Origin of the sequence: Variovorax stachyos (assembly GCF_051400855.1) — a bacterium.
GTDB lineage: Bacteria > Pseudomonadota > Gammaproteobacteria > Burkholderiales > Burkholderiaceae_C > Variovorax.
The window spans coordinates 1-55,541 of the sequence record NZ_JBLFFN010000016.1 but is presented as its reverse complement, the minus strand read 5'-3'; the positions used below and the strand labels follow the sequence as shown (position 1 = coordinate 55,541).

Genomic DNA, 55,541 nt, shown 5'->3' with positions numbered 1-55,541 from the left:
TTCGGCGGCGCCGCGCAGTGCCTGGCGCAGCGTGGCCTCGATCTTGTCGAAGAACTGGTTCATGCGGTTCTGCAGGCGCTCGTTCTCGTAGACCAGCGCATCGCCCACCATCACGCGGGTCATGCCCGGGTTTTTCTCGGCGAACTGGACCAGCATCGCGATGATGCGCGCGGCCTGCTCCTGGCCCGGGGCGGAGCGCTCGGTGATCTGGTTGATCAGCGTGAACACGCTCTGCTCGATGAAGTCGATCAGGCCTTCGAACATCTGCGCCTTGCTCGCGAAGTGCCGGTACAGCGCGGCCTCGCTCACCTCGAGCCGGGCGGCAAGCGCCGCGGTCGTCACCCGCTCGGCGCCCGGCTGCTCCAGCATGGCGGCCAGGGCCTGAAGGATCTGCACGCGCCGTTCGCCCGGCTTGGGACGTTTGCGTGTCGGTGCGGCCACCGGCTCTGAACTCACGGAACTCAGCGGGGCACCAGGGGCGCTTGTCTCTTCGTTCTGCATGGGCAGGGCAAAATGTAAAAAATTGATTCTCGCACAGCGCAGTAAGCGCGTGCCAACCGGGCATGCACTGTACGTCGCGCAGAATCAACAGGTTCCAAACGACACAGGCGAAAGAGAACGATGAACCCAACGATTCTGGTGACCGGCGGGGCCGGCTTCATCGGCAGCCACACCTGCGTGGCGCTGGCCGCGGCAGGCTATGCGCCGCTGATCCTCGACAACCTCGGCAACAGCGACGTGCGCGTGCTCGATCGCCTGGCCCGGATCATCGGCACCGCGCCGCGCTTCGTCGAGGGCGACGTGCGCGACCGCGCGCTGCTCGACCGGTTGTTTCGCGAGGAGGCGATCGGCGGTGTGATCCATTTCGCCGGCCTCAAGGCGGTGGGCGACTCGGTGGCCGACCCGATCACCTACTACCAGAACAATGTGCACGGCAGCTTCGTGCTGGTCGAGGCGATGCAGGCGGCGGGCGTGCGCACGCTGATCTTCTCCTCCTCCGCCACGGTCTATGGCGACCCGGACAGCTCGCCGATCCCCGAGAGCGCGGCGCTGCGGCCAGCCAATCCCTACGGCCGATCGAAGCTGATGGTGGAGGACGCGCTGCGCGACCTGCATCGCGCGCACCCGGCATGGCGCATCGCGCTGCTGCGCTACTTCAACCCGGTGGGCGCGCACGAAAGCGGCCTGATCGGCGAGCACCCGCAGGGCAAGCCGAACAACCTGATGCCCTTCGTGAGCCAGGTGGCGGTGGGGCTGCGCGACAGGCTCTCGGTGCACGGCGGCGACTACCCGACAGCGGACGGCACCGGCGTGCGCGACTACGTGCATGTGATGGACCTCGCCGAGGGGCACGTGGCGGCACTGCGCCATGCCGAGAAGCAATCGGGGCTCGTGACCCTGAACCTGGGCACGGGCCAGGGTGCCTCGGTGCTCGACGTGGTGAAGGCCTTCGAGCGGGCCAGCGGCAAGACCATCGCCTATGAGATCGGGCCGAGGCGGCCGGGCGATGTGCCGGCCTACTGGGGCGATCCGGCGCTCGCCGAATCGCTGCTGGGCTGGCGTGCCCAACGGGGGCTGGACCAGATGTGCGCGGACAGCTGGCGGTGGCAGCAGGGGAATCCTGCGGGCTATGCCTGAGGACCGAACTGCGGCAGGTAGTCCTCGCGCAAGCGGTGGCTTGGAACCAAGTTCGCGAGGCTGCCAGCACGAACTGGCACGTATCGTTGGATCGCAGCCGGACTCGTTCTCACGACTGAAGGTGAGAGCGGCGCCCGAGGAACTGTAGGCACCGTCTCCTCGAGCCCGACCCTCCCTACCTCGCCCGAATCATGGTCCCGTAGGCCTGATCCGTCAGGATCTCCAGCAGCATCGCATGCGGCACCCGCCCATCGATGATGTGGACCGCATTGACGCCGCTCTTGGCCGCATCCAGCGCGCCTTCGATCTTCGGCAGCATGCCGCCGGAGATGGTGCCGTCGGCGAACAGGTCGTCGATCTCGCGGGCGCTGAGGTTGGTCAGCAACTTGCCGTCCTTGTCGAGCACGCCGGGCGTGTTGGTCAGCAGCATGAGCTTCTCGGCCTTCAGCACGGTGGCCAGCTTGCCTGCCACCACGTCGGCGTTGATGTTGTAGCTCTCGTTCTCCTCGCCGAAGCCGATGGGGCTCACGACGGGGATGAAGGCATCGTCCTGAAGCGCCTTCACGACACCGGGGTCGATGGCCACGATGTCGCCCACCTGGCCGACGTCGTGCTCGATGTTCGGGTCGTTGCGGTCCGCCATCTTGAGCTTCTGGGCGCGGATCAAGCCGCCGTCGCGCCCGGTCAGGCCCACCGCCTTGCCGCCGGCCTGGTTGATCAGGCCCACGATGTCCTGCTGGACCTCGCCGGCCAGCACCCATTCGACGACCTCCATGGTCTCGGCGTCGGTCACGCGCATGCCCTGGATGAAGTGACCCTTCTTGCCCAGTCGGTTGAGCGCGGCCTCGATCTGCGGGCCGCCGCCGTGGACCACCACGGGGTTCATGCCGACCAGCTTGAGCAGCACCACGTCTTCCGCGAAGTCGGCCTGCAGGGCCGGATCGGTCATGGCGTTGCCGCCGTACTTGATGACGATGGTCTTGCCGTGGAACTTGCGGATGTACGGCAACGCCTGGGCCAGGATCTCGGCCTTGTCGCGCGGGGGGATGTTGAGGACTGGATCGGTCATGGTCGGGTGAGGCAGACGGATGCGGCGGATTGTGCAGGAACTACGGGCGCAGCCAGCGCGGCACCTTGAAGCGCACGATCATGAAATACGCCGCCACGTAGGTCGCCACGAAGAGCGCGCAGAAGGCCATCAACACCGGGGTGTTGTTCCAGAACAGCACGGCCGGCACCACCGTCAGGGCGGCGAAGATCCACAGGTAGGGCGAGGTGCGGTTGTTGCGCGCCAGCAGCTGGCGCGCCTCGTCGTCTGCCAAGGCGACGCGCACGATGCGGCGGAAGATCAGCTGGTGGAAATGCAGCGCGTCCGGGTCGCCCGGCGACTGGCCGCGAACGAAGCGGCGGTAGACCGAGAACACGGTTTCCCACACCGGGTAGATCAACAGCAGCATCGGGAACCAGGGCGAGACCACGCGGTGCCGCTGCACCAGCGTGACCGCGGCCAGGGCGATCACCATGCCCCAGACATAGGCGCCGCCGTCGCCGGCGAAGATCTTGCCGCGCGGGTAGTTCCAGATCAGGAAGCCCGCCGTCGCGCCGACCAGGCAGATCACCATGGCGGCGAGCTGCCGGTCGCCCACCTGCAGGGCCACGTGCGAGATGGCCAGGCAGACCAGGATCGCCACCGTGGCGGCCAGGCCGTTGTAGCCGTCGATGATGTTGAAGGCGTGCGGCAGGCCGCCGATGGCGACCGCCGCGAAGAGCATCGCGGCATAGGGCCAGGCCTGCAGCCAGCCGTCGACCACGGGAATGCCGAGGCGCGCGACGCCGAGCTTGAGCAGCCAACACAGGAGCAGCGCCGAGCCGATGGTGATGCCGAGCCGGTAGCGCACCGAGACGCGCTGGGTCAGGTCCTCGACGATGCCGGCGAGCACGGCCGGCGCGATGCACAGCAGCGCCACGCCGGAGGCCTCGACGGGCCAGTTGACGTTGAAGGGATCGGACGGCAGCCCTGCCACCAGCCATGCAATGCCGGTACCCAGAAACATGCCGGCACCGCCGAGGCGCGGCACATGGCCCTTGTGAAAGCGCTGCGGCATGTCGGTGCCGTAGCGCCGCGCATGGCGACGGGCACGCCGCATGAACAGCTGCACGGCAATGGCGGAGATGAGGAAGCTGACGACGATCAGGGTAAGCATGGGTGGAAGGCGGGAAGGCCCGGGAGGCTGCTCCTAGAATCCCCGGGCGAAATTAGACCATGCCCACATCCCCGCCACCCTCCCCCGCCGTCACTGTCTCGATCGTGAGCCATGGTCAGCTCGAACTCATCCGCCCCCTGCTCGACCAGCTCGACTGCTTCAGCCGCGCGACGACGGCCAAGGTGCTGCTCACGCTGAACATCCCCGAGCCCGATGCGCTGGCAGGCGGGCACTGGGGCTTTCCGATCGAACGGATCGAGAACCGGCGGCGCATGGGCTTCGGCGCCAACCACAACCAGGCGTTCGCGCGCTGCGAAACGCCGTGGTTCCTGGTGCTCAACCCCGACATCCGCTTCGACGCCGACGTGCTGGGCCCGCTGCTCGAACACGCTCCGGCGGATGCCGGCCTGCTGGCACCTCGCATCCTCGAGCCCGGCAAGACCACGGCGGAGCAGCACCGCGCGATCATCACGCCGCTGGAGATCCTCACGCGCCGGCGCCCGGGCTACCCGATACCGGCCGAACCGGCGTGGATCCCGGGCCTCTTCATGCTGTTCCGCAGCGAGGCGTACCGCCAGATCGGCGGCTTCGACGAGCGCTTCTTCATGTACGGCGAGGACTTCGACATCTGCGCGCGCCTGCGGCTGGCCGGCTGGAAGCTCTCGATCGCGGAGCACCTGCAGACCCGCCACGATGCACAGCGCGCGAGCCACAGCAGCAAGCGGCACCTGTATTGGCACCTCACGAGCCTGCTGAAGGTGTGGAGCTCGGCCGCGTTCTGGCGCTACCGCCGGCTGGAGGCGGGCTCGCGCGCGGGCCGCTAGCCGCGCTCCAGCAGATCCTGCGCGATCGCCTGCTTGCCGCGGCCGAAGCGCTCGTAGCGGCCGCTCGCGGCCTCCCGCAAGACCGGCAGCAGGCGGGCCACGCGCGAGGCCGGCAGCTCGGCCCGGAAGCGCTGGTGCGCCACCTTCCCTCGCTGCGCGTCGACGATGGCCTCGGGCACCTGGCCCTGCAGCGCGAGCAGCCGATCGAGCAGCGCCTGCGCGCGGCGCCAGCGCTGCATGTGCTTGCTGCCGCGCGCCTGCATCGCCTTGGCGAGCTTGTCGGCGAGGCTGGGCCGCTTGGCGCCGATCTGGTTGCCGCCGTGCTGGCGGTAGTCGATCAGGGCTTCGGGCAGCACGTCCAGGCGGCCGGTGGCGGCGGCCAGCGCGGCCAGCCATTCGTCGTGGACCCACTCGTCGGAAAAAGGCAGTGCCGCTGCGAGCAGGCGGCGCCGGAACATCGCGGTCGCGCCGGTCACGAGGTTGCGCCGCAGGAACACTTCGAAGGCGCGGCCCTGGGCGATGGCGTCGAGTTCCTCCGGCTGTACCTCCAGCGCATGGAACAGCGTGTCGCCCAACGGCCGCAGCTCGCCATCCACCAGCCGGGCATCGGTGTGCAGCAGCAGCAGCTCGGGCCGTGCCTCGAAGCAGGCCGCCATGCGTGCGAGGCGACCCGGATGCCAGACGTCGTCCTGGTCGCTGAGGGCGATGAGCTCGTGCCGGCAGGCGCGTATCGCCTGCTCGAAGTTGCGCGTGACGCCCAGGGCCGGCTTGTTCTCGAACACGGTCAACGCGACACTCGAAGCGACGCCGCAGTCCGCCATGGCCCGGCGCACCACTGCCACGCTGTCGTCGCTGGAGCCGTCGTCCGACAGCACGATCTCGCGCGGCGGCGGCTCCTGGGTGCAGACGCTCTGCACCTGCGCCGGCAGATAGCGTGCGCCGTTGCGCGTGCACAGCGCGACCGAGACGCCCAGCGCCATCAAAGGGGCGCCAGGCGTGGGGGCCAGGCGTAGCTGAAGTCCTCGCGCGCCAGCATGAGGTTGGGGCTGTAGGCGGGGTCGTTCTCCAGCAGTTCGCCCCAGCGCTCGTGCATGTAGGCCACCTCGCGCTCGAAGCGCGCGCGCTTTTCCGGCGACAGATCCTTGCCGCGTGTTGCGGACTCGTGGTGCAGCAGCTCGGCGTAAGGCGTCCAGACGTTCCGGTAGCCGGCCTCGCGCACACGCAGGCAGAAGTCCACGTCGTTGAAGGCCACCTGCAGATGGACCTCGTCAAAGCCACCGACCTGCTCGTAGATCGACTTGCGGATCACCAGGCAGGCGGCAGTGACGGCGGAGAAGGATTGGATCAGGCCCGCGCGGCCGCCGTAGCCTTCGCGGCCGGCCGGCATGCCGCGATGCGCGTGGGCTGCGATGCCGCCCACGCCGAGGATCACGCCGGCATGCTGAAGCGTCATGTTCGGATACCACAGGCGCGCACCCACGGCGCCTGCGCCGGGCTGCAAGGCGATGGACACCATCTCGGACAGCCAGTCCGGCGTGATCACCTCGATGTCATTGTTGACCAGTGCGACAAGCTCACCCTTCGCTTGCGCCACGGCCGCGTTGTTGAGGGCGGCGTAGTTGAAAGGACGATCATCACGCAGCACGCGGATGTTCGGACGCGCGTCGAGCTCCTTGAAATACGCCAGCGCAGACGGGTCATCCGAGCCGTTGTCGACCAGAATGATTTCGTAGTTGGCATAGCTCGTCTTCGCCTCGATCGACTCGATGCACTGCTTCACCAACTGCAACGCGTTGCGCGTCGGGATGATCAGCGACACCTCGGGCAGCACCTGCGGCAAAGCGTAGCGCACGCGAAAGCCGAAGCCGAGGTACTCCGCTGCCCCCTGCACACCTGTGCGCGCCAGGTGCTCGTTCAGTGCACGTTCGCCGGCTACGGCCGCGTAGGGTTTGGCCCCCATCGACTTTGCAGTGCTCTCGCCGTGCACGCGCCAGTGGTAGAGCACGCGCGGGATGTGCCTGATCTGCCTGGGCTCGACACGCTCCACGCACCGCAGCACGAGATCCCAGTCCTGCGACCCCTCCAGTCCGACACGAAAGCCGCCCACGTCGCGCACCAGGTCGGTGGCCAGCACGCCCAAGTGGCTGAACATGTTCTGCGACCGGAACAGATCGACATTCCAGTCAGGCTTGAAGTACGGGCCGAAGCGGTGGCCGCCCTCGTCGACCTTGTCTTCGTCAGAGTAAATCAGGCGAACGTCCGGATGCGCGATGATGCATTCGGCGACGCAGTAAAGCGCATGGGCCGGCAGCAGGTCGTCGTGGTCCATCAGCGCGAGCCATGACCCGGTTGCGAGTTCGATCGCGCTGTTCGACGAGGCCGAGATATGGCCGTTCTGCGGTCGGAACACGACCTTGATGCGCGCGTCGCTGCGGCTGTAGGCCTCCAGGACCTCGCGAACGTCCTTCGAGGTCGAAGCGTCGTCTGCGATGCACAGTTCCCAGTTCTGGTAGATCTGTGCGCGAACTGACTCGATGGCTTCGCGCAGCCAAGCCGGGTTCGGGTTGTAAGTCGGCATGATCACAGATATCAGCGGGCCGCCCTCCATCGCCTCGGCGCGCCGGGCGAGCTTCTCTCGCAGCTCGGGGGTCAATGTGTCGTGCCGGCGCACCCAGTTGTCGTAGTTGTTGTAGCCGCCCATGCGCCGGCCCAGCTCCCACTGCACACCGGCCCATCCCGACTTGCCGAAGATGCGCCAGGCGCGCTGGATGCGACCGAACAGACCCGGGCCTCTGAGCAGCCCCAGTGGAAAGAGAACAAGGCGGTAAAACAGGGCTTTCATGCGCGGCGGTTTCTCATGCTCTGGAGTCCAGGGTCGCTCATCGTGCCGACACGATCGCGGGATCGAGGAAGGTCGCCGCCTTGCGCACGAATCCGGCGCGCAGGTGGGCCCCGTCCTTGTAGACGGGCTCGCCGCCCTCGCCGCTGAGCATGCACCGGTCGTCGGAGACGCAGACGGTGGGAGCCGGGTCCAGCACGACGGCACCCGCGCCCTGCGCCAGCTGGCGCAGCTGCTCCTGCAGGCGCTTCTGCGTCGGCGGGAAGGGCGCCGAGACCGGCGAGGTCGAGGCGGTCAGGGTGCCGAGGCGGCTGCCGTGGAGCAGCAGCCGAGGCTCGAAGTTCGTGCTCAGCGGCGGATTGAGGATCAGGTAGACCTTCTTGTTGGCGGCCCGCAGCAGCCGGATCAGCGTCTCCAGCGACACCAGCGAACGCTTCACCCCGTCGCCGCCGCGCAGCATGTGGCGGCCCTCGAAATCGAGGAAGTAGTAGTGGTCCGGGGGCGGGGGCGCGCTGGAACCCGGCGTCGTCTCCTCGATGTCGAAATAGCAGGTCCAGCAGGCGCCGAGCACCACCGTGTCGATGTCTTCGCTGAAGGCGAACTTCAGCAGCTGCTCGCGGCGCGGGCCGCAGGCCAAGTCGCGATCCTCGAAGAGGTGCGGCACCGGCGGACAGGCGCCCCGCGTGCCGAAGTACAGGGTCTTCAGCGCGTCGGGCGCGATGCGGTCGAGCTCGACGGCGCGCGGGCCGAACTGCTCGACATGGCTGTCCCCCAGCAGCAGCACGCGCTCCTTGCCCTCGCCGATGGTGTAGACGGTCTCGCCCTTGACCTTGGTTTCCTTCATGCCGTCGGGATAGGCCCAGTCGCCGCCGGCCGCGACGATGGCCTGCACGCTGGGGTCATCGTTGCGCGGCGGCAGCACGCGCCCGACCAGCACCATGCCGATAACGGCCACCGCCACCATGCCCGAGGCCAGGCCCTTGACCACGCCCTCACTGCGGCGTCGGCGCAGCCTGAGCTCGACGAAGCGATAGGTGAGCCAGGCCAGCAGCACGGACGCGACCACGGCCGCGATGCGCGTGGTTCGATTGGGCTCGTCGCCCTCGACGATGCGCGCGTAGGCCAGCAGGGGCCAATGCCACAGGTACAGCGGATAGCTGATCAGGCCCACCCACACCATCGGGCGCGACCCCAGCAGTCGTCGGTTGAGCCAGGCACCCGGCCCCGCGGAGATGCAGAGGCAGGCGCCCAGCACGGGCAGCAGCGCCCACCACCCCGGGAAGGACTTGCCGCGGGTGATCAGCACCAGGCCCAAGCCGATCAGGAGCAGGCCGGACACGCTGCGCAGCTCGCGCCGGTACCAGTTGCGATGCGGCTCGCGGCGCAGCGCGTTCCAGGCCAGCAAGGCGCCGGCCGCCAGCTCCCACATGCGCGGCAGCGGCGAATAGAAGGTCGCCGTCGGGTGGCGTTGCACGGCGTACACGTTGAGAAGGAAGGACAGCACCGTCGCCACCCACATCCAGGTGGCGAGATGGCGACCGTTGCCACCCCGGAAGCGCCAGGCCAGGCCGAGGAACACGGGCCAGAAGATGTAGAACTGCTCTTCCACCGCCAGCGACCACAGGTGCAGCAGCGGCTTGGTTTCGGCCGTGGTGTCGAAGTAGCCGGCCTCGTTCCACAGCGCAAGGTTCACCACGAAGCCCGCGCTGGCCAGCAGGTGCTTGCCCAGCTGGCGGAACTCGTCGGCGAGCAACGCATACCAACCGAAGGCGAAGGTCGCGGCCATCACGACCAGCAGCGCCGGGAAGATGCGCCGGATGCGCCTGGCATAGAACTCGCGGTAGCTGAAGCCCTCGCCGCCCAGGCTGCCGAAGATGATCGTGGAGATCAGGTAACCGGAAATGACAAAGAAGATGTCGACGCCGATGAAGCCGCCCCTGACCCAGTGCGGAAAGGCATGGAAGCCCACGACCGAGAGCACCGCGATGGCGCGCAGGCCATCGATGTCCGGTCGGTACTTCGGGTGGGCAAGGGGGGGCTGTTCTTCTTGTCGGGGCATGCAGGCGCGGTCTGGGGCTGGGTCGGGTCGGTGGGCGACGTGGCGTCGCGGCGCAGCGCGTGATTATCTTCGCAACGTGGTGCGCCCCTCGCACGCATCTCGTTGCCCGGGGTGCGCCCCGGCTTCGGCCGGTAAAATCGCCGGCTCTCAAAGAGAAGGACAAAAATGCGATTGCTTTCTGTGGTGCTCTCGGGAGGATCCGGCTCCAGGCTCTGGCCAGTTTCCAGGCAGGCGCTGCCGAAGCCCTTCATGAGGCTGGGCGGCTCCACCCTGCTGCAGCAGGCCATCGAGCGCGGACAGGCTTGCGGCACCGGCGACCTGATGGTCGTCACCAACAAGGACCACCAGTTCCTGACCAAGGACGTGCTGCGCCAGATGAGCGATCCGCCGTCGGCCACCTACCTGCTCGAGCCCAAGGGCCGCAACACGGCACCGGCGATTGCGCTGGCGGCCCTGCAGTGCGAGCGCCAGTTCAGCGGCGACACGGTGATGCTGGTGCTCTCGGCCGACCACCTGGTGCCCGACGTGGAAGCCTTCGTCGCCAGCGCGAGCGAGGCGTTCCGGCTGGCCCAGCAGGGCTCGCTGGTGCTGTTCGGCATCCCGCCGACGGTGCCGGAGACCGGATTCGGCTACGTGGAGGTGGAGCGGGTCTCGCGCGAGAGCCAGCCCATCAAGCGTTTCGTCGAGAAGCCGGACCTGGCCACCGCGGTCGAATACCTGGCGACCGGCCGCTACTACTGGAACAGCGGCATGTTCTGCTTCACCGCGGCCTCGATCATTTCGGCCCTGGAGAAGCATGCCCCCGAGGTGCTCGACGCGGCGCGCCACGCGCTGCAAGGCGCGCAGACCAAGGGCGACGCGATCAACTTCGACCTGCACGCCTTCGGCCTGCAGCCGGACATCAGCATCGACTACGCAGTGATGGAGCGCGCCGACAACGTGCGCGTGGTGCCCGCCAAGTTCGCCTGGAACGACGTGGGCTCGTGGCCGGCGGTCGCCCAGGCCCAGCCCGCCGATGCCAGCGGCAACACCTTTCCCGACGACCACGTGGTGGCGGTGGACACCACCGGCACCCACATCCAGGTCGAGAGCCACGGTCCCAAGATCGTCGCGGCCCTCGGCCTGCGCGACCTGGTGATCGTCGACACGCCCGACGCACTGCTGGTGGCCCACAAGGACAGCGCCCAGCAGGTCAGGAAGGTGGTGGACATCCTCAAGGCGCGCAGCCACGAGACGGTGCAGTTGCCCGCCGTGGTCCACCGCCCCTGGGGCACCTACGCCTCGCTCAAGGAAGAAGACGGCTACAAGGTCAAGCGCATCACGGTGAAGCCCGGCGAGGCGCTGTCGCTGCAGTACCACCACCAGCGCGCGGAGCACTGGGTCGTGGTGCAGGGCACGGCCATCGTCCAGATCGGCGAGGTGGAGCACAAGACCTTGCCCGGCGAATACCGCTATATCCCGCTCAAGGAGAAGCATCGCTTGACGAACATCGGACAGGATGAACTGGTTCTCATCGAAGTCCAGTGCGGTAGCTACCTTGGCGAGGACGACATCGTGCGCCTGGTAGACACCTACGGACGCGTATGAGCAGCACGGCCGCTCCCAAGGCAAACAGCACCGCCGAAGGCGGAGGTACTCCCGTGAGCCAGGCGCACTCCAATCTTCATCGCAGCGCGTGGTCCGACTGGTGGGAAGGTACCCGCCGCACCGACATCTGGTGGACGCTGGCCTGGTTCGACATCGTGCTGCGCTACCGCCGCTCGATGCTCGGGCCGCTGTGGCTGACCCTCAGCATGGGCGCCATGATCGGCGGCATGGGGCCGCTGTACAGCTCGCTGTTCGGCACCGAGCTGTCGAAGTTCTTCCCGCACCTCGCGCTGGGCATCATCTTCTGGAGCTTCTTCTCCAGCATGGTGACCGACGCCTGCAACGCCTTCATCGGCTCCAGCAACTACCTGAAGCAGGGCTATTTCCCGATCAGCCTGTTCGTCTGGCGCAGCATGGCGCGCAACCTGATCCAGTTCGCGCACCAGATCGTGCTCTACGTGCCGGTGGCGCTGTGGGCGGGCATCTCCCTGTCCTGGTCGGCGCTGCTCTTCATACCGGCCTTCCTGCTGCTGCTGATCAACGCCCAGGCCCTCGGGCTGGCGCTGGGCCTGGTCTGCACGCGTTTTCGCGACGTGACCCAGATCGTCACCAGCGTGATGCAGATGCTGATGTTCCTGACGCCGGTCTTCTGGCTTCCGGAGAGCCTCCCCGGCCGCGCGCAGTACATCCTGTACAACCCGTTCGCGCAGATGCTCGACTTGCTGCGCTCGCCCCTGATGGGCGGCGTGGCCGATCCTCACAACTGGTGGGGCATCGTCGGGTGGACGGTGGCGAGCGTGGTCGTGTCGGGCCTGCTCTTCGCGAAATACCGCCGCCGCGTCGTCTATTGGCTCTGAGAACACAATGGCTTTCATCTCCCTCAAGAACGTCTCTGTCAACTTCCCCATCTACGGCGCGGGCGCCGCATCGTTGAAGAAGACGCTGGCCGCCTCCGTCACCGGCGGCCGCTTCGGCAAGGAGACCGGCGTCAACGTGGTGCAGGCGCTGAGCAACATCAACCTGGAACTCAAGAGCGGTGATCGCCTGGGCCTAGTGGGCCACAACGGCGCGGGCAAGTCGACGCTGCTGCGCACGCTGGCGGGCGTCTACGAGCCTTCCGCGGGAGAGTTCGTCCGCCAGGGCACCGTCTCCAGCCTGATTGATCCGGCGCTCGGCATCGAGCACGATGCCACCGGCATCGAGAACATCATGCTGCGCGGACTGGTCATGGGCATGAGCAAGAAGCAGATCGACGCACTCACGCCCGAGATCTGCGAGTTCAGCGGGCTGGGCGAATACGTCAACATGCCGGTGCGCACCTATTCCACCGGCATGCTGATGCGGCTGGCCTTCTCGATCTCGACCAGCGTCCAGGCCGACATCCTGTTGATGGACGAGTGGCTCTCCGTGGGCGACGCCGAGTTCACCGAAAAGGCCGAGCAGCGGATGAAGGACGTGGTGGCCAAGTCCGGCATCCTGGTGCTGGCCTCGCACTCGTCCGACCTGATCGCGAAGGAGTGCAACCGGGTGATCCACCTGGAGCACGGACGGATCGTCGAACGGTCCTCGATCGAGCCTGTCAGCCTGCCGCTCGCCGCCGCAGCGATCTGATCTCTTCGAGGCGGGCGGCGATTCGCCGGCCTGCGGCGTCCAGGGACAGGTTGGCTTCGGCGCTCGCCTTGCCGCGCGCCCCCACCTCCCGCGCCCAGGCCTGGTTGTCGTAGACGCGGCGCATGAGCTGCGCCGCGTGCTCGACCGAGGGTTCAGCCCACTCCAGGTCCGCCTCGTAGGGCGGAATGGGCTTGTCCAACTTCACCAGCTCGTAGGGGACCAGCAGGCTGTTGTTGTCGTCCATGAAGTCCACGTTGCCGGAGAAGTTGGTGGCGATCACGGGCTTGCCCATGAGCATGGCTTCGGCCATCGTCAGGCCGAGGCCTTCGCTGCGGTGCAGGGAGACGTAGGCATCGCAGGCGTCCATGAGAGAGAGGACCTCGTCCGGACTCAGAACCTGGTCGATGATGATGATGTTGGCGTCGGCGGCGGCATTGCGCAGTTCCTGCATCTGCGCCGGATGGCGGTCGCCGAATGAGGTCTTGAGCACGAGCTGGGCGGAATCATCCTTCCCGAAGCCTTCCTTGAATGCACAGATCAGCCCCTTGGGGTTCTTGCGCTCCATCACGCTCATCATGTGAAAGGTGAAGAGGAAGGTGAATACACCTTCCTTCAACCCGAAGTAGCTCTTGCTGCGCGAGGTGTAGGGCGCCAGCTTGACCCCGGGAAACAAGGTCCGGACGGGAATGGAAAGCCTATCGCGCAGCCCTCGGGTGACGAATTCGGTGGCAGTCCACACCTCGTCGACCTTCTGGGCATGGCCCACCCACGAATCGGGGATGGTGTCGAACTCCCAGTACCAATAGCCGATCCGATAGGTACGAGGGTGGCGTTCGAACAGGTGCGCGCGACGATACGCCTCGTCGAAGAAGGGCTCCGGCTGGGTGTGCAGGACCGTGACGTCATGGACCTCCATGCCTCGGAAGTCGACATGATGAGGATCGTCCTTGGCATCGGTCCACACATCGCGCAGCGAGCTGGGCACCCCGACGCGTCCCATCGCCTCGACCATGGACTCGGCGGAGACGCGCAGGCCCGAGGCATAGCAGAAGTGGCCGATCATGTTGACCCCGGGCCGGACGAGCTCGCGAGCGACGGAGCCTGCATCGAGGCGGGCGCACCAGGCGCGGGCTGCGTCGGACAGGCCGGCTGCCGGCGACGCAAGCCAGTCGAGCAGCGCGCGTGCATGGCCTTCATCCGTCAGTGCATCGGGATGGGCCGCACGCCATGCGTCGCGCGCCCAGTACGCCATTCGGATCTGCGATGCCGGCTCGTCCCACTCCGGCCAAGTCGACGAATCGACCCAGTGGCCCGAGGCGCCGTATTCCGAAGCGAACCAGGCGCAGAAGGCTTCGCGCCCGAAGACCGTGAGGCCATCGGGATGCAGCTCCTGCCATGCCGGCGTGAAAGAATAGGCCAGCATCAGCTCGCGTGACGGGTTCTGCGCTGCCTGCAGAAAGAGCCACCAGAGCTCTTCACGCCGCGAACCGGGTTCGCCGGCGCTGTACCGCATGAGCCAGCGGAAAAGTCGCGGCATGCCAGCCAGGGTCAAGCCATGCGGCGACACGGGCGACACCATCTGGTCGGCGAGCAGCGACTGTCGCGCGCGATCGGCCATGCCGGCATCCAGCACGTCGAGCATCAGCTCCAACGCCACCCCGCCGAGGTGCAGTTCGGCCGCACCTTCGTTCTGCAGCCAGTGTGCGAAATCGGTCTGCCTGTCGCCTTCGAGCGCAAGCGGGTAGCGCGTCCGCAGGTCGCCACGCTTGCGCCACAGGTCGATCATGAAGCGCGCAGCCGACCAGCGGTCCGTTACGTCCTGGGGCGCGACGGGCGGCCACAGGATGCTGTCCAGCGGCAGCCCGGCGGCATTGCACACCGCCACATCGTCGAACAGATCGAGCGGCTCGACCGCAGGAACAGGGATTCCTCTCTCGCGCGACGCGAGCCGCATCCGCTCTGCATCGACCAGGAGGGCGAACTCGGTCGCGCGCGCCTGTGCTTCCGCACGCTGGCGCAGGAACTCCAGCCGCTCACCCATGCGCCAGGGGGTCGCAAGCCACCAGGCGCCCTTGGCGACACGCCTCGCATAGCGTCTCAAGATTTGTTCACCCATGCCGCTGGAGAAAGTCGCCGTACGCGTTCCTGAGGCCAACGTCGAGCGGTGTCCGGGCTTTCCATCCAAGGGAGCCAAGCCGCGCCACGTCCAGCAGCTTGCGAGGTGTCCCGTCCGGCTTGCTGGCGTCGAGCTTGAGCTCGCCCTCATAGCCGACCGTCGCTTTCACGAGTTCGGCGACCTCGCGGATAGTCACGTCTTCGCCCACGCCGATATTGATCAAGGGCGTCTCCTCCGGACCGGTGAGCTCGGCAAAGCGCTCCTCGGGGAGCTCCAGCAGGAACAGGATCGCTTCCCCGAGATCCGAGGAGTACATGAATTCCCTGCGCGGCGTGCCCGAGCCCCAGACCACCACCTCCGGGTCGCCCTTGATCTTGGCTTGATGGAAGCGGCGGATCAGCGCCGGCAGCACATGCGAGTGCTCGGGGTGGTAGTTGTCGCCGGGACCGTACATGTTGGTGGGCATGGCGGCCAGGTAGCGCGTGCCGTACTGGCGATTGAACGCCCAGCACGATTCGACCCCGGCGATCTTGGCCAGCGCGTAGGGGCGATTGGTGGCCTCCAGCGGGCCGGTCAGGAGGTAGTCCTCCCTGATGGGCTGCGGGCAGTCGCGCGGGTAGATGCACGAGGAGCCGAGGAAGATCATCCGATCGATGCCGGCCTCGTGGGCCGCGTCGAAGACGTTCAGCTGGATGCGCAGGTTGTTGTGCAGGAAGTCGACCGGGAAATTCGAGTTGGCGAGGATGCCGCCTACCTTGGCCGCGCACATCACGACGTGGTCGGGGCGATGCTCCAGGAAGAACGCCCGGGTGGCGTCACGGTCCTCGAGGTCCAGCTCGGCATGCGTGCGCGTGAGCACCTCGTAGTCAGGCCGACCGCTCAGCGCCTGCAGGGTGGCGGTGCCGACAAGGCCTCTATGGCCGGCAACAAAAACTTTCTTCTTTTCCATCGTGGATCTCATGAACTTCGCGGCGGATGCTGTGAAGCGTAGCGCATCGCCACGATCAACGGCCCAGCAGCTGACGGGCGAGCCGGATCATGGGGTGCCAGATGACGCGCGTGGACCGGAAGAACGCATGGCGTTGAGAAAAGGCGCGCAAACGGGCGATCGGCGATGCCGCGGGCGGTGTGGCAGGCGGGGGATCAGCGGGCGCATCCATCGCGAACGCATGCTGGTAGCGCCCGACATATAGCGCTTCGCTCGGCGTGAGAATGAAGCGCACGAGCTCCTCCTCGGCGGCCTCCCACGCCGCCCGGCCGGCGATCGTGCTTTCCCTGGCGTGCTCGCCCAGCCGGGCTACCTCTGAGAAATCGAGGGGCTGCGGATTGTGGATGTCGAACAGGAGGCCGTTGACACCCGGCAGGATGTATTCGTTCATCGTGCCATGGTTGGGCGCCACGACGCACTGGCCCCGACCCATGGCCTCCAGGAAGGATTGGCCGATCCCCTCCTCCGCGCGCGGCGCGAAATAGACGTTGGCTCGGTCCATCACCGCATGAAGATCCGCCCTGTGCTCGAACCACGTGGAAGTCGTGATGCGATGCCGTGCGATGTCTTCTGCCGACGGCAATTGAGGCGCCGGCGTGCCTGGATCGGTCGCGAGGTGGAGGTGAAAGCTATCGAAGCGCACGCCTTCGATGAGCTGGCGAATGGTCTTCCAGGGCAGCTGCAATTCCCGGCGCAGCCAGAAGAAGCCATGCAGGCCTTCGCGCGCGGCGGCGGGAGAAGCAGCGACGGGCTGGTAGTACCGGACGAAGTGGCTCGCGATGCCGAAGGCAGTCGTCATGGACTGCAGCGCGTTCGAGAAGTTGAGCACCTTCGAGCCCTGGAACGGCTCCCAGAAGGCCGACAGGTTGTAGAGCGGCCCTTGCCACAGGCCGAACTGGTCGAGCATCGGGATGTATACGACGTTCGGATGGGATTGCCTGAAGTAGCTTGCGTCCGGCCGACAAAACGACTGGAACATGATTACCACGTCGTGCGAGGCGACATCGCTCCAGGCGACCGGTTTGCCGCCCTGCCAGGCGTCGTCCCAGAAATGATCGACGACGTGCCCGCGACGTTCCAGGATCTCCGGCAGGAATTCGGTCGAGCGTGTGCTTCGGTGGAACGAGTGATCGATGTAGGCAATTCGCGCCACGTGGTTCATCCTCGAAGGCGCCGGTAGCCGCGAGCGGCGGCGCCGTAGAGGCCGGGGTACTTGTAGAGGATGCTTTTGGCGAGTTCCTTGACCGAACGCCTGAAGGTCGGCACGGCCGGCGCCTCCACGGCCGGTGCCGGCTGAGGAGCGGCCGCGTCGACGGGGTGTTGCAAGGTCGCCATCGCAGCCCAGCCGAGCGCACTGAGGAAATCAGGCCTGCTCTCATGGGCCGCAAACAGCCTGCGCAGGAACAGTGTGTGATTGCTCGGACGGCCGCCCTGCTCCGCAGAAAAAGCTCCGGTGAACACGAAGAAGCTGTGATAGAGGCCGCTGACCTCGACGGGCGAAAGAAAGTCGAAGCGCTCGCTCACAATGCGCATGCAATCGATGCTGTGCTGTCGCTGGTCGCTCGATGTACCTCCCAACGAATAGTTGACGGTCGCCTCCTTGGTGTAGACGAACTTCGAGCCCGATTCCAGGCAGGTCATGATCCACTTGAAATCCGCGGCGATCTTGTAGGAGCTGTCGTAGGGGCCGGAGCGCTCGTAGGCAGCGCGGGTGGCATAAATGCCGTTGTGGCAATCGTTGGCACAAATGAAATAGCTGCCCGGATGAACGAACGCGGGATGCCATTCGTGGAGGATGTCGCCATCGCGCACCAAGGCGGCCGTCATCAGCAGCGCCGCCTCGTCGTACATGCCATGCATGCGGCGCACGGCAATCTCGGCGGCGTGTGGCTCGAGCCAGTCATCGGAATTCAGAACGCAGATCAGCTGCCCCCTGGCGAGCGGGACCGCCTTGTTGACCGCGTCGTACAAGCCGGCGTCCGGCTCGGACACGTAGTAGTCGAGGCGATCGCCGTGCTGCAGGATGACGTCCAGCGTCCCGTCGGTCGAGGCACCATCCAGCACGATGTGCTCGACGTTTCCGTAAGTCTGGCGCTGAACGCTTTCGATGGTGCGTGCCAGCGTGGCCTTGTTGTTGCGAACCACCGTGACGTAGCTGACGAGCGGCATGTCCGGCGTGCCGGATTTCAGTTGCCCATGCGCGCGCAAACCGCCCTCCGGGCGCTTGGCGGGCGTGCCGGCCGAGGTCGGCAGGCGATCCGACCACTGTGGCCAGGCAAGGTTTGCGCGCTTCGACAGCGGTGCGCCATGCGCGGCAAAACTGGGGCCCAGGCTTCCGTTCCTGTAGCCGAAAAAGCTGGCCTCGGGCATGCTGTCGACGCTGACGGCAGCCAATCCTTCCGGCGTTGCCGGAAGCATCTCGGGCCGGCGCTTCAGGTACGCGGGCCGGGCGGCATGTCGTTCGTAAGCGGTAGCCAGGGTGTCCATGACGATGTCGGCGCAGCGATCCCAGCTGAAGAGCGAGGCCCTTTGCATTCCTCTGCGAGAAAGCTCCCCCCTCAATTCACCCGAATCCGAGACCCTTTGGACAGCCTGCACGACACCTTGCACATCGTCGGCGTCCAGCATCACACCCGCATCACCTACGACTTCCGGGAGCGACGAATTGTCAGCGCAGATCACAGGCGTTCCGCAAGCCATGGCCTCCAGGGGGGGTAGGCCAAATCCTTCGTAACGCGACAAATAGATGAAGCAAAGTGCATCGCTGTAGAGAGCGGACAGGTCCTCATCGGCCACGAAGCCCGTCAGAACGATGCGATCGCGCCATCGGCCCGCCGCTGCCAGGGCGGCATCGAGCTTCTCCAGCTTCCAGCCGGACATGCCGGCCAGCACCAGGCGCATCTGACTTGCTTCGTCCTGATCCAGGTATTGGACGAAGGCGTTCACCACCTGGTCCAGGTTCTTCCGGATCTCCAGCGTCGCGAGGCTCAGCACATACGGCACATCGGCGGGAATGCCGTACTTCGCGCGCATGGAAGACCGCGCCTGCGCATCGCCGCAGGGCTTGAAACGCGAGCCGGCGGCCAGTGGAATCAGCGTGATCTGTCCCGGACTGAGTTCAGGGCGATAGGCCAGCAACTCCTTCTTCGTGTACTCGGAATTCACGAAGATCACGGTGCGCTCGTCGAGGCTCTCGATGATGGCCCGAACTTCCGCGGAGGCCTCCTGGCTGAAGTACTCGGGCCGATGGATGGCGATCAGGTCATGAATGATGTGCGCCTGCAGCACATGGTCGTCGTGGAGCCATTCGCGGGGGGCGACCCCGAAAGGCGAGAGCAGGATGTCCGCACCTGCCGAGGGGACCGAAAGGCTGCTGTCGAGCACGATGCCCGGCAGCTTGTGTGCAGCGATGTACGCGTCGGCCTTCGCTTCGTCGCCACGCCTGACAAGCAGGCGGGGGCTGAACCGCTCGGAAGCTGCCAGCCGCCCGTAGAGCTCGTCACAGACGCGATAGACGCCGGTCTTCACGCCCTGCGCGAGCACATACATGTCCAGCGCCAGGCGTGGTGTCATTTCACTCATCATCGAAAAAGTCCAAGCCAACGTGCGGGGCGGGCGAACGATGATGTCCGCACGCTGCACGCACCTCCCACTGCGACGCATCCGATTGGGACACAAGGCACAGCACAATCCGGGCCTCTTGCCCGGCGTTCAAAAGAAAATTACCGGAAGAAATGTATCGACCGGTACGAGGCGCGGACGCTGGCTCCGGCACGGACGCCGATGCTTCGTCTTCTGAGCATTGACGTACTGGATTGACGACGCGTTGCTTTGTTCATCGCCGTCCAGACACCATGCCGCCTCTTCGGCACTCGGGGGATTTTAAGGGGGCGCGAAGCCCCGCCCGGTTCGGGAGCGGCGGCCGGCGAAAGGAGCGGCCAGGGCTTTAGGGCAAAATCCCCCGGTTCAGCGCCATGCGGATGGCGCTCTTGAATCTATTGGAAGGACCTCATGAAGAAGCGTGCTGTAGTCACGGGCATCACCGGCCAGGATGGCGCTTATCTCGCCGAACTCTTGCTGACCAAGGGCTATGTTGTGTACGGCACGTATCGTCGGACCAGCTCCGTCAACTTCTGGCGCATCGAGGAGCTTGGCATCCAGGATCATCCGGACCTGCACTTGATCGAATACGACCTGACTGACCTCGGCAGCTCGATGACCCTGATGAAGGAAGCGGCTCCCGATGAGGTCTACAACCTGGCCGCGCAGAGCTTCGTCGGCGTGAGCTTCAACCAACCCGACGCCACCGCCCAGATCACGGCGATGGGCGCCTTGCACCTGCTCGAAGCCATTCGGCTCACCAACCCGAAAATCCGCTTCTATCAAGCCTCCACCTCCGAGATGTTCGGCAAGGTGCAGGCCATCCCCCAGGTGGAGGAGACCCCCTTCTACCCCCGCAGCCCCTACGGCGTTGCCAAGCTCTTCGCCCACTGGATGACGATCAACTACCGCGAGAGCTACGACATCTTCGGCTGCAGCGGCATCCTCTTCAACCACGAAAGCCCCCTGCGCGGCCGCGAATTCGTGACGCGCAAGATCACGGATGGGGTGGCGAAGATCAAGCTGGGCAAGTCCAGCGTGCTCGAGCTCGGCAATCTCGGCGCCAAGCGCGACTGGGGCTTTGCCAAGGAGTACGTCGAGGGCATGTGGATGATGCTCCAGGCCAAGGAGCCGGACAGCTTCGTGCTGGCGACCAATCGGACCGAGACAGTGCGGGAATTCGTCGACATGGCGTTCAAGGCAGCGGGCTATGAGCTGCGCTTCGAGGGCGACGAGCAGAACGAGGTCGGCATCGACGTGAAAAGCGGGAAGACGCTGGTACGGGTGAACCCCAAGTACTACCGACCGGCGGAAGTCGATCTCTTGATCGGCAATCCGGCACGGGCAAAGGAGAAACTGGGCTGGGAGCCGACGACTACGCTGGAGGAGCTGTGCACGATGATGGTGGAGGCGGATCTGCGTCGGAATGCGGAGGGGCGCTCTTTCTAGAGCCGGCTTCCGGGGAGCCACTCCCACTGCGAGACGAGTCGTTGGCGATCCGATCGTACGGCCCCGCGTCTCTTCGACCAAGAGCGCCGATGCAGCGATCCGGCATGTCCCGAAAACAGCGGAACCACCAACGACCGATTCGATGAACGAGGCAGAAAGCAAAGGCCCCAGCATCCGCACCGCGATGCTCATCCATGCGCGCCGAAAGGCGACGCAGGAGGAGCCAATGCCGATCCAGGACGCTCAGCCGACGTTCGCGGCCGAGGTGCAGCCCCCAGCTGCACAGCCCGCAGCACCGAGCTTTCGCCAAGCGGTCAAGCGCCGGTTGCGCCCGATTGCAGGCGCGGCGTACCGTGCCCTCAAGCCGGTGCTGCGGCCGGTTGCCTTTCGGCTGAAGGCGTATTTCCTCGCGCCGCTTCAGGCGCAACTGCAAGCCCAGTTGCAAACCCAGACGCAAAGCGCCGAGCAGGCGGCGCACTCACGGCATCAACAGCTCCTGCATGAACTGCAGGCACTTCGCAACGACATTACCCAAGGGTTTCAACGGCAGCGAGACGAGCATGCCCAGATCGGCCTCGACATGCTGCAGGAACTGCACCTCGCAAGAGATTCGCTCGAAGGCACGATCATCTCGGCGCAGCCCGACCTCACGCGGCTGGAGGTTCCCCGGGATCAGCTCGAACGCATCGAACACTACGCCTTTGCCTCTGCCCGGCGTGTGGCCGTCACTGGGGACTCCGGTGAGGTGCTCGTGCGCACATCAGTGGGCTACGTGCTCTGCGCCGCCTCGGACTACCCGTTGCTGGCGACGCTCATCGATGTCGGCGAGCTGGAGGCTGGCACTCGACAGCTCATCCAGAGACTGGTGCGGCCCGGACAGACCTTCATCGACGTCGGGGCCAACGTCGGCATGCACACGCTCGCCGCTGCATCGGTCATGAACGGGCGTGGCCGCATCGTGGCCTTCGAGCCGCATCCGGTGACACATGCGCTGTTGCGCAAATCGCTGCTGATCAACGGATTCGCGGCCCTTGCCGAGACGCACCAAGCCGCAGCCTCGAACCGGACGGGACGCATGCCCCTGCACCTCGGAGCGACCAGCGGTCATCACTCGCTCTATCCGCTGGAGGGAGAGGCGCCCACGGCAGCCACTGTCGAGGTGCCGCTGGTCAGGCTGGACGACATGATCGAAGGCAACACCCCTGTCGATCTCATCAAGATCGATGTGGAAGGCGCAGAACTCGAGGTGCTCGAGGGTGCGATCGCCACGATCGGGCGCAATCCGGATGTCGCACTGATCGCCGAATTCGGCATTTCGCATCTTCGCCGCACAGGCACGTCGAGCCGGGACTGGCTCGAAGCGTTCGAGAAGTTCGGGTTTGCGTTTCAGGCTATCGAGCCCTCGACGGGCGCACTGCTCGACTGGAATGTCGCTCAACTCGAATCGGTCGATTCCATCAATCTGCTGTTCGCTCGTCCGGCCTCGAAGGCGTGGGAGCGGGCGGGGGGTCGCGCATGACGCCAGATGCGGATGTGATCGTTCTCGGCTCGAGCGGCCATGCCAAGGTTTGCATCGAGCTTCTTCGAGCCGGCGGCTCGTCCGTGGCCTACTGCATCGGCGCCCCCGGCAGCGGCGAAACTTGCCTCGGCGTGCCCGTCCTGCATGGAGACGAGCACTTGAAGAGCCTGCGCGCCCGCGGATACGAGCGCGTGTTCGTTGCCATCGGTGCCAACGCGCTGCGGCAGCGGCTCGCCGCCTTCGCTACGGATCTCGGCTTCCACCTCGTCAACGCGATCAGCCCACAAGCCTCGGTGTCGCCGACCACCCGCATGGGATCGGGCGTCGCGGTGATGGCCGGGGCCGTGATCAACGCAGACTGCACGATCGGCGACCTCGCCATCATCAACACGCTCGCGAGCATCGACCACGACGGACGAATCGGCAATGCCGCCCATGTCGCCCCGCACTGCGGCTTGGCCGGCAACGTGACGCTCGGGGAGCGCAGCTTCCTTGGCATCGGGAGCAAGGTGATTCCAGAGATCACCATCGGCGCAGACGTGATGGCCGCGGCGGGTTCCGTGATCGTCACCGATATCGCAACCAACTCCAGAATCGCCGGCGTACCGGCCAAGACAATGCACAGAAGGACGTAGACAAATGAACCGCATCTCGGTAGCTCAACCCAAGCTCGCAGGCAATGAGAAAAAGTACGTCCTCGATTGCCTCGACACGAACTGGATCTCGTCGAACGGCAAGTACATCCCCGCCTTCGAGGAATCGTTCGCGAGGTTCTGCGGTGTCAAGCATGCCGTCGCCGCCAACAACGGGACGACCGCTCTTCATCTGGCACTGGTGGCCCTGGGCCTCCAGCCCGGCGACGAAGTGATCATCCCGACGGTCACCTACATCGCCACGGCGAATGCCGTGCGCTACTGCGGAGCGGTTCCTGTCCTGGTGGATGTCTGCGCAGACACGATGAATATCGATCCCGCCGACATCGAGCGCAGGATCACCCCGCGCACGCGCGGCATCATCCCGGTGCATCTCTACGGTCATCCTGCCGACATGGACGCCCTGGCGCCGATCGCCAAGCGACACGGCCTCTGGGTGCTCGAGGATGCGGCCGAGGCCCACGGTGCAGAGGTGTCTGGCCGGCGCGCGGGTGCGATGGGCGATTGCGCGACCTTCAGCTTCTTCGGCAACAAGATCGTGACGACCGGCGAAGGCGGCATGGTTACAACGAATGACGACGAGCTCGCCAAGCGCCTGCGCCTCTATCGCGGGCAGGGCGTCGACCCGGAGCGCCGCTACTGGTTTCCGGTGGTGGGCTACAACTATCGAATGACCAACATCCAGGCTGCGATCGGCCTCGCGCAGATGGAAACGGTCGATGCCGCGCTCGCGGAGCGCCAGGCATTGGCCCGGCTCTATGACGAAGCCCTCGCGCCCCTGCACAACGCACTCGTGCTGCCGAGCGTACGGCCGGGAGCGCACCATGTTTTCTGGATGTACACGGTGTTCCTGCGCGAAGGTGACGAGGCTCGGCGCGATGTCGTGATGAAGTCGCTGGACGCCGATGGCATCGAGACACGCCCTGTCTTCTATCCGATGCATGTCCTGCCGCCCTACCGCGAGTCCAACTCCTACCCCGTCGCGGACGAATGGGCGCAGCGCGGCATCAACCTGCCCACCCACCAGTATCTGACACCGGCGGACATCGGCCGTATCGCTGCGAGCCTCGAGCGTGCGCTGGCGCGATGAAGATCGCGCTCTGTTCGTCCTTCGTTCCTTTCGTGAACGGGGGCTACAGGAACATCGTCGAGTGGCTCGAAGAAGCCCTGATCGAAGCCGGCCATGAGGTCGAGCGCATCTACCTGCCTGAGGTGGACGCGCCCGACATCCTGTTTCGCCAGATGGCCGCTTTTCGTTTCGTCGACCTCTCTGCCGCGGATCGCATCATCTGTTTCCGGCCGCAGGCACACCTGATCCCCCATCCGAACAAGGTCGTGTGGTTCATCCATCACCTCCGCAGCTTCTACGACCTCTGGGACAACCCGACCTACCGCGGCTTTCCGGACGACGCGAAGCATCGCGGCATCCGCGATGCGCTGAGGGCTGCAGACACGGCCGCGCTCAAGGAGGCCACGCACGTGTTCGCCAATTCGCGCGTTGTGAGCGAGAGGCTTTCGCGTTTCAACGGCATCGAGAGCGAGCCACTGTTTCCGCCGGTCCATCGGCCGGAGCGCTTTCGATTCCGATCGATGAACGACGAGATCGTCTGCATCTGCCGCCTCGAGCATCACAAGCGTCAGCATCTGCTCGTCGAGGCATTGAAGCACTGTCGCTCGGGCGTGCGGCTTCGGCTGTGCGGCATCAGCGCGGGCACTGGCTATTCGTCCGCTGTCGCCCAGATGGCGGCAGACTGGGGTGTCGCTGATCGCGTGACGATCGACGATCGCTGGATCACCGAGGACGAAAAGGCCGACCTCCTCGCCGACTGTCTCGCCGCCGCCTATCTCCCTCTGGACGAAGACTCATATGGCTATCCGACGATCGAGGCTGCCCATGCGAACAAGCCGGTACTCACGGCGAGCGACGCCGGCGGGGTGCTCGAGTTCGTGACGCATGGCGTCAACGGGCTCGTCGCCGAGCCTGACGCTGTTGGGGTCGCGCGCGCCATGGACCAGCTCTTCGAAGATCGTGCCGCGACCCGGCGGCTCGGCGAGGCGGCCACGGCGCGGATTGCGGAAATGAACATCAGCTGGGCTCATGTGCTCGAGAGACTGCTCGCATGAAGGTGCTCGTCGTCAACAACATGGCGCCTTTCGTGCGCGGGGGCGCAGAGCTGCTCGCCGAGCACCTGCTCAAGCACCTCGAGATCGCCGGACATCAAGCCGAGCTGCTTCGGGTGCCCTTCCAGTGGGAGCCCGCGAGCCGTATTCCCTCACAGATGCTGATGGCGCGCGCCCTCGAGCTCTGGAACGTCGACCACGTCATCGCACTCAAGTTCCCGGCCTACCTGATTCAGCATCCGAGCAAGACGATCTGGCTGGTTCACCAGTACAGGCAAGCGTACGATCTCTACGATGCGGGGCACAGCAACCTGCCCGCGGGACAGGGCGGCGCGGATATCCGCCACCTCATCAAGAATGCGGATGACCAGTGCTTCCGCGGCGCGCGGCGCCTCTTCGCCATCTCCGACGTGACCCAGGAGCGGCTTGCGCGCTACAACGGCCTCCACGCCGACATCCTTCGGGCACCCATCAACGACCCCGAACGCTTCACGGGTGGCCCCTCCCAGGGCTACATCTTTGCGGGCGGACGCATCAATGCCGCCAAGCGGCAGCATCTTCTGGTCGAAGCCATGGCCTACGCCTCGAAAGATGTTCGGCTTGTGGTCGGTGGCCCGCCGGATACGGCTGCGGACGCGCGCCTGTTGCAGGAAACGGTGGAGCGCCTCGGCCTGCAGAATCGTGTGCGCCTCGAGCTCCGTTTTCTCGATCGGCAGGAATACGCGGATTTCATCAACGGCGCGCTCGCGGTCGCCTCCCTCCCTTTCGATGAGGAATCCTTCAGCTATGTCGCAATGGAAGCCGCCACTGCCGGAAAGGCGCTGCTGAGCACAACCGACAGCGGCGGCGTGCTCGGGCTAGCGAAGCATGGCGATACCGGATGGGTCGCCGAACCCAGCGCCCAGGCGCTCGCTGAAGCGATGAGCGCCGCCTGGGACGATGCTGGGCAGACGCAGGCGCTCGGAGCCGCGGCGAAATCGCTGTGGGAAAGTCACCAGATCAACTGGCCCGCGACGGTCGCGGCCTTGATGTCATGAAGATCGTCCTGTTCAGCCCGCTGGCCAACACCTCCGCGATCGGCCGGGTGAGCGCACTGATCGTGCCCGCACTTATCGAGCTTGGCCACGCGGTAACGCTGGTGCGCACGGAGAAGACGCATATTCTTTCGGCAACCCCGCACGCCTGCCCTGCGCCGCTCGTGGATTGGACCGATGAGCCCAAGGTCGAAGAGGCTGTGCGGGATGCCGATGCGCTGGTCTACCAGATTGGCAACAGCTACGACTTCCATTGCGGCGGCTTGCACTGGCTGGCGCGGCGGCCCGGCATCGTGTGCCTGCATGACTTTGTGGTGGCGCACTTGTTCGCTGGATGGGCCGAGACGCGGCGCCAGGAAGCGGACGAGGTGCTGCACAGCTGGTATGGCGAAGCCGTGGCTCGCTCCTTCTACGCTGCTCGCGATCACCGCGAGTTCATCGACACAGCGAGCCGGGACCATCCGATGACGGAGTGGATCTCTGCGATGGCGCATGGGGTGATCTCGCACAGCCACTGGGGAATGCCGCGCGTGCTGCGAGCGAGTGCGTGGCCTGCTCGCGTGGTTGCTCTGCCCTACAACGCGCCGGCCGCCCGACCCGCGGCCGATGTAGCCAACGACAAGAGCAGGGTGAGGATTCTCACGGTCGGTCACGCCAACCCGAACAAGCGCATCGAGAGCGTCATCCGCGCCATTGGCGAGAGCAGCTATCTCCGCGACCGTGTCGAGTACCGTCTCTGCGGCCACATCGATCCGCGCTACGCGCTGGAGCTCGCACGTGCCGCCCGGGCGGTCGGCCTTCGCCTGCAGATCTCTGGCGAGATCGACGACCTTGGACTGCAGTCGGCCATGAACGAGGCGGACATCGTCTGCTGCCTGCGGTGGCCTAGCTTGGAAGCAGCATCCGCCACCGCCATTGAGGGCATGCTCTACGGCAAGGCGCTGGTGGTGACCGATACGGGCTTCTACAGCGAGTTGCCCGATGACTGCGTCTGCAAGATCTCGATGGCAGACGAAATCGGTGCCTTGCGCCTTGCGCTAGAGAGATTAGCCACCGACTCCTCCGCGCGTTACGCCATTGCCGCGCGGGCCCAGCAATGGGCTCAAGCCACCTTCAGTGCTCGCAACTACGCAACTCATCTCGTGGAGTTGGCGTTACTCGCGCGAAAGGCCGAGCCAATGCTTGCCACTGTCGAGACAATCGCGCGGTACTTGAGTGGATGGGGCGCTTCGACTGCGTTGATGGCGGCGGATGAGATCGCCGGTCCGCTGGGGATCTTCGAAGGAGGAACCGGGGCCTGTGACATCCACGACATGCACAGGCTTGATGCTGCCAACGCACACGAACGAGGCAATCATTCATGCACCTCTGATGGGTAAACTTGCGCAATGAAGCTAGCCTCCACCGAGACTCCTCTTCTGCCTTTTGAGCAGATATTGCAGTCGAAAAGAATTCTTGTGACCGGTCATACTGGCTTTACGGGAAGCTGGGCCTGCCTTTGGTTGCAGGCGATCCGCTGCGAAGTTGCAGGCTTGGCCCTCCCGCCGGACACAAAGCCGGCGTTGTTTGACGCTACCGGGCTTGCTGCGCGGGTTCCAACAACGTTCGGAGACATTTCCGATCCGGACGTCGTCAACGAGGTCATCGCGCAGTTCCGCCCCGAACTAATCCTCCATCTTGCTGCGCAGCCGCTCGTGCGGCGCGCCTACCGAGAACCTGCGCATACGTTCATGGTAAATGCCCAGGGCACCGCGCACGTGCTCAACGCGGCACGGCAGCACAGCTGCGTCAAGGGCGTTCTCTGCGTAACAACCGACAAGGTCTACCGAAACAATGAATGGGTTTGGCCCTATCGCGAGAACGACGAGTTAGGAGGTAAGGATCCTTATAGCGCGTCCAAGGCAGCGGCGGAGTTCGTCATCCAGAGCTTTGCTGCCTCCTATTCATGGCAGAGAGGCGAGGGCCCTGCGATCGCGACTGCGCGCGGCGGCAATATTGTGGGAGGCGGAGACTGGTCCGAAGACAGACTTATCCCTGATTTTGTGCGCGCTGTCATGGACGACGGCAAGCTTACGCTGCGCTATCCCGAGGCTACTCGCCCCTGGCAGCACGTCCTAGCTCTTGTGCATGGCTACTTGATGCTGATGGCGGGGCTGGTCTCCGAGGATCCGGCTCCTTTTGCACAGGCCTGGAACCTTGGCCCCTCCGATCCACGCGAGTTCTCTGTCCGCGATGTGATGGAGCTGATGTGCAAGGCATGGAAGCGTCCCGCCGTGGACTACCTTGAAAACCCGCTGCCCGAAGCTCGGGCGTTGGCGCTCGACAGCAGCAAGGCGCGCCATCAATTGGGATGGAACTCGCCCTGGGGCACAGAGCGCGTCATCAATGAAACAGCGGCCTGGTACCGCGACTATTACGCGAATCCGTCCCGGGCACGCGAACTTACGCTGGCGCAGATCCAGAGCTTGCGTGCGGAACTGGCAAGGCCCGCATGAAGCTCGTGCTCGGAGCCAGGGGTCGACTAGGTTCGGCCTTGTGTTCGCAGTTCGCGGCAGAAGGGGTGATCGCCCCGGATCGAGGCGTCTACGAAACTTGGTGGCAGCCTGGCTCGGAGGCAGCGATCACACGGTACCTGCAAATGCAGAGCTCCTCCGTTGACGCAATCTTCGTAGCTGCGGGCATCATCGATCCGTCGGCGCCCGCGGCTGACCACGAACGTGTGAACTGCTTGCTGCCTCAGCAGGTGATACGGGCGGCGGAGCCGCTTGGAATTCGCGTCACTACCTTCGGCACCGTAATGGAAGTGTTGGCGGACCACAACCCTTCCAGGTACGTCGCCAGCAAGATCGCGCTTTCCAATCTGGTCGAACAATCGGCGCGTGCTGGCGCGTGCGTGATGCACGTTCGCATCCATACCCTCTATGGGGGCAGGCCGCCAGCTGAGTTCATGTTTACGGGGCAAATGCTACGTGCACTGCGCACCCATCAACCATTTTTAATGTCACCTGGCGTACAACTTCGCGAGTATCACCACCTGGACGACGAAGGGCCGGCCATTGCGGCACTTGACGCATCAGGTGCCCGCGGCGTGGTCGAACTGAATCACGGGGATTCCGTGCCCCTCGCTGAAGTTGCAGAAAGCACGTTTCGATTGCTGGGTGCAACGCATTTGCTGAGGATCGGCGCGCTTCCGATGCCCGCAAACGAAAAGCTCGGCGTGCGCTTTACGCGCCCCGCCCTGCTGACTGGCCATGTTTTTCGAGATGTGCGCTTCGCCATGGCCGACTACCTTCGCGCGCATCTACATCATTCGAATGCTTAGCATGAGCATTGCAGGCCACCCTCCCCCACGCGCCCGACCGCTGATCTCCGTGTCCATTCCTGTGCTCAACGAGCAGGACAATCTCGATGCGCTATACGCGCGGCTGGCCAGGCTAAGCGAGATCATGTCGGATCGCTGCGATCTCGAGTTCGTGTTCTCCGACAATCATTCGAATGACGCCACCTGGGCCAAGCTCTCAGAGCTGGCCCGAAAGGATGATCGGGTGCGCGCCATACGGTTCTCGAAGAATTTTGGCTTTCAGCGATCAATCCTTGCCAACTACATGCACACGCGCGGAGATGCCGTGATGCAGATAGACGCAGACCTGCAGGATCCGCCCGAGTTGCTGGAAGTCTTTTATGAAAAATGGCGCGCTGGCTATCATGTGGTCTACGGTGTCCGGCGCAAGCGGCAGGAGAGCAGCTTCATCAACGGCTTTCGAAGACTGGGGTACTGGCTGATCGATCTGATCAGTGATCACTCAATTCCCAGGGATGCCGGCGATTTCCGTCTGATCGACCGGCGAGTCGTGGAAGCGCTTGTGCAACTGAAGACCGCGAGTCCCTACCTCCGGGGAATGATCGCAGGTCTTGGGTTCAACCAGATCGGGGTGGACTACGAGCGGCACGCACGAACCGCGGGTGAGAGCAAGTTTGGCGTGGCGCGCCTCATTCGGCTCGGCTTGACGGCGGTCTTCAATCACTCCACCGTGCCTCTGCGATTGGCCTCTGTTGCGGGCTGCGGCATGCTTCTTGTCAGCATCGTTGGAGCGCTCTACTACATTGCGCTGAGGCTCATGCAACCCGAGCTACCGAGAGGTCTTGCAAGCATCCACATCCTAGTCCTCTTCGGCATCGGTCTGCAGTCGCTGCTGCTAGGCATCGTGGGCGAGTATCTGCTCCGCATCTACTTGATCCTGCGCGCGGAACCGGTGGCGATCGTCGAGAGCAGCCTGAACTTTTCGCAAACCGAACTCAAACTCTGAGTAGTCAACACAATGAAAGCAGTAATTCTGGCTGGTGGCTTGGGCACACGCATCGCTGAGGAATCGGATCATCGTCCCAAACCAATGGTTGAAGTCGGCGGCCGCCCGCTGCTGTGGCACATCATGAAGACGTACGCGCACCACGGCGTGAACGACTTCGTCATTTGCCTTGGCTACAAGGGGTATGCGATCAAGGAGTTCTTCTTCAACTATCGCAATCACACGGCAGACCTCGAGATCGACCTGAAGCAGGGCTCCCTGCGCGTGCTCAACAATGAGGCCGAGGATTGGCGCGTTACCTTGATCGACACTGGTCCGGACACCCTGACCGGCGGGCGGCTCAAACGCGTGAAGCAGTATCTCGGGAATGAGACTTTCTGCCTGACGTATGGCGATGGTCTGGCAGATATCGACATCGCCAAGTCGATCGAATTCCATCGCTCGCACGGCAAACTTGCAACTGTCACCGCCGTGCAGCCGCCGGGCCGATTCGGCGTCCTCAATATCGACGCAGGTCACCGCGTGCAATCCTTCGAAGAGAAACCGAGCGACGAGATCGGCTGGATCAACGGCGGATTCTTCGTGCTGGAGCCGGGAGTCATCGACTACATCGACGGCGACAACACCTCTTGGGAACGCGAACCTCTTCAGAATCTCGCGCGAAACGGGGAACTTGCCGCCTTTGAACACCATGGCTTTTGGCAACCTTGCGACACGCTGCGCGACAAGAGGCAGTTGGAACAGCTTTGGGACACCGGGCAGGCACGTTGGCGGGTATGGAATGGTTGATGGCGAGTCGCTGCGCAGCAGCCGCTTCTCTCTGGTCATTGGCATCCTGATCTCCATCGGATGCCTGTTCTTCATCTTCCAGAAGGTCAACTTCGGCGAAGTCAAACTCGCGTTCTTGCGCTTCGAATGGCACTACTTCGCCATCGGCATTGTGTCTCTCGCCTTTGGCTATGCCATGCGGATCTTGCGCTGGTCCAGAATCTTGAATGCCGGGGGCGCCCATGTCGGCATGCGCCAATGCGCAGCACCTTTTCTTGGATCCATCGCGCTCAACAACGTGCTTCCCCTTCGGCTCGGTGACGTGGTCCGTGCCCTCGTGTTCCCACCTTCCATCGGCGTCTCGCGCTCGACCTCCAGCAGTAGTCTCGTGATGGAACGGCTAGTGGATCTGATGACACTTCTGGTCTGTCTGGCCGCGAGCCTCGCGCTCAGCCGCGAACTATCCATGCCGGCATGGGTGGGCAGTACAGCCACGATGCTGGCCGTGATCGGCCTGTCGTCGCTTCTGGCAATCTTCGCCTTCAGCGGCCTCCTCAGCCGGCGACTAGCTTCGAGCCGCTGGAAGCCGGCTCACTCCGTTGCGAGGATGCTGGAAACCTTTGACGCAATGTCCCGTCCCGGGGTGCTCGGCGCTGTCTTTGCACTTTCGCTGCTGATCTGGCTCGGCGAAGCTGGACTGTTCTATAGTCTCTTGGCAGGCTTCGGCTTAAGCGCGACGCCAACAACCGCCATCATCGTGATGGCAATTGCGACCCTGGCAACGCTGGTCCCCTCTTCGCCCGGCTACGTCGGTCCCTTCCACCTCGCTGCGTTTACCGCGATCTCGGCGTTTGGCGGATCTGCGGAACAGGCAGCCAGTTTTGCGGTCTTGTCGCACCTCGGCCTTTGGCTTCCGACGACCCTTGCAGGCGCCGTCGCCATTGCTGCAGCGCCACGAATGTTCGTCGGCCTACGCCGCAAACAGGCCGCGTAGCTCACTCCACGCATTTGGAACACAAGACATGAAGCAATACGACGTCGTCATCATTGGCGCAGGATTCACCGGGCTTACAGCAGCATACAGATTGAGCAAGGCGGGCAAGAGTGTTCGCGTTATCGAAGCCGACCTCGCGCCCGGCGGCTTGGCGGGTACCTTCGAATTTGCGGATGGTGTAATACTCGAAAAGTTCTATCACCACTGGTTCAATAACGACGTCTATGTTCCCGAGCTCGTCAAAGAGTTGGACATGGAAGGAGACGTCATCACACTGCCATCGCGCACGGGCATGTACTTCAACGGCCGCATGTGGAAGCTATCTACGCCGTTGGATTTGTTGCGCTTCAAGGCGTTGCCCTTGATTGACCGCTTCAGACTGGGACTTCTGGTGCTGCAGGTTCGACGCGTGAAGGACTGGCGCGCAATCGAACACCTGACCATCAGAGAGTGGCTGGAGCCCTTGTGTGGAAAGACCGTCTACCGGATCGTATGGGAGCCGCTGATCAACTCAAAATTCTCCATCTTTGCGGAAGCGGTGAATGCAGTCTGGTTCTGGAAAAAGCTGGTCCTGCGCGGAGGCACGCGCAATAAGAAGGGCGGGGAAGAACTGGCGTACTTCAAAGGCGGATTCGGTCGGCTGGCAGCTGCGCTGATGAACAAGATTGAAAGCCTCGGCGGCGAGGTGACCTTGGGCCAGCGAGCGACCGGTGTTCGCGCGGATCAGGGCAAGCTTGTGTCGGTGCTCACTGAGCAAGGCGAGGTCGCAGGCAAGGAGTTCCTCTTTACGCCGGCGTTTCCCATCATTGCCGACCTCTTTGAAGGTGCCGCCAACGAAGTTTGGCTCCGCAAGCTTCGACGGGTCAAGTACCTCGGAAACATGTGCCTGGTTCTGCGGCTGACCAAGAGCCTTTCGGAAACTTACTGGATCAATGTCAACGATCCCGGCTTTCCCTTCGTGGGCGTTATCGAACACACGAATTTTGACAGTCCGGAGAACTATAAGGGCAGTCGAATTGCTTTCCTGTCCCGATACTTGGCGACCGAAGACCCGGTCTGGGCGTACAGCGACGAGGAATACCTGAACTTTGCCGTTTCTCATCTGCGCCGCATGTTCCCCGACTTCGACGAAACATGGATCGCAGACTACCGGGTGTGGCGGTCGGAGCACGCACAACCGGTGACGGAGCGAAACTATTCTGCCTACTTGCCAGATTCGATGACACCCTTCGCGAATGCGCGGATCTCCACGATGGCCCAAATCTACCCGGAAGACCGCGGAACCAACTACGCGATCCGGGAGGGCCGAGCCGCTGCCGACGGGATCCTTGACCGCCTGGCCGCCGCGTGAGCTCCGACGGCGCGTGCAACCTTAGTCAAACTCGACGGAATGAACACTGACTCCAAGCAGTCTCGCATCCGAACTCATGCCCAGCGAACGAGGAGATTTTGCATCCGGAGTCAGAAATTGGATGGCGAGTTTCTCGCCCGCCTGCAGCGGAGGAAGTTGAATTTCCAGTGATGCCGGATGCTCCGCATTGCGCAAGACAAACTCGGAGCGCAAGGACTTGACCTGGACCGCGAGTCGTTGACTTGATTGCGCAGCATGCAGAAATGGCTGTGCCCGAATGATCATGCGACGTGGGGGCTTTTGACCCACCTGGCACTCGAAAGCTGCCTGAAAGCCATCAGACCAACGCCCATGTTCCTCCGGACCGCTAAAGCCATGAACGGACGACGGATCGAATAGGCCTCGAACGGAAAAATCCTTCACTCCCGAGCAGCGATTTGAACTCTCGAGAAGTTGCTTGAGGCAGGTGGCCTCCGAAACGGAGATGGAACCACCGAATGGCGGCAATCTACATGCGGCTTGGTCGTAGGGGCCCGACCCTTGTTTCGTCACGATGTATTGGTACTCGGCCAAATGCAGCGGTTGCCGCAACAAGACTTCCGAGATGGCACGCTCTCGTGGAGTCTTCAGCATGGCGATTGAGAACATGTAGTCGACGCTCGCGGATTGACCCGCCAAGCCAACAGCGGCTGAAGACTTCGCGGGCGTTGCGACCAAGTTCAAGTCACTGATTGCAATCAGCCTGCGCTCGAGCTCCACGACATCAGAGGCGTCCAGCAGCTTCCTGTGGAACATGGCTGTAGAGATGCAGATCATGAACGCGAGAAGGAACAAGAGGTTTAGCCCTCTAATGGCGCTCGCATGGCGGTTCCAGCGAGTTCTCAGCAAGTGCTCACCAAAGATTCCAGCGAGAACGGACACGGCTACGACCAGCTGCGTGGAGAGGCCGAACGCATATTTCATAACCGCGTATTCGCTGCCAAATCCGAGCCGGAGTGCAAGCACCTGCATCAGGCAGGTGCCAGCGATTGCCACGCCGAATGCACCGATGTACTTGATGGCTGAACTAGACTCTCCCCCTCGAAGCGACTCTCTGACGAAGATCGCGAGCAACCCTGCCGAAACAGCAAAGGTCAACAGGCACAAGACCACCAGCGAGGGAACTCCCGGCAGGTGCGTCAGCGCAATGCCGCCGTTGTGCTCCGAGATCCTGCGCATGGCCGCAAACGCCGGGTTGAGCACAATAGATGCGAAGGATGCAGAAACGACGACTGTCGAGAGCGCGAGTTCCGCTGCGCGCTTCTTGGGAGAAAGCGACCTCCATCGACTTACAACGTCCCACCCGATCACGACGACGAGAACCCCGAACAATTCCAGCGCTGGAAGCAGGTGCACAGATGTCGCGAAATAGATGCACGCCACGATCAGCAACGTGCGCTTCACTCTGGCACCCGAATTTGCTCTCTCGATATGGATCGCCAACGCGATAGTGGCAGCAACGATGGCTTGCGACACCAACTGGGAGAAGAAATAGTTAACGACAAGTTCCGAACCGTGCAATTCCAGCTTGAAAAATGCACGATTGAGGACAAGCAGCAGACATAGAGCAAGCGAAGCAACGATCGCAACAACGGTCGGAAGTGTCCGTACAGTGAAGACGATTGCTCCCCAAATAAGCAAGAGGGAGATCAAAGAAAGCAGCTGCACCCCAAGGAAGGCCGAGCCCACGAATCGACCTATCACGGCGGCCCAAACATGAGCCATTGGGGGGTAGAAAGTCATCTCCCCCAAGCTAGGATCATCGAGAGCGGGCAGGCTCCAGGCCTCGGATATCCTGTAGACCAACGCGTAGTGATGGGCCAGATCGACGCTCTGCGACCACACAGTATCGAGATTGAGTGCAACGATCACTGCCGCAGCAAGGCCGAGCCCAAGCAACTGCAATAAGGAAACGCGACTATTCATGACTTTTGATCGGGACTAGTGGCCGGTACGTAGTTTTGGCCAGGCAAAGGCAGCCACTACTCAAAAAATGCAGCACTCGTCCATTGGTCACCGGCTTGATCTTTGGTCGAGAGCCGAATTTCAGTTCCTGCATCAGGCCACTGAATCGCCAACGTCGAGTCATCCCAGCGAATGCACCGCTCATGCGCCGGCGCGTAATAGTCCGTAGTCTTGTACAAAAAATCAGCCGATTCGCTCATCACGAGGAACCCATGCGCGAACCCCTCCGGCACCCACAGCTGCTTGTGATTCTCTTCCGTAAGCTCCACCCCCACCCACTGCCCAAAGGTCGGCGACGACTTGCGAATATCCACCGCCACATCGAACACCGCCCCCCGCGCCACCCGCACCAGCTTGCCCTGCGGCTGCTGGATCTGGTAGTGCAGCCCGCGCAGCACGCCCTTCACCGAGCGCGAATGGTTGTCCTGCACGAAGTCCACATGCCGGCCCACCGCCTCGTCGAAGGCGCGGCCGTTGAAGCTTTCATAGAAGAAACCGCGCGCATCGCCGAACACCTTCGGCTCGATGACCAGCACCTCCGGAATCGCAGTCGGCGTGACCTTCATCAGCGCACCTCGTCCGTCAGCAGGCGGTTCAGGTACTTGCCGTAGCCGCTCTTCTCCAGCGGCTTGGCAAGTGCCTCGAGCTGCCCGGTGGCGATGAAGCCGTTGCGCCAGGCGATCTCCTCGGGGCAGGCAATCTTCAGGCCCTGCCGGTGCTCCAGGGTCGCGATGAACTGCCCGGCCTCGAGCAGGCTCTCGTGCGTGCCGGTGTCCAGCCAGGCGTAGCCGCGCTTCATGATCTGCACGTTGAGCTCGCCGCGCTCCAGGTAGACCTGGTTCACCGCGGTGATCTCCAGCTCGCCGCGCGCGCTCGGCTTGACCGCCTTGGCGATGTCGACCACCTGGTTGTCGTAGAAGTAAAGGCCTGTCACCGCATAGCTGCTCTTGGGCTTGGCGGGCTTCTCCTCGATGCTGCTGGCCTTGCCGCCGGCATCGAAGGCGACCACGCCGTAGCGCTCCGGGTCGTGCACGTGGTAGGCGAAGACAGTGGCGCCCTTCTGCCGGTCATCGGCCCCGGAAAGCAGGGATTCGAGGTCGTGCCCGTAGAAGATGTTGTCCCCCAGCACCAGCGCGCTCGGCGAATTTCCCAAGAACTTGTCGCCGATGATGAAGGCCTGCGCCAGCCCGTCGGGGCTCGGCTGCACCGCGTACTGCAGGTTGATGCCCCACTGGCTCCCGTCGCCCAGCAATTGCTGGAAGCGCGGCGTGTCCTGCGGCGTGCTGATGATCAGGATGTCGCGCATGCCCCCCAGCATCAGCGTGCTGAGGGGGTAGTAGATCATCGGCTTGTCGTAGACCGGCAGCAGCTGCTTGCTGATCGCCAGCGTGGCCGGATGCAGGCGTGTGCCGGAGCCGCCGGCCAGGATGATGCCTTTGCGTTGCGTCATGGGATTGTTTTCCGGTGGTAAGTCAGAGCGTCTCGTGCAGCATGCGCGCGACGCCTGTCTGCCAGGACGGCAGGCTGAGGCCGAAAGTGGACCGCAGCTTGAGGGTACTCAAGCGCGAATTGTGCGGCCGCGTGGCGGGGGTGGGAAAAGCGCTGGTCGGCACGGCGTCGACCATGGCGGGCCCGGCCTTCAGCGCGACGCCGGCCGCCTCGGCCTGCTCGAGCACAAAGCGCGCATAGCCATGCCAGGTGGTCTCGCCGCCGGCCGCCAGGTGATACAGCCCGGCCTTCGCCGGGTCGCGCAGCGTGTCGCGGATGGCATGGGCCGTCACGTCGGCCAGCAGCTCGGCGCCGGTCGGCGCGCCGAACTGGTCGTCGATCACGGTCAGCCGCTCGCGCTCTTTGGCGAGTCGCAGCATGGTCTTGGCGAAGTTGCCGCCGCGCGCGGCATAGACCCAGCTGGTGCGAAAGATCAGGTGCTTCGGGCAATTGGCGGCAATCAGCTGCTCGCCCTCCAGCTTGGTGCGGCCGTACACGCTGAGCGGCGCGGTGGCATCGTCTTCCTGCCAGGGCCGCTCGCCGCTGCCGTCGAACACGTAGTCGGTGGAGTAGTGCACCATCAGCGCGCCCACCTGCTGCGCGGCCTGGGCGATGGCGCCGGGCGCGGTGGCGTTCAGCGTGCGCGCGAGTTCGGGCTCGCTCTCGGCCTTGTCGACCGCCGTGTGCGCGGCGGCATTGACGACCACATCAGGCCGCAGCGCGAGCACCGTCTGCGCCACGCGCCCGGGATCGCGAAAGTCGGCATGGAACTCGGTGCTCCCGGAGTCCAGCGCGACCAGCTCGCCGAGCGGGGCCAGGCTGCGCTGCAGCTCCCAGCCCACTTGCCCCGTTTTGCCGAGCAGCAATACCTTCATGCCGCCTCGTACTGCTTCTTCACCCAGTCGCGGTAGGCGCCGCTTTGCACGTTGCGCACCCACGGTGCGTTGTCCAGGTACCACTCGACGGTCTTGCGGATGCCGCTGTCGAAGGTCTCGGCCGGCTTCCAGCCCAGCTCGCGCTCGATCTTTCGTGCATCGATGGCGTAGCGCCGGTCGTGGCCGGGGCGGTCGGTCACGAAGGTGATCTGTTCCTTGTAGCTGCGGCCGTCGGCGCGCGGACGCAGTTCGTCGAGCAGCGCGCACACGGTGTGCACGATCTCGATGTTGGGCTTCTCGTTCCAGCCGCCCACGTTGTAGGTCTCGCCCAGCTTGCCGGCCTCGAGCACGCGGCGGATGGCGCTGCAATGGTCCTTCACGTAGAGCCAGTCGCGCACCTGCATACCGTCGCCGTACACGGGCAGCGGCTTGCCCGCGAGGGCGTTGACGATCATCAGCGGGATCAGCTTCTCGGGGAAATGGAAAGGGCCGTAGTTGTTCGAGCAGTTGGTGGTGAGCACCGGCAGGCCGTAGGTGTGGTGCCAGGCGCGCACCAGGTGGTCGCTGGCGGCCTTGCTGGCCGAGTAGGGGCTGTTGGGCTCGTACTTGTGCTCTTCGGTGAAGGCGGGGTCGCTGGCCGAGAGCGAGCCGTAGACCTCGTCGGTCGAGACGTGCAGGAAGCGGAAGGCCGTCTTCTGCTCCGCGGGCAAGGAGCCCCAGTAGCCGCGCACGGATTCGAGCAGGCGGAAGGTGCCCAGCACGTTGGTCTGCACGAAATCCTCAGGCCCGTGGATCGAACGGTCCACGTGCGACTCGGCCGCGAAGTTGAGCACCGCGCGCGGCTGGTGCTCGGCGAGCAGGCGGTCGACCAGGGCGCTGTCGCCGATGTCGCCCTGCACGAAGATGTGCCTGGGGTTGTTCTTGAGCGAGGCCAGGGTCTCGAGGTTGCCGGCGTAGGTGAGCTTGTCGAGGTTGACCACAGCCTCGTCGCCCTGGGCGAGCCAATCGAGAACGAAGTTGGCGCCGATGAATCCGGCGCCGCCGGTAACCAGGATCATGAAGTTCCCCGCTGTGGAAATGAAAAGGCCGCCTGCCGGCCGGCAATCGGGGATTATCCCATCGGGGCATAGCCAGAAAACGCCGGCGCCCTGCTGCGCCGGGCGCGCCTCGAACGGCTGCAGGGCATGGGGCACAATGTCGGCCGCTGATTGGCTCCAGCCCCGCGCCGCGGCCTCATCGGCCCGTCTGCTCCCAGTTCTTCTCCCTTCCCCTGATGAGTGTCATCCCCTTCGTCGTCGTCACGCCTGTCTTCGAAGACAGCGAAGCCTCGGCCCGCCTGTTCCGCGAACTGTTCGATGCGTTCGGCCGGCAGGTGCATGTGGTGGCTGTGGACGACGGCTCGGTCCGGCAGCCGGTCGACATCCGGCAGATGGAGGCCATCGGCCTGAGCGGCACCGTGATCCGTCTGCGGCGCAACGTGGGCCATCAGCGCGCGATCGCCGTCGGCCTCGGCTATGTGGCCGAGCACCTGGCCGAGGCCCAGCGGGTCGTGGTGATGGATTCCGACGGCGAAGACCTCCCCGCCTCCATTCCCGAATTGCTCCGGACGCTGGACCGGGACGAGACCGACGTGGTCGTCGCCGAGCGCCGCACGCGCGTCGAGACCTTGCGCTTCAAGCTCTTCTACGCGGTCTACCGGCGGCTCTTCAAGCTCCTCACGGGGCGCAGCATCAGTTTCGGCAACTTCATGGCGCTCAAGCCCGACGCGGTCAAGCGCCTGGCTGCCATGCAGGAGCTCTGGACGCACGTCGCCAGCTGCGTGCTGGGCTCCCGCCTGCGCATCGCCACCTGCGCGCTGGACCGCGGCCCGCGCTATGCCGGGCAGAGCAAGATGAACTTCGTCGGGCTGACCTTGCACGGCTTCCGCGGCATCATGGTCTTCGCCGAGGACGTGCTCGTGCGCGTCGGCATCGCCGCGGCGCTCCTGGGCACGCTGACCATCCTGGGCGGCCTGGCTTCCGTGGTGCTCAAGGTGTCGGGGTACGCGACCCCCGGCTGGTTCTCGGTGGCGTTGGGCATCCTGCTGCTGGTGTTCCTGCAGACGGGCACGCTGGCCCTGATGAGCCTCATGCTCACCGGCGTGAGCAGGTCGGGCGCCTCGCTGCAGGCGGCCTACAGCGATTTTGTCGATACGGTGACGCACACCGGCCACCTCGCATGATCCTGCGCGCCCGTCTCGCAGATCCGCGCCTCGCCGAGCTGGGGCGCTTCATCCTCAACGGACTGATCGCAACAGCCATCCATTACGGCGTGCTGAGCTTCAATCTCCGGGTACTGGGCATGCCCTCCGCCGGCGTGGCGAACTTCGTGGCCGCCTGGTTCGGCATTGCGTCCTCCTTCGTCGGCAGCCGGTATTTCGTCTTCCGCAAGGCGCGCGCGCCCTGGACTCATCAGGCCTTGCGCTTTCTTATTCTGTATGCCTCGATCGCCTGCCTGCACGGACTGCTGCTCTTCGCGTGGACCGACGTGCTGCATCTGGACTACAGCATCGGATTCCTGATCGCCACGGTGCTGCAGACCGTGCTGAGCTACATCGGCAACAAGCTCCTCGTGTTCTCGGGACCATGAAAATCATTCGATTCGCCGCGGCAAGCGCCTTCTTTCTCGTGCTGGCCTGCTTGATCTACTGGGTGCATATCTCCTTCATGCACGTGAACGTGGTGTTCTACAGCGCCATCGTCGATGGCGTGCTCGCTGCGTTCATCACGGCCGGGCTGGTCATGGTGCTGCGGTCCTTCTCGGTGTTCAGCGGCTTCGAGAAGTTTCAGATGCTGATCATCTGGCTGCTGGCGGCCTATGCGCTCGCCATTTCGGTGCCTACGGTGCTGGATCGCTCACTGTCCTTCTACATCCTCGAGAAGCTGCAGCAGCGCGGCGGCGGCATCCAGCAGAGCCGCTTTGCCGAAGTGTTCACCGACGAGTACCTCAAGGAGCACCGCCTGGTGGACGTGCGGCTGACCGAGCAGCTCGAATCCGGCACCATCCGCATCGAAAACGGCTGCGTGCGGCTCACCCCCAAGGGCGACGGACTCGCGAGCTTCAGCCGGTTCTTCCGGCGGCACCTGCTGCCCAAGCAGCGGCTGCTGATGGGCCAGTACAGCGACGATCTGACGGACCCCTTCCGCAACAGCGCCGCGCAGAAGGACTACACCTGCCGATGAGCTCGACGGCCACGCACGGGGACTGGCATGCAGCCCCCGGCTATCGCCTCGCGCCGCTGGTCCTGGCGGCGGTGGGACTTTGCTTCTACATCCTGCGCGCGACGAACTGGTTCACCGCGGTGCCGGGCGACCTGGGCGACGCGCGCTTCAACAGCGTCATCCTCGAGCACTTGTTCCAGCGGGCAAGCGGCGATTGGCCTTCGCTGTGGTCGCCAGGCTTCTTCTATCCGGCACGAGGCGCGCTGGCTTTCAGTGACAACCATTTCGGCTCCGGCCTGGTCTACGTTGTCTTCCGTGCCCTGGGGCTCGCCCGCGAGCCCGCCCTCGATGCGTGGCTGACTGTCGGATTCGCGCTCGACTTCGTCGCGATGTACCTGGTGATGCGCAGGCTGGGCTTCTCGTCGCTCGGCGCGTCGGTCGCCGCCTTCGTCTACACGTTCTCGCTGCCGGCCCTGGCGCAGGAATCCCATGTGCAGCTGACCTACCGGTTTGCCATCCCGTTGGCGTGGCTGGCGCTGCTGCAGTTCATCCAGGAACGGCGCCTGACGCACCTGGCGCGGCTCGCGGCCTGGGGTGCGCTGCAGTTCTACTGCTCGATCTATCTGGGCGTCTTCATGGCCTACCTGCTCGCTGCGACGGCCGTGGCCATGCTGGTCCCCGCGTTCCGGCCGCCGGCTGCCCGGCGGCGGCCCGGGACGTCTGCAGGGCTGTTCGACTGGAGAGCGCTCCTGGTCATCGCGGCATCCGCGGCCGCTGTCGCCTACCTGCTGCTGAAGTACCACGCCATCAGCCGCGGCTATGGCTTCAGCCGGATGCCCGACGAGGTGCTGGTGATGCTGCCCCGGCCGCAGAGCTACTTGCTGGCAGACGCGGTGCCGGGGTATCGATGGCTCGGCGCCGCGGTGTCCGGCCTGGAGGCGCGCCACGAGCACCAGATGTTCTTCGGCTTCGTTCCGCTCGTGCTTGCCGTTTGGGCGCTGGTCACCGCCGGGACCGAAGCGGCCGCGCGCTGGCGGCGGCTTCTCGGGCTTTCGCTGACGACGCTGGCTTTGCTGGTGGCCTTCACCCTGCATGTGAACGGGAAGTCCTTGTACCAGCACGCCATGGCGCTGCCCGGCATCTCGTCCTTGCGGGCGGTGAGCCGCGTCGTTCTTGTCATGGCGTTGCCGGTGGCCGTCGCGGCGGCGATCGGCGTCGAGCACCTGCAGCGGCATCGCGGCCTGCGCTGGCTGGTCTCTAGCCTGATCGTCCTCGCGTTCTCCCTCGAGACCCTGGCTTATCGCCCGTCCTTCGCCAGCTTCGACCAGTGGCGCGGCCGCATGGCCGCTGTAGACCAGGCCGCTGGCGCCGCGGTCTTCAAGCCCGATTCGGTTCTGTATCTCACCGGACGCGCGAACGAACCTTTCTACATGACCGAGCTCGACGGCATGGTCTTCGCGCAGGACCGCAAGATGCCGACCTTGAACGGCTATTCGGGCAATGCGCCGCCGGGCTACGTCCACCCCTTGCCCTGCCATTCGGCCGCGGCGCGCATCTACAGCATGGCGCCGGCGCCATGGGCTGCCGGAAAGCTGCTGCCGGATGCGCTGCTGGCGCGGACGGCCTGGGTCGCGCTCGAGCCGTGCCCGGCCCGCCACCTGCCCACAGATGCCGCGCTTCGGCCGCCGGACGAGGCACAGGCCAGGCAGATCCAACTCACGCCCACCGCGACCGAGGCCGACGCACGCGAGCTCAAGGTCATCGTGCGCATCCGGAACGACGGCGCGCAGCCTCTCCACTCGCTGTCGCGCATCGGGCATCCGCTGCGCCTCACCTGGCGGTTCGTACCCACCTCCACGGACTCAGGGGCTGCTGCGCCTGCGCCCGAATGGCTGGCCCGGCAGGACCTGAGCTTCTCCCTGGCCCCCGGCGAGGAGGAAGCGATCAGCGTCACGATTCCCAAGCCTTCCGCCGAAGGCAGCTACGACCTGCAGTTCTCGATCGCTGCAGAAGGCTATCGGTATCTGCACGACATGGACATGCGGATCCCGCACATCCCCGTTGTCGTGGGCCCCGCCGCCAAGTAGGGCCATGCCCACAGGCGCGCCGCTAGACCGCGGGCTCTACACGCAGGGCCGCAGGCGCAGCTAGAGTTTCGCCATTCACTCTCAGGAACAGACCATGGCCACCCCGGACGACGACAAGCCCGACGACAAAACCGACCGCATCAAGGACTCCGCCCAGCAGATCTGGCTCGCGGGCCTCGGCGCCTTCGCCAAGATGCAGCAGGAGGGCAGCAAGGCCTTCGAGGCGCTGGTGAAGGACGGGCTCGGCGTGCAGAAGAAGACGCAGCATGCCGCCGGGGAAACGCTGGCCCAGGCTCAAGCCCGGATGGCCGGCTTCGCGAGCGAGTTCGGCACCAAGGCGGCGGGTGGATGGGGCAAGCTCGAATCCATCTTCGAAGACCGCGTGGCGCGCGCGCTCGAGAAGCTCGGCATGCCCTCGGCGCAGGAGGTGGCGGCGTTGCAGGCGCGGATCGAGGCGCTCGAAGCCCAGCTCAGGCGCAGGGACTCGGCCAGCCGGCCCGCACGGGCACCACGCAAGACGGCCGCGCGCCATCCGGCAGAAGCCGCGGCGAAGCCCTCGCGGCGGCGCAAGCCGAGCGGCGACGCCTGATCCACGGCGGCGGCCTTGATCGGCCGCGACAAGCATCTCTGCTCAGCAATCAATGACCCCGCGGCGCGGGACTTGCGCTAGAGTGGCCTCAGGAGACAAACCGGGGGGCTACGAGCTCATGGCCAAGAAGGCGCCACGCCGCACTGCACAACGCATCCTCGAAGCCGCATTGGACCTGTTCAATCGGTTCGGGGAGCCGAACGTCTCCACCACGCTGGTGGCGGGCGAGCTCAACATCAGTCCCGGCAATCTCTACTACCACTACCCCGCCAAGGATGAGCTGATCAACCGGCTCTACGAGAACTACGAGACCGAGCTCAACGAGCTGCTGCACGCCAGCGAAGGCGTGCGCGACGTGGAGGACGCCTGGTTCTTCATGCACAGCCTGTTCGAGCTGATCTGGCGCTATCGCTTCCTGTACCGCGACCTCAACGACCTGCTCTCGAAGAATCGGCGCCTGGAGACCCAGTTCCAGCTGGTGCTCCAGAACAAGGCGCGCGCGATCCGGGCGCTGCTCGCCGGCATGAGCCGGTCGGGCCACCTGGACATCGACGCGCCCGAGGTCGATCCGCTCGCCCAGAGCATGGTGGTGGTGCTGACCTATTGGCTGAGCTACGAGTACGTGCGCAACCCGCGGGAGGCGCTGGAGCCCGGCCATGCCCAGAGCGCCCTGCTGCGCGGCGCGCACCACACGCTGCATCTGCTCGCGCCCTACCTCGCCGCCGAGCAACGGCGGCATTTGCTTACGCTGAGCAACGCCTACGCAGGCGAAGATCAGCCGACCACCGTCTGAGCATCGCATGGCCCATCCCGATCTCCAACCCCTCTCGCTGCTGGCGACCGCCGCGGTGCCCGCCTCGGAGCCATGGGTCCAGATGCCCTACCGGGACACGCCGCGCTTCGACGCCGCCCAAGTGCTGCAGCGATGGGGCAGGTTGCACGCCGCGCACGCGCTGCCTCCGCCGGCACCCGGTCCGCTGGCCGAGGGCTGGGCGCTCTACCACAGCGGCGACTTCGAGCGCGCGGCCAAGCTCGGGCTGCGGCACGGCAGCGAAGGGCTGATGCTCGCCAACCAGGCCACCGCCATCTATGCCAACTACCTCGAGCCACGCGAGGCGATGCGGCAGGCCCTGTTCAAGCAGGTGGCCGAGCGCGCCGCGCTGCAGGCGGCGGAGGAGCCGGACAACTGCCACGCCCTCTACTGGCAAGCCTATGCGCTCGGCCGCTACAGCCAGGGCATCAGCGTGGCACGGGCGCTGGCGCAGGGCCTCGGCAGCAAGGTCAAGGGCGCGCTCGAACGCGTGATCGCGCTCGAGCCGCGGCACGCCGCGGCCCATGTGGCGCTCGCGGCCTTTCATGCCGAAGTCATCGACAAGGTGGGCGCGCTGGTCGGCCGCATGACCTACGGCGTGCGCGCGGAAATCGCGATCGAGCTCTTCGAGCGCGGCCTGGAACTCCACCCGCGCTCGCCCGGCGCGCTGATGGAATATGCCCGCGGCCTGCTGATGCTGGAAGGCGATGTTCGCCTGGCCGAGGCCACCCGCCTCTACGAGCGGGCTGCCGCGGCGGAGCCGGCCGATGCGCGCGAGCGGCTCGACGTGGAGCTGGCGCGCGCCGGGCTGTCGGACTGAGTCGGCCGGCCGAGGCACTCGCCACTTAAGATGCGGGCCCCAGCCACACGATCGCCATCATGTCCGACCTGAACGCCCTGTTCGAAGCCGCCCAGGCCAATTCCAAACTGCTTGCCGAGCGCCCGGACAACCCGACGCTGCTCAAGATCTACGGCCTGTTCAAGCAGGCGACACTGGGCGACAACACCGAGAAGAAGCCCAGCTTCAGCGACATCGTCGCGCGCGCCAAGTGGGAAGCCTGGACCGCGCAGAAGGGCTTGAGCGCGGACGAGGCCAAGCAGAAGTACATCGACCTGATCGAGTCGCTGCGCGGCTGAGCGCCGGCGCGGCGTTCAACGCCAGTCCTTGTCGTTGTAGGCGTCGTCATCGTCTGCGTCATCGGGCTGGCCCAGCAGGTCGTCGAGCTTGCGCCGCAGGCGCTCCTCGATCTGCCCGCTGAAGCTGGCGAACAGGCCCGCCAGCGTCGCTCGCAGCGTCAAGCTGTCGCCGCTGACCTCGACACTGCCGTCGATGCCCGCGCGGCTGAAGCGGCCGACATCGCGGGCCTGGCCTTCCTCGTAGCTGCAGGCGAGGCCGTAGTCCTGCTCGACCTGGCCGACCCATTTGCGCGCGATCGCGCGCGCGGCCTCGATGCCGAGTCGATGGCTGCGTTCGATGTGGATATCAGGCACCGGGCCCTCCTTGTCGGCTGTGTTGGCCGGGTTCTTCGGTCGGCCTGCGGGCTGCGGGCGCCACGGCGTCCCCGGTCCGCAGGGCGAGCGTTCTCTCGTCCTTGGGCAGCGCGGCGAGGCGCTTGACTGCCGCATAGAAGCGCGGCCAATCCCGGCCTTCGCGCTCGAACAGCGCCTCGAAACCGGGCACCAGTTCGTCGTACGCGGCCTGCGCACCGAACAGCGCGTTGTTGGCACGCGCCACCCAGGCGTCGTAGGCGCCCTGCCGCGGGCCGCTCCAGCCGGCGCGCAGGGCCGCGTAACGCTGGCGGAAGTCTTCCATCGCGGCCTTCTTCTGCGCATCGACCGTCGCCCAGTCGCCGGCCTGTGCCTCCTTCGAGGCGTAGATGTCCGAGAGCACCCGGCGCGTGGCGGCGGTGAGGGCGCGGAACTGCTGGCGCCGGCTGTCGAACTGCGCGTACTCGGCGCGTGCCGCCTCGCCGGCCTCGGTCTGCAGCCAACGGGCACCGCCGATGCGCTCCACCGCGGTCGCGAAGGACTCGTTGAACATCGTGTCGCCGGGCACGTAGAGCACCTGGTGCGCCAGCTCGTGGAACACGATGCGGGCCAGTTCGCCTTCCGGGTAGCCGATGAAGGTGGACAGCAACGGATCGCCGCCGGCCCAGTTCATCCAGCCCAAGGTGGAGTAGGCCGGCACCGGATAGACAGCCGCTTCCAGGCCCTGGGCGACCAGGGCAGCGGCTTCTGCGCGGGCTGCCGCCTCGTCGTAGTAGCCGCGATAGCCCACGCAGCCGGCAACCGGGAAGCACCAGGTCTTGAGGGTGAGCGAATGCGCAGGCGCCGCCACCACGTTCCAGATGGCGGCCGGCCGGCGCAGGTCGGCGTAGGCCTTGTAGCTCGGGTTGTCCGGCAGGCCGAGCTCGGCGACTGCGAAGCGACGGATGCGTTGCGCCAACTCCAGCTTGGCCTTGAGCGCGTCGTTGGCGGCCGGGTCCTGCAGCCACTCCGGCACCGGCCGCGCCGCGTGCATGAGCGCCAGGTGGCCGCTGGCCGACTGCCAGTAGTAGCCCAGGTCAGCGCAGCCGGCCAGGGCCAGCACGGCCACGGCAGCAAAGGCCGCGCGCCCCTTGTTCATTCGAGCACCACCTCAGGCATCGGGCATGACCTCGACCAGGCAGTCGTAGAAGGTAGGCCCGCGGCCGATGTCGGTCAGCCGCTGGCTGGTGAGCTGGTTGACGTTGGTGCCGTCGGCGCCGAACTTGCGCCACCAGATGCCGAGTCCGTGCACCACGCCGGGCCGCGCGCGGCGCGAGACCTCGGCGCGGCAGCGGTGCTCGCCGCGGCGGTTGAACACGCGCACCATCGTGCCATCGACGATGCCGCGCGCGGCGGCATCGTCCTCGTGGATCTCGAGCAGCGGTTCGCCCTCGATCGCGCGCAGGCTCTTCACGTTCACGAAGGTCGAGTTGAGGAAGTTGCGCGCCGGCGGCGAGATCATCGCGAGCGGAAACTCGGTGGAGCTGCCGGCCGGCTCGTAGTTGGGGACGTGGTCGGGCAGGCCGTCCTGGCCCTGGGCCGCGAGGCGTGCGCTGAAGAACTCGCACCGGCCCGAGGGCGTGGGGAAGCCGCCTTCGGCAAAAGGCGCGTCGGGCAGCTTCAGGCTGGTGAAGCCGCGGGCCTGCAGGTCTTCGACGTCGATCGCGCCGGGCGCGAAGGCGCTGCGGCACAGCGTCTCGTCGTCGTCGGAAAAGCACGGCTCGTCGAAGCCCATGCGGCGCGCCAGCTCGCGGAACACCCAGGCGTTGCTGCGCGCCTCGCCGCGCGGCGCAAGCGCCGGCCGGTTGAGCAGCACATCGGTGTGGCCGTAGCTGGTGTGGATGTCCCAGTGCTCCAGCTGGGTGGTGGCCGGCAGCAGGTAGTCGGCATAGTCGGCGGTGTCGGTCTGGAACTGCTCGAGCACCACGGTGAACAGGTCCTCGCGTGCGAAGCCGGCGACCACCTTGGCCGAATCCGGCGCGACCGCGACCGGGTTGCTGTTGTAGACCACGATCGCCCGGACCGGGTTCGCGGTGTCGAGCAGCGCATCGCCGATGGCGCTCATGTTGATGGTGCGCGGCAGCCGCCCCGCCAGCAGGTCGGGCCGCTGCAGCGCGGCGCGGTCTACCGGGAACTGGCCCGAGCTGCTCAGCAGCAGCCCGCCCGCGCGCTCGCGCCAGGCGCCGATCAGTGCCGGCAGGCAGGCGATGGCGCGCGCGGCGTTGCCGCCACCGCGCACCCGCTGCATGCCGTAGTTGAGCCGGATCGCCGCAGGCTTGGTGGTGCCGTAGTCGCGCGCCAGCGCGACGATCTGCGCCTCGGGCACGCCGCAGACCGCGGCCGCGCGGGCCGGCGGCCACTGCAGGGCGCGCTCGCGCAGTTGCTCCCAGCCGAGGGTGTGGCGCTCGATGTAGTCGTGGTCCAGCCAGTCGTTGACGATCAGCTCGTGCATCAGCGCGAGGGCCAGCGCCGCGTCCGTGCCGGGCAGCAGCGCGATGTGCTCGTCGCATTTGTCGGCGGTCTCGGTCCGGCGCGGGTCGATGCACACCAGCCTGGCACCCGCGCGCTTGGCGGCCTGCGCATGGCGCCAGAAATGCAGATTGCTCCCGATCGAGTTGCTGCCCCAGATCAAGATCAGCTTCGCCTCGGCGAAGAACTGGACCCGCATGCCGACCTTGGCCCCTAAAGTAAAACTTAAAGCCTCACCCCCGGCCGTCGAGCAGATCGTGCGGTCCAGCAACGATGCGCCGAGCTTGTGGAAAAAACGACGATCCATCGACTCGCCCTGCACAAGACCCATCGTTCCTGCATAGCTGTAGGGCAGAATCGATTCTGACGAATTGTTACTAAGTAATACGTGCAGGCGTTCGGCGATGTCGGAAAGGGCCGCGTCCCAGCTCACCGGTTCGAATCGGCCGCTCCCCTTGGGTCCGACCCGCTTCATGGGCTGCAGCAGCCGCTCGGGATGGTCGTTGCGTTCGATGTAGCGCGAGACCTTGGTGCACAGCACGCCGGCCGTGTGCGGATGCGCCGGGTTTCCCTGCAGCTTGATGGCCCGGCCGTCTTGCACGGTGGTCACCAGGGAGCAGGTGTCGGGGCAGTCATGGGGGCAGGCGCCGAGCACCTGGGTCGGGGAGTTCATGGGTGGCCGGGCAACGAGTGGACCGGTCAAGTCTAAGTTCTGCGCCGCAGTGGCGCTCTGGAGTTTTCACGATGATCCATCGCAGGCATTTTTCAATCGCGGCCGGTGCCGCGGCACTCGGCGGCTTCGGCATCGCGAGAGCCCAGAGCGAAACACCCATCATGCTGGGCCAGTCGGCACCCTTCAGCGGGCCGGCGGCACAGCTGGGGATCCAGTTCCACCAGGGCGCCAAGCTGTACCTCGACCAGTACAACGCGCTGCCCGGCCATCGCGACGTGAAGATCCAGTTCCTGGACGACGGCTACGAGCCCGAGCGCTGCGCCGCCAACACGAAGAAGCTGATCGACGAGGAGGCGTTCGCACTGTTCGGCTACATCGGCACGCCCACCAGCCTGGCGGCCTTGCCGCTGGCGGTGAATGCGAGGGTGCCGTTCATCGCGCCCTTCACCGGCGCTATGGCCCTGCGCGAGCCCTTCCACCGCAACGTGTTCCACCTGCGTGCCTCGTACAACGACGAGACGGCGCTGATCGTGAAGCAGCTCACCCACCTGGGCCTGAAGAAGATCGCGGTCTTCTACCAGAACGACGCCTACGGCAAGGCCGGCCTGGACGGCGTGACCCTCGCGCTCTCGCAGCTCGACCTGAAGCCGGCGGCCCTGGCCACGGTCGAACGCAACACGGTCGACGTGTCGGCCGCGGTGAAGACCATCGTGGCGGCCAGGCCGGACGCCGTGGTCCAGGTCAGCGCCTACAAGTCCTGCGCCGCCTTCATCCGCGAGGCGCGCAAGGCGGGTTACGGCGGCACCTTCTACAACGTGTCCTTCGTCGGCACGCAGGCCCTGGCCGACGAACTGGGCAAGGACGGCGCCGGGGTGGTCGTCACCCAGGTCGTGCCCTCCCCTTATTACGCCGCGAACGGCATCACGCGCGAGTTCAACGAGGCGGTGAAGAAGAGCGGCGGCACGGTGCAGTCCAACTTCTCCAGCATGGAAGGCTACCTGGCCGCCAAGGTGCTGGCCGAGGGTCTGCGCCGCGCGCCCGGCAAGCTCACGCGCGAGGGCCTGATCGCGGGGCTGGAGAGCATCGACCGGCAGCAGTTCGGCGGCTTCGAGGTCTCCTTCTCGCCGCGCAACCACGTGGCTTCGAAGTTCGTGGAGCTGTCGATGATCACGGGCGACGGGCGGATCCGGACCTGAGGGAAGCTACTCCCTCTCTTCAGGGCGATGAAGCAAGGCCATCCACGGCCTGGAACATGGCCTGCCGCGCCTGGCTGATCACCTGCCCTCGCCAGGCGTCGTTGTCGCTGTAGAACGCTGCAAGCATGCGCGCGCGGATGGCATCCGCCAAGTCGGCCGGCGCCTCGGGGTGGCAATGCAGCCAATGGTCCCCGCGCAGCGCCGCCGTCACTTCCAGCATCGGCTGGGTGCCGTATTCCAGCGCGATCGAGGTGTGCTCGGCCTGCGGGCATTCGTCGCCGAGGGCGTAGCACATCAGCCCGGTCAGGAAGGCCGAGGTCGAGGAGCCGTCGTACATCGAGGTGACCGGCGCCGCCGCCGTGCCCCACCAGGCGTTCGCCCTGGCGTATGCGGCCTTGTCGTCCCGGCCGGCGAAGATGCGCTCGCCGATGCCGTTGGGCCCGAGGCCGGTGTGAATGTCGATCCAGCCGACGCGGCTCGCGCGGCCGGCATGCGTGCGCAGCACCTCGCGCAAAGTGCTGTTGCTCCAGGTGGGCGCACTGCCGCCATAGAACAGGCCGTCGGCAAACTGGTACTGCCCGCGCGTCACGGCGGCCTGGTAGAAGCCCAGCCCCTCGCGCGCGATGAGGGCATCGATCTCCGCCTGGGTGGCCGCCGACGGCGGCCACTCGTCGGGCAGCAGCAGCGCATGCAGCGTGGCATAGGCCTCGTTCACCGGCAGCGGCTGCGAGAAGTCGAGGAAGTTGCGGTTCAGGTCCACGTTCTCGTGCGTGACGCGGCGGCCGTGCGAGAAGCCGTGCGGGTTCAGCGCGTGCACATAGAGCACGGCCACGCCCTGGTCGCGCGCCTTCTCGCGCCACTCGGCATCGTGCAGCGCGAAGACCTGCACGCCGCTGCCGCAATGGCCCTCGATGCCGTGGCAGCCGCTGCTCACCATCAGCAGGCTTTCGGCCTGCGCGTCGCCGTCGAGCGCCACGTCCATGGCCAGTTCCTCGCCGTCGCGGCCCGGGAGCGGGTGCACATGGGAGCGCACCGCCAGCCCTGCCGCGGCGCAGCCCTCCAGGAACTTCCGGCGGGCCAGCGCGTAGCGGCCCGCAAAGGCTTCGCCGACGCCGATCATGCGGCGCGCTCCGCGGCCAGCGCGGGGCCGCCGAGGAACTCCTCGGCCAGCCGCACCCAGCAGGTCGCGCCCAGCGGGATCAGGTCGTCGTTGAAGTCGTAGCTCGCGTTGTGCAGCATGCAGGGGCCGCCGCCGTGGTGCGAGTCACGATGGCTGCCGTCGCCGTTGCCGATGAAGGCATAGGCGCCGGGCCGGGCCTGCAGCATGAAGGCGAAGTCCTCGGCGGTCATCGCGGGCTCCTGCACCAGCACGTTCTCCTCGCCCACGATGCCGGCCATCACGCGGCGCGCGAAGTTCGCCTCGGCGGCGGTGTTGATGGTGGGTGGGTAGTTGCGGTGGAAATGGAAGTCGCACTCGGCATCGTGTGCCGCGCTCACATGCTCGGCAATCTTCTTCATTCGTGACTCGATCAGGTCCAGCACTTCCAGCGAGAAGGTGCGCACCGTGCCCTTGAGCTCGCAGCAGTCGGGGATCACGTTGCTGGCTTCGCCGCCGTGGATCATCGTGACCGAGATCACCCCGGCCTCGGTCGGCTTCTTGCTGCGCGTGATGATGGTCTGGAAGGCCTGCACCATCTCGCAGGCGATCGGCACCGGATCGATGCCCGTGTGCGGCAGCGCCGCATGGCCGCCCTTGCCGTGGATGGTGATGGTGAACTCGTTGCTCGAGGCCATCGCCGGCCCCGGGCTGACGGCGAACTGGCCGGCCTTCATGCCGGGCCAGTTGTGCATTCCGAAGACGGCCTCCATCGGGAACTGCTCGAAGAGGCCTTCCTTGACCATCTCGCGGGCCCCGCCGCCGCCCTCCTCGGCCGGCTGGAAGATCAGGTAGACCGTGCCGTCGAAGTTGCGGTGCTTCGCCAGGTGCTGCGCCGCTGCCAGCAGCATCGCGGTGTGGCCATCATGACCGCAGGCGTGCATCTTGCCCGGGTGCTTGCTGGCATGGGCGAAGGTGTTGAGCTCGGTGACCGGCAGCGCGTCCATGTCGGCGCGCAAGCCGACGGCCCGCGGGCTGCTGCCGTTCTTCACGATGCCGATCACGCCGGTGGTGGCCAGGCCGCGGTGGATGGGGATGCCCCATTCGGTGAGCTTGGCCGCCACCACGTCGGCAGTGCGCTGTTCCTGGAAGCAGAGTTCGGGATGGGCATGCAGGTCGCGCCGGACGGTGGCGATGCCGGCCGCCTGGGTGACCAGGGAGTCGATGAGTTTCATGGGGAGAGTCTAGGCTGAGCCCAAAACACCCGCAAAGCCTGTGCCTGCGCGAACGCGGCGCGGCACGACTTCCGGGACAATGGCCGCCATGCCGTCCTCCCTCCTCTCCAGCCGCAGCCTCGATTTCGCCCAGACCCTGGTGCGCATGAACACCGTGAGCGCGCATAGCAACCTGGAGCTGATCGACTTCGCGCGCGACCACCTGGCCGGCCTGGGCGTGCGCAGCCGCCTCACCTACAACGCCGACAAGACCAAGGCCAACCTCTTCGCGACGCTGGGCGCGGGCAAGCCGGCGGGCGTGATCGTCTCCGGCCATACCGACACCGTGCCCTGGGACGGGCAGGACTGGAGCGTGGACCCGCTCTCCGCCCTGGTCCAGGACTGGCCCCAGGACGAACACGACGGCGAGGCAATGCAGGTCGAGCCCCGGCTCTACGGCCGCGGCTCGGCCGACATGAAGAGCTTCATCGCGATCGCGCTGGCCAATGCCGAGCGCTTCATCGAGAGCGACTCGCCCTTCGCGGTGCACTTCGCCTTCAGCTACGACGAGGAGGTGGGCTGCTTCGGCGTGCGCGATCTGATCGCCGACATGAAGGAACAGGGCATCCGCCCCCTGGCCTGCATCGTCGGCGAGCCGACGATGATGGTGCCGGCCATCGCGCACAAGGGCGTCTACCGCTACCGCTGCTGCGTGCGGGGCAAGGAGGCGCATTCCTCGCTCACGCCGCGCTCGGTCAACGCGATCGAGATGGCGGCGCGCCTGGTTGGCAAGCTGCGCGACATGGCCGAGGGCTTCGAGCGCGAGGAGCCTCGCTACGCGGGCTTCGACGTGCCCTACAGCACCGCCAGCGTCGGCCAGTTCCACGGCGGCATCGCCGACAACGTGGTGCCGCGCGACGCCGAGTTCCGCTACGAATTCCGCGACCTGCCGACCGCCGACGCCCAGAAGATGCAAAAGGAAATGCGGCTGCACGCCAACCGCCTGGAGGCCGGCATGAAGAAGATCGCGCCCGAGGCGGGCTTCAGCTTCGAGACCATCTGCGAGATCCCCAGTTTCCTGACCTCGGCCGAGGACCCCGTCACCCGCCTGGCGCAGCGCCTGGCCGGCGAAGCGGGCACCACGCTCGTGGCCTTCGGCACAGAGGCCGGCATTTTCAAGCAGGCCGGCATTCCGACGGTGGTGTGCGGCCCCGGCAGCATCACCCAGGCGCACCAGCCCGACGAGTACGTCACGCTGGCCCAACTCGCACGCTGCGAGCAGTTCCTGCAGGGGCTCGCGGCGACCCGGGAGATCCGCTGAAGCGCGTCGCCCTTGCCCTGCTCGGCGCCGCCGCCCTGCTCTACGCGGCGGCGATGGCGCTCGCGGCGCGTCATCCCAATCCCGCCTGGGGTTATGTCGCGGCCTTCGCCGAAGCCGCGATGGTGGGCGCGATCGCCGATTGGTTCGCGGTGGTCGCGCTCTTTCGGCATCCAATGGGGCTGCCCATCCCGCACACCGCGATCATCCCGTCGAACAAGGACCGCATCGGCGCGCGGCTGGCCGGCTTCATCTGCAACAACTTCCTGAGCACGCAGCAGGTGCTGGCCAAGGTGGAGCAGCTCGATCCGGCCGCGCGGCTGGCCCGCTGGCTCGCCCAGCCCGCACACGCCGCCACGCTCGGCGCTCACCTGGTGGGCGCGGCGCGCTACGGCCTGGCGGCCTTCGACGATGCGCGCGTGCGCGAATTCCTCGGCCGCGCAGCAGCCGCGGGCTTGGCGCAGATCGACATTGCGCGGCTGTCCGGCCAGGCCCTGGATGCGTTGACGGCGCACGGGCGGCACCAGGCCCTGCTCGACGACCTGCTGGCCCAGGTCGCGGCGGCGGTCGAGGGCGAGGAGGTGCAGGTGCAGATCACCGAGGCGATCGCGCGCGAGATCCGGGCGCTGCGCTACGTCGGCCTCGACCAGGTCACGGCCCGGCTCGCCACGCGCAAGGTGGTGGCCGCGGCCGCGCGCACCGTCGCCGAGATGGCGGACGATCCCGCGCACCCGATGCGGCAGCGCTTCGACGCGTTCATGCACGAGTTCGTCCACAAGCTCAAGACCGACCCCGAATTCCAGCGCCGCGGCGAGGCCATCCGCGCGGAATTGCAGGCGCACCCGGCGATCGGCGAATACCTGCACGGGCTCTGGAGCGAGCTGCTGGCCTGGCTGCACGAGGACCTGGCGAAGAGCGACTCGGAGATCCGGCGGCGCATCGTCGCCATGGCGGGAACGCTGGGCGCGCGGCTGGAGGCCGACGAGGCGATGCGGCGCTGGATCAACGAGCAGATCGTCGACGCGGCGCCGCGCGCCATCGAGCGCTACCGGGAGGACATCCGGCGCTACATCGTGGAGCGGGTGGGGCAATGGAATGCGGAGGAGATGAGCGTGGAACTGGAGAAGCACATCGGGCGGGATCTGCAGTTCATTCGGGTCAATGGGACGTTGGTGGGGGGGTTGGTGGGGCTGCTCATTCATTCGATTACGCAGGCCCTGGCTTGAACTCCCTCTTGCCTCCTCCTCCTTTGCGAGAGGGTTGGGGTGGGGGCACTCGTTTCGTTTGATTTCGTACGTTGCTGTTGTGTTGAGTGCGGAGCCGGGATTTCGC

49 protein-coding genes (1 of these 49 running past the window's edge) are annotated in these 55,541 nt (G+C 65.5%); 29 read left to right on the top strand and 20 right to left on the bottom strand.

All coding sequences use genetic code 11. The features are described from left to right. Positions 1–501, bottom strand: the 5' portion of a protein-coding gene (gene slmA, locus ACMGEZ_RS23230) for a nucleoid occlusion factor SlmA (protein WP_436824644.1). Its footprint begins 147 nt before the window's first position; only the first 501 of its 648 coding nucleotides appear in the window; it begins with the start codon at positions 499–501; its stop codon lies beyond the left edge, outside the window. A gap of 120 nt (positions 502–621) precedes the next feature. On the opposite strand from slmA, the gene galE reads away from it, so the two are divergent. Further along, entirely contained in the window at positions 622–1,638 is a 1,017-nt protein-coding gene (gene galE, locus ACMGEZ_RS23225) for a UDP-glucose 4-epimerase GalE (protein ID WP_436824643.1), read from the top strand. Positions 1,639–1,813: 175 nt separating this feature from the next. Here galE and argB read toward each other — a convergent pair whose 3' ends face one another. Next, positions 1,814–2,707, bottom strand: coding sequence for an acetylglutamate kinase (argB, locus tag ACMGEZ_RS23220; protein WP_068680954.1), 894 nt, complete (start codon positions 2,705–2,707; stop codon positions 1,814–1,816). A gap of 40 nt (positions 2,708–2,747) precedes the next feature. Next, a complete protein-coding gene (locus ACMGEZ_RS23215) occupies positions 2,748–3,842 on the bottom strand; it encodes a glycosyltransferase family 4 protein (protein WP_436824642.1) in 1,095 nt (364 codons plus the stop codon). Positions 3,843–3,901: 59 nt separating this feature from the next. Here ACMGEZ_RS23215 and ACMGEZ_RS23210 point away from each other — a divergent pair, with 59 nt between their 5' ends. Next, the gene (locus ACMGEZ_RS23210; protein WP_436824641.1) at positions 3,902–4,666 is read left to right on the top strand and encodes a glycosyltransferase family 2 protein; all 765 of its coding nucleotides are present in this window, start codon (positions 3,902–3,904) and stop codon (positions 4,664–4,666) included. On the opposite strand, the gene ACMGEZ_RS23205 is transcribed toward ACMGEZ_RS23210, so the two are convergent. From ACMGEZ_RS23205 to ACMGEZ_RS23195, 3 genes are read right to left on the bottom strand one after another with little or no spacing between them, the layout of a single operon-like run. Further along, a complete protein-coding gene (locus ACMGEZ_RS23205) occupies positions 4,663–5,646 on the bottom strand; it encodes a glycosyltransferase (RefSeq protein WP_436824640.1) in 984 nt (327 codons plus the stop codon). The genes ACMGEZ_RS23210 and ACMGEZ_RS23205 overlap by 4 nt on opposite strands. Beyond that, entirely contained in the window at positions 5,646–7,508 is a 1,863-nt protein-coding gene (locus ACMGEZ_RS23200; protein WP_436824639.1) for a glycosyltransferase family 2 protein, read from the bottom strand. Before ACMGEZ_RS23200 ends, ACMGEZ_RS23205 begins: the two co-directional genes overlap by 1 nt. Positions 7,509–7,545: 37 nt before the next feature. After that, the gene (locus ACMGEZ_RS23195; protein ID WP_436824638.1) at positions 7,546–9,564 is read right to left on the bottom strand and encodes an acyltransferase family protein; all 2,019 of its coding nucleotides are present in this window, start codon (positions 9,562–9,564) and stop codon (positions 7,546–7,548) included. Positions 9,565–9,729: 165 nt separating this feature from the next. Here ACMGEZ_RS23195 and ACMGEZ_RS23190 point away from each other — a divergent pair, with 165 nt between their 5' ends. The 3 genes from ACMGEZ_RS23190 to ACMGEZ_RS23180 are packed head-to-tail and all read left to right on the top strand — an operon-like array spanning position 9,730 to position 12,762. Further along, entirely contained in the window at positions 9,730–11,151 is a 1,422-nt protein-coding gene (locus tag ACMGEZ_RS23190) for a mannose-1-phosphate guanylyltransferase/mannose-6-phosphate isomerase (protein WP_436824637.1), read from the top strand. A gap of 53 nt (positions 11,152–11,204) precedes the next feature. Continuing rightward, complete coding sequence (locus tag ACMGEZ_RS23185; protein WP_436824636.1) at positions 11,205–12,008, top strand: ABC transporter permease; 804 nt, start codon at positions 11,205–11,207, stop codon at positions 12,006–12,008. A 7-nt stretch (positions 12,009–12,015) separates the two neighbouring features. Then, on the top strand, positions 12,016–12,762 hold the full coding sequence (locus tag ACMGEZ_RS23180; RefSeq protein WP_436824635.1) for an ABC transporter ATP-binding protein: 747 nt from the start codon (positions 12,016–12,018) through the stop codon (positions 12,760–12,762). On the opposite strand, the gene ACMGEZ_RS23175 is transcribed toward ACMGEZ_RS23180, so the two are convergent. Genes ACMGEZ_RS23175 through ACMGEZ_RS23160 form a run of 4 tightly spaced genes read right to left on the bottom strand, consistent with a single transcriptional unit; the run spans position 12,731 to position 19,439 of the window. Further along, positions 12,731–14,863, bottom strand: a complete 2,133-nt coding sequence (locus ACMGEZ_RS23175) for a glycosyltransferase (protein ID WP_436824634.1) — start codon at positions 14,861–14,863, stop codon at positions 12,731–12,733. The genes ACMGEZ_RS23180 and ACMGEZ_RS23175 overlap by 32 nt on opposite strands. 7 nt (positions 14,864–14,870) lie before the next feature. Further along, positions 14,871–15,827: a GDP-L-fucose synthase family protein gene (locus ACMGEZ_RS23170; RefSeq protein ID WP_436824633.1), complete on the bottom strand. Its 957-nt coding sequence runs from the start codon at positions 15,825–15,827 to the stop codon at positions 14,871–14,873. A gap of 55 nt (positions 15,828–15,882) precedes the next feature. Then, the gene (locus ACMGEZ_RS23165; protein WP_436824632.1) at positions 15,883–17,028 is read right to left on the bottom strand and encodes a glycosyltransferase; all 1,146 of its coding nucleotides are present in this window, start codon (positions 17,026–17,028) and stop codon (positions 15,883–15,885) included. Next, the gene (locus ACMGEZ_RS23160; protein ID WP_436824631.1) at positions 17,025–19,439 is read right to left on the bottom strand and encodes a glycosyltransferase; all 2,415 of its coding nucleotides are present in this window, start codon (positions 19,437–19,439) and stop codon (positions 17,025–17,027) included. The genes ACMGEZ_RS23165 and ACMGEZ_RS23160 overlap by 4 nt, the downstream gene beginning before the upstream one ends. 438 nt (positions 19,440–19,877) lie before the next feature. Between ACMGEZ_RS23160 and gmd the strand changes: the two genes are divergently transcribed. The 13 genes from gmd (at position 19,878) to ACMGEZ_RS23095 (ending at position 33,662) form a co-directional block, all read left to right on the top strand. Continuing rightward, a complete protein-coding gene (gene gmd, locus ACMGEZ_RS23155) occupies positions 19,878–20,915 on the top strand; it encodes a GDP-mannose 4,6-dehydratase (protein ID WP_436824630.1) in 1,038 nt (345 codons plus the stop codon). Positions 20,916–21,057: 142 nt separating this feature from the next. Next, positions 21,058–22,434 carry an FkbM family methyltransferase gene (locus ACMGEZ_RS23150; RefSeq protein WP_436824629.1) on the top strand — a complete coding sequence of 459 codons (1,377 nt, stop codon included), beginning with the start codon at positions 21,058–21,060 and terminating at the stop codon, positions 22,432–22,434. After that, positions 22,431–23,069, top strand: coding sequence for an acetyltransferase (locus tag ACMGEZ_RS23145; protein WP_436824628.1), 639 nt, complete (start codon positions 22,431–22,433; stop codon positions 23,067–23,069). The genes ACMGEZ_RS23150 and ACMGEZ_RS23145 overlap by 4 nt, the downstream gene beginning before the upstream one ends. A 4-nt stretch (positions 23,070–23,073) precedes the next feature. Beyond that, on the top strand, positions 23,074–24,177 hold the full coding sequence (locus ACMGEZ_RS23140) for a DegT/DnrJ/EryC1/StrS family aminotransferase (RefSeq protein WP_436824627.1): 1,104 nt from the start codon (positions 23,074–23,076) through the stop codon (positions 24,175–24,177). Continuing rightward, positions 24,174–25,211 carry a glycosyltransferase family 4 protein gene (locus ACMGEZ_RS23135; RefSeq protein WP_436824626.1) on the top strand — a complete coding sequence of 346 codons (1,038 nt, stop codon included), beginning with the start codon at positions 24,174–24,176 and terminating at the stop codon, positions 25,209–25,211. The genes ACMGEZ_RS23140 and ACMGEZ_RS23135 overlap by 4 nt, the downstream gene beginning before the upstream one ends. Beyond that, positions 25,208–26,245 carry a glycosyltransferase family 4 protein gene (locus ACMGEZ_RS23130; protein ID WP_436824625.1) on the top strand — a complete coding sequence of 346 codons (1,038 nt, stop codon included), beginning with the start codon at positions 25,208–25,210 and terminating at the stop codon, positions 26,243–26,245. Before ACMGEZ_RS23135 ends, ACMGEZ_RS23130 begins: the two co-directional genes overlap by 4 nt. Beyond that, the gene (locus ACMGEZ_RS23125) at positions 26,242–27,621 is read left to right on the top strand and encodes a glycosyltransferase (protein ID WP_436824624.1); all 1,380 of its coding nucleotides are present in this window, start codon (positions 26,242–26,244) and stop codon (positions 27,619–27,621) included. The genes ACMGEZ_RS23130 and ACMGEZ_RS23125 overlap by 4 nt, the downstream gene beginning before the upstream one ends. Before the next feature lie 9 nt (positions 27,622–27,630). Further along, positions 27,631–28,737: a CDP-glucose 4,6-dehydratase gene (gene rfbG, locus ACMGEZ_RS23120; RefSeq protein ID WP_436824623.1), complete on the top strand. Its 1,107-nt coding sequence runs from the start codon at positions 27,631–27,633 to the stop codon at positions 28,735–28,737. After that, positions 28,734–29,564: an NAD-dependent epimerase/dehydratase family protein gene (locus tag ACMGEZ_RS23115; protein ID WP_436824622.1), complete on the top strand. Its 831-nt coding sequence runs from the start codon at positions 28,734–28,736 to the stop codon at positions 29,562–29,564. The genes rfbG and ACMGEZ_RS23115 overlap by 4 nt, the downstream gene beginning before the upstream one ends. Position 29,565: 1 nt before the next feature. Next, on the top strand, positions 29,566–30,549 hold the full coding sequence (locus tag ACMGEZ_RS23110; RefSeq protein WP_436824621.1) for a glycosyltransferase family 2 protein: 984 nt from the start codon (positions 29,566–29,568) through the stop codon (positions 30,547–30,549). Between the two features lie 12 nt (positions 30,550–30,561). After that, entirely contained in the window at positions 30,562–31,338 is a 777-nt protein-coding gene (rfbF, locus tag ACMGEZ_RS23105) for a glucose-1-phosphate cytidylyltransferase (RefSeq protein ID WP_436824620.1), read from the top strand. After that, on the top strand, positions 31,331–32,311 hold the full coding sequence (locus tag ACMGEZ_RS23100; RefSeq protein WP_436824619.1) for a lysylphosphatidylglycerol synthase transmembrane domain-containing protein: 981 nt from the start codon (positions 31,331–31,333) through the stop codon (positions 32,309–32,311). Before rfbF ends, ACMGEZ_RS23100 begins: the two co-directional genes overlap by 8 nt. A 28-nt stretch (positions 32,312–32,339) precedes the next feature. Next, a complete protein-coding gene (locus ACMGEZ_RS23095; protein ID WP_436824618.1) occupies positions 32,340–33,662 on the top strand; it encodes an NAD(P)/FAD-dependent oxidoreductase in 1,323 nt (440 codons plus the stop codon). A 21-nt stretch (positions 33,663–33,683) separates the two neighbouring features. Here ACMGEZ_RS23095 and ACMGEZ_RS23090 read toward each other — a convergent pair whose 3' ends face one another. Genes ACMGEZ_RS23090 through rfbB form a run of 5 tightly spaced genes read right to left on the bottom strand, consistent with a single transcriptional unit; the run spans position 33,684 to position 39,087 of the window. Next, positions 33,684–35,627 carry a DUF7024 domain-containing protein gene (locus tag ACMGEZ_RS23090; RefSeq protein ID WP_436824617.1) on the bottom strand — a complete coding sequence of 648 codons (1,944 nt, stop codon included), beginning with the start codon at positions 35,625–35,627 and terminating at the stop codon, positions 33,684–33,686. Between the two features lie 56 nt (positions 35,628–35,683). Then, on the bottom strand, positions 35,684–36,232 hold the full coding sequence (gene rfbC / locus ACMGEZ_RS23085; RefSeq protein ID WP_436824616.1) for a dTDP-4-dehydrorhamnose 3,5-epimerase: 549 nt from the start codon (positions 36,230–36,232) through the stop codon (positions 35,684–35,686). Next, the gene (rfbA, locus tag ACMGEZ_RS23080; protein WP_436824615.1) at positions 36,232–37,116 is read right to left on the bottom strand and encodes a glucose-1-phosphate thymidylyltransferase RfbA; all 885 of its coding nucleotides are present in this window, start codon (positions 37,114–37,116) and stop codon (positions 36,232–36,234) included. The genes rfbC and rfbA overlap by 1 nt, the downstream gene beginning before the upstream one ends. Positions 37,117–37,138: 22 nt before the next feature. Continuing rightward, positions 37,139–38,029, bottom strand: coding sequence for a dTDP-4-dehydrorhamnose reductase (gene rfbD / locus ACMGEZ_RS23075; protein WP_436824614.1), 891 nt, complete (start codon positions 38,027–38,029; stop codon positions 37,139–37,141). Then, a complete protein-coding gene (rfbB, locus tag ACMGEZ_RS23070; RefSeq protein ID WP_436824613.1) occupies positions 38,026–39,087 on the bottom strand; it encodes a dTDP-glucose 4,6-dehydratase in 1,062 nt (353 codons plus the stop codon). The genes rfbD and rfbB overlap by 4 nt, the downstream gene beginning before the upstream one ends. 215 nt (positions 39,088–39,302) lie before the next feature. Between rfbB and ACMGEZ_RS23065 the strand changes: the two genes are divergently transcribed. The 8 genes from ACMGEZ_RS23065 (at position 39,303) to ACMGEZ_RS23030 (ending at position 45,853) form a co-directional block, all read left to right on the top strand. Continuing rightward, the gene (locus ACMGEZ_RS23065; RefSeq protein ID WP_436824612.1) at positions 39,303–40,250 is read left to right on the top strand and encodes a glycosyltransferase; all 948 of its coding nucleotides are present in this window, start codon (positions 39,303–39,305) and stop codon (positions 40,248–40,250) included. Then, positions 40,247–40,657, top strand: a complete 411-nt coding sequence (locus ACMGEZ_RS23060; RefSeq protein ID WP_436824611.1) for a GtrA family protein — start codon at positions 40,247–40,249, stop codon at positions 40,655–40,657. The genes ACMGEZ_RS23065 and ACMGEZ_RS23060 overlap by 4 nt, the downstream gene beginning before the upstream one ends. Then, positions 40,654–41,250, top strand: coding sequence for a hypothetical protein (locus ACMGEZ_RS23055; protein ID WP_436824610.1), 597 nt, complete (start codon positions 40,654–40,656; stop codon positions 41,248–41,250). The genes ACMGEZ_RS23060 and ACMGEZ_RS23055 overlap by 4 nt, the downstream gene beginning before the upstream one ends. Then, positions 41,247–43,316: a DUF6311 domain-containing protein gene (locus ACMGEZ_RS23050; protein WP_436824609.1), complete on the top strand. Its 2,070-nt coding sequence runs from the start codon at positions 41,247–41,249 to the stop codon at positions 43,314–43,316. The genes ACMGEZ_RS23055 and ACMGEZ_RS23050 overlap by 4 nt, the downstream gene beginning before the upstream one ends. A gap of 94 nt (positions 43,317–43,410) precedes the next feature. After that, a complete protein-coding gene (locus tag ACMGEZ_RS23045) occupies positions 43,411–43,905 on the top strand; it encodes a phasin family protein (RefSeq protein WP_436824608.1) in 495 nt (164 codons plus the stop codon). 118 nt (positions 43,906–44,023) lie between these two features. Further along, positions 44,024–44,698 carry a TetR/AcrR family transcriptional regulator gene (locus ACMGEZ_RS23040; protein WP_436824607.1) on the top strand — a complete coding sequence of 225 codons (675 nt, stop codon included), beginning with the start codon at positions 44,024–44,026 and terminating at the stop codon, positions 44,696–44,698. A 7-nt stretch (positions 44,699–44,705) separates the two neighbouring features. Further along, positions 44,706–45,536, top strand: a complete 831-nt coding sequence (locus ACMGEZ_RS23035) for a hypothetical protein (protein ID WP_436824606.1) — start codon at positions 44,706–44,708, stop codon at positions 45,534–45,536. Positions 45,537–45,595: 59 nt separating this feature from the next. After that, positions 45,596–45,853 (top strand): acyl-CoA-binding protein, encoded by a 258-nt coding sequence (locus ACMGEZ_RS23030; protein ID WP_436824605.1) that lies wholly within the window; start codon positions 45,596–45,598, stop codon positions 45,851–45,853. A gap of 15 nt (positions 45,854–45,868) precedes the next feature. Here the strand turns inward: ACMGEZ_RS23030 and ACMGEZ_RS23025 are convergent, their stop codons facing one another. From ACMGEZ_RS23025 to ACMGEZ_RS23015, 3 genes are read right to left on the bottom strand one after another with little or no spacing between them, the layout of a single operon-like run. Next, on the bottom strand, positions 45,869–46,207 hold the full coding sequence (locus ACMGEZ_RS23025) for a polyhydroxyalkanoic acid system family protein (RefSeq protein ID WP_436824604.1): 339 nt from the start codon (positions 46,205–46,207) through the stop codon (positions 45,869–45,871). Beyond that, on the bottom strand, positions 46,200–47,342 hold the full coding sequence (locus ACMGEZ_RS23020) for an aminopeptidase (protein WP_436824603.1): 1,143 nt from the start codon (positions 47,340–47,342) through the stop codon (positions 46,200–46,202). The genes ACMGEZ_RS23025 and ACMGEZ_RS23020 overlap by 8 nt, the downstream gene beginning before the upstream one ends. Positions 47,343–47,354: 12 nt before the next feature. Further along, a complete protein-coding gene (locus ACMGEZ_RS23015) occupies positions 47,355–49,385 on the bottom strand; it encodes a molybdopterin-containing oxidoreductase family protein (protein WP_436824602.1) in 2,031 nt (676 codons plus the stop codon). 71 nt (positions 49,386–49,456) lie between these two features. Between ACMGEZ_RS23015 and ACMGEZ_RS23010 the strand changes: the two genes are divergently transcribed. Continuing rightward, positions 49,457–50,581, top strand: coding sequence for an ABC transporter substrate-binding protein (locus ACMGEZ_RS23010; protein ID WP_436824601.1), 1,125 nt, complete (start codon positions 49,457–49,459; stop codon positions 50,579–50,581). A gap of 19 nt (positions 50,582–50,600) precedes the next feature. Here the strand turns inward: ACMGEZ_RS23010 and ACMGEZ_RS23005 are convergent, their stop codons facing one another. Both ACMGEZ_RS23005 and ACMGEZ_RS23000 read right to left on the bottom strand, forming a co-directional pair. Then, positions 50,601–51,701 carry a M14 family metallopeptidase gene (locus ACMGEZ_RS23005; RefSeq protein WP_436824600.1) on the bottom strand — a complete coding sequence of 367 codons (1,101 nt, stop codon included), beginning with the start codon at positions 51,699–51,701 and terminating at the stop codon, positions 50,601–50,603. After that, on the bottom strand, positions 51,698–52,912 hold the full coding sequence (locus tag ACMGEZ_RS23000) for a M20 aminoacylase family protein (RefSeq protein ID WP_436824599.1): 1,215 nt from the start codon (positions 52,910–52,912) through the stop codon (positions 51,698–51,700). The genes ACMGEZ_RS23005 and ACMGEZ_RS23000 overlap by 4 nt, the downstream gene beginning before the upstream one ends. Before the next feature lie 88 nt (positions 52,913–53,000). Between ACMGEZ_RS23000 and argE the strand changes: the two genes are divergently transcribed. Together argE and ACMGEZ_RS22990 are read left to right on the top strand one after the other, a co-directional pair. Then, positions 53,001–54,212, top strand: a complete 1,212-nt coding sequence (argE, locus tag ACMGEZ_RS22995) for an acetylornithine deacetylase (RefSeq protein ID WP_436824598.1) — start codon at positions 53,001–53,003, stop codon at positions 54,210–54,212. A gap of 53 nt (positions 54,213–54,265) precedes the next feature. Continuing rightward, positions 54,266–55,435 (top strand): DUF445 domain-containing protein, encoded by a 1,170-nt coding sequence (locus ACMGEZ_RS22990; RefSeq protein ID WP_436824597.1) that lies wholly within the window; start codon positions 54,266–54,268, stop codon positions 55,433–55,435. Positions 55,436–55,541 lie beyond the last annotated feature (106 nt).

What these genes read in the sequence shown, in the direction of transcription:
- galE (WP_436824643.1), top strand. Translation starts at nt 622, where the DNA reads ATGAACCCAACGATTCTGGTGACCGGCGGGGCCGGCTTCATCGGCAGC.
- argB (WP_068680954.1), bottom strand. Translation starts at nt 2,707, where the DNA reads ATGACCGATCCAGTCCTCAACATCCCCCCGCGCGACAAGGCCGAGATC.
- ACMGEZ_RS23215 (WP_436824642.1), bottom strand. Translation starts at nt 3,842, where the DNA reads ATGCTTACCCTGATCGTCGTCAGCTTCCTCATCTCCGCCATTGCCGTG.
- ACMGEZ_RS23210 (WP_436824641.1), top strand. Translation starts at nt 3,902, where the DNA reads ATGCCCACATCCCCGCCACCCTCCCCCGCCGTCACTGTCTCGATCGTG.
- ACMGEZ_RS23205 (WP_436824640.1), bottom strand. Translation starts at nt 5,646, where the DNA reads ATGGCGCTGGGCGTCTCGGTCGCGCTGTGCACGCGCAACGGCGCACGC.
- ACMGEZ_RS23200 (WP_436824639.1), bottom strand. Translation starts at nt 7,508, where the DNA reads ATGAAAGCCCTGTTTTACCGCCTTGTTCTCTTTCCACTGGGGCTGCTC.
- ACMGEZ_RS23195 (WP_436824638.1), bottom strand. Translation starts at nt 9,564, where the DNA reads ATGCCCCGACAAGAAGAACAGCCCCCCCTTGCCCACCCGAAGTACCGA.
- ACMGEZ_RS23190 (WP_436824637.1), top strand. Translation starts at nt 9,730, where the DNA reads ATGCGATTGCTTTCTGTGGTGCTCTCGGGAGGATCCGGCTCCAGGCTC.
- ACMGEZ_RS23180 (WP_436824635.1), top strand. Translation starts at nt 12,016, where the DNA reads ATGGCTTTCATCTCCCTCAAGAACGTCTCTGTCAACTTCCCCATCTAC.
- ACMGEZ_RS23170 (WP_436824633.1), bottom strand. Translation starts at nt 15,827, where the DNA reads ATGGAAAAGAAGAAAGTTTTTGTTGCCGGCCATAGAGGCCTTGTCGGC.
- ACMGEZ_RS23165 (WP_436824632.1), bottom strand. Translation starts at nt 17,028, where the DNA reads ATGAACCACGTGGCGCGAATTGCCTACATCGATCACTCGTTCCACCGA.
- ACMGEZ_RS23160 (WP_436824631.1), bottom strand. Translation starts at nt 19,439, where the DNA reads ATGACACCACGCCTGGCGCTGGACATGTATGTGCTCGCGCAGGGCGTG.
- gmd (WP_436824630.1), top strand. Translation starts at nt 19,878, where the DNA reads ATGAAGAAGCGTGCTGTAGTCACGGGCATCACCGGCCAGGATGGCGCT.
- ACMGEZ_RS23150 (WP_436824629.1), top strand. Translation starts at nt 21,058, where the DNA reads ATGAACGAGGCAGAAAGCAAAGGCCCCAGCATCCGCACCGCGATGCTC.
- ACMGEZ_RS23145 (WP_436824628.1), top strand. Translation starts at nt 22,431, where the DNA reads ATGACGCCAGATGCGGATGTGATCGTTCTCGGCTCGAGCGGCCATGCC.
- ACMGEZ_RS23140 (WP_436824627.1), top strand. Translation starts at nt 23,074, where the DNA reads ATGAACCGCATCTCGGTAGCTCAACCCAAGCTCGCAGGCAATGAGAAA.
- ACMGEZ_RS23135 (WP_436824626.1), top strand. Translation starts at nt 24,174, where the DNA reads ATGAAGATCGCGCTCTGTTCGTCCTTCGTTCCTTTCGTGAACGGGGGC.
- ACMGEZ_RS23130 (WP_436824625.1), top strand. Translation starts at nt 25,208, where the DNA reads ATGAAGGTGCTCGTCGTCAACAACATGGCGCCTTTCGTGCGCGGGGGC.
- ACMGEZ_RS23125 (WP_436824624.1), top strand. Translation starts at nt 26,242, where the DNA reads ATGAAGATCGTCCTGTTCAGCCCGCTGGCCAACACCTCCGCGATCGGC.
- rfbG (WP_436824623.1), top strand. Translation starts at nt 27,631, where the DNA reads ATGAAGCTAGCCTCCACCGAGACTCCTCTTCTGCCTTTTGAGCAGATA.
- ACMGEZ_RS23115 (WP_436824622.1), top strand. Translation starts at nt 28,734, where the DNA reads ATGAAGCTCGTGCTCGGAGCCAGGGGTCGACTAGGTTCGGCCTTGTGT.
- ACMGEZ_RS23110 (WP_436824621.1), top strand. Translation starts at nt 29,566, where the DNA reads ATGAGCATTGCAGGCCACCCTCCCCCACGCGCCCGACCGCTGATCTCC.
- rfbF (WP_436824620.1), top strand. Translation starts at nt 30,562, where the DNA reads ATGAAAGCAGTAATTCTGGCTGGTGGCTTGGGCACACGCATCGCTGAG.
- ACMGEZ_RS23100 (WP_436824619.1), top strand. Translation starts at nt 31,331, where the DNA reads ATGGTTGATGGCGAGTCGCTGCGCAGCAGCCGCTTCTCTCTGGTCATT.
- ACMGEZ_RS23095 (WP_436824618.1), top strand. Translation starts at nt 32,340, where the DNA reads ATGAAGCAATACGACGTCGTCATCATTGGCGCAGGATTCACCGGGCTT.
- ACMGEZ_RS23090 (WP_436824617.1), bottom strand. Translation starts at nt 35,627, where the DNA reads ATGAATAGTCGCGTTTCCTTATTGCAGTTGCTTGGGCTCGGCCTTGCT.
- rfbC (WP_436824616.1), bottom strand. Translation starts at nt 36,232, where the DNA reads ATGAAGGTCACGCCGACTGCGATTCCGGAGGTGCTGGTCATCGAGCCG.
- rfbA (WP_436824615.1), bottom strand. Translation starts at nt 37,116, where the DNA reads ATGACGCAACGCAAAGGCATCATCCTGGCCGGCGGCTCCGGCACACGC.
- rfbD (WP_436824614.1), bottom strand. Translation starts at nt 38,029, where the DNA reads ATGAAGGTATTGCTGCTCGGCAAAACGGGGCAAGTGGGCTGGGAGCTG.
- rfbB (WP_436824613.1), bottom strand. Translation starts at nt 39,087, where the DNA reads ATGATCCTGGTTACCGGCGGCGCCGGATTCATCGGCGCCAACTTCGTT.
- ACMGEZ_RS23065 (WP_436824612.1), top strand. Translation starts at nt 39,303, where the DNA reads ATGAGTGTCATCCCCTTCGTCGTCGTCACGCCTGTCTTCGAAGACAGC.
- ACMGEZ_RS23060 (WP_436824611.1), top strand. Translation starts at nt 40,247, where the DNA reads ATGATCCTGCGCGCCCGTCTCGCAGATCCGCGCCTCGCCGAGCTGGGG.
- ACMGEZ_RS23055 (WP_436824610.1), top strand. Translation starts at nt 40,654, where the DNA reads ATGAAAATCATTCGATTCGCCGCGGCAAGCGCCTTCTTTCTCGTGCTG.
- ACMGEZ_RS23050 (WP_436824609.1), top strand. Translation starts at nt 41,247, where the DNA reads ATGAGCTCGACGGCCACGCACGGGGACTGGCATGCAGCCCCCGGCTAT.
- ACMGEZ_RS23045 (WP_436824608.1), top strand. Translation starts at nt 43,411, where the DNA reads ATGGCCACCCCGGACGACGACAAGCCCGACGACAAAACCGACCGCATC.
- ACMGEZ_RS23040 (WP_436824607.1), top strand. Translation starts at nt 44,024, where the DNA reads ATGGCCAAGAAGGCGCCACGCCGCACTGCACAACGCATCCTCGAAGCC.
- ACMGEZ_RS23035 (WP_436824606.1), top strand. Translation starts at nt 44,706, where the DNA reads ATGGCCCATCCCGATCTCCAACCCCTCTCGCTGCTGGCGACCGCCGCG.
- ACMGEZ_RS23030 (WP_436824605.1), top strand. Translation starts at nt 45,596, where the DNA reads ATGTCCGACCTGAACGCCCTGTTCGAAGCCGCCCAGGCCAATTCCAAA.
- ACMGEZ_RS23020 (WP_436824603.1), bottom strand. Translation starts at nt 47,342, where the DNA reads ATGAACAAGGGGCGCGCGGCCTTTGCTGCCGTGGCCGTGCTGGCCCTG.
- ACMGEZ_RS23015 (WP_436824602.1), bottom strand. Translation starts at nt 49,385, where the DNA reads ATGAACTCCCCGACCCAGGTGCTCGGCGCCTGCCCCCATGACTGCCCC.
- ACMGEZ_RS23010 (WP_436824601.1), top strand. Translation starts at nt 49,457, where the DNA reads ATGATCCATCGCAGGCATTTTTCAATCGCGGCCGGTGCCGCGGCACTC.
- ACMGEZ_RS23005 (WP_436824600.1), bottom strand. Translation starts at nt 51,701, where the DNA reads ATGATCGGCGTCGGCGAAGCCTTTGCGGGCCGCTACGCGCTGGCCCGC.
- ACMGEZ_RS23000 (WP_436824599.1), bottom strand. Translation starts at nt 52,912, where the DNA reads ATGAAACTCATCGACTCCCTGGTCACCCAGGCGGCCGGCATCGCCACC.
- argE (WP_436824598.1), top strand. Translation starts at nt 53,001, where the DNA reads ATGCCGTCCTCCCTCCTCTCCAGCCGCAGCCTCGATTTCGCCCAGACC.
- ACMGEZ_RS22990 (WP_436824597.1), top strand. Translation starts at nt 54,266, where the DNA reads ATGGCGCTCGCGGCGCGTCATCCCAATCCCGCCTGGGGTTATGTCGCG.